General features: G+C 64.6%; 40 protein-coding genes and 3 pseudogenes. 23 read left to right on the top strand and 20 right to left on the bottom strand.

Annotation, left to right across the window (positions count from 1 at the left end; genetic code table 11):
• Window positions 1–561, bottom strand: a pseudogene (locus tag F3J14_RS16005) (DUF3416 domain-containing protein); the annotation flags it as partial.
• Between the two features lie 415 nt (window positions 562–976).
• Here F3J14_RS16005 and vgrG point away from each other — a divergent pair.
• From vgrG to F3J14_RS16025, 4 genes are all read left to right on the top strand, one after another.
• Window positions 977–4,582 carry a type VI secretion system Vgr family protein gene (vgrG, locus tag F3J14_RS16010; RefSeq protein WP_166723819.1) on the top strand — a complete coding sequence of 1,202 codons (3,606 nt, stop codon included), beginning with the start codon at window positions 977–979 and terminating at the stop codon, window positions 4,580–4,582.
• Between the two features lie 94 nt (window positions 4,583–4,676).
• Window positions 4,677–5,990 (top strand): hypothetical protein, encoded by a 1,314-nt coding sequence (locus F3J14_RS16015; RefSeq protein ID WP_247682227.1) that lies wholly within the window; start codon window positions 4,677–4,679, stop codon window positions 5,988–5,990.
• A gap of 1 nt (window position 5,991) precedes the next feature.
• Complete coding sequence (locus F3J14_RS16020; protein ID WP_166723821.1) at window positions 5,992–6,279, top strand: PAAR domain-containing protein; 288 nt, start codon at window positions 5,992–5,994, stop codon at window positions 6,277–6,279.
• Window positions 6,280–6,305: 26 nt separating this feature from the next.
• Entirely contained in the window at window positions 6,306–7,745 is a 1,440-nt protein-coding gene (locus F3J14_RS16025; protein WP_166723822.1) for a hypothetical protein, read from the top strand.
• 94 nt (window positions 7,746–7,839) lie between these two features.
• On the opposite strand, the gene F3J14_RS16030 is transcribed toward F3J14_RS16025, so the two are convergent.
• The 5 genes and pseudogenes from F3J14_RS16030 to F3J14_RS16050 form a co-directional block, all read right to left on the bottom strand.
• Window positions 7,840–8,328 carry a phage protein NinX family protein gene (locus F3J14_RS16030; protein WP_166723824.1) on the bottom strand — a complete coding sequence of 163 codons (489 nt, stop codon included), beginning with the start codon at window positions 8,326–8,328 and terminating at the stop codon, window positions 7,840–7,842.
• Between the two features lie 12 nt (window positions 8,329–8,340).
• Window positions 8,341–9,150 carry an endonuclease/exonuclease/phosphatase family protein gene (locus tag F3J14_RS16035; RefSeq protein ID WP_166723825.1) on the bottom strand — a complete coding sequence of 270 codons (810 nt, stop codon included), beginning with the start codon at window positions 9,148–9,150 and terminating at the stop codon, window positions 8,341–8,343.
• Window positions 9,141–11,357: a VTT domain-containing protein gene (locus F3J14_RS16040; RefSeq protein WP_166723826.1), complete on the bottom strand. Its 2,217-nt coding sequence runs from the start codon at window positions 11,355–11,357 to the stop codon at window positions 9,141–9,143. Before F3J14_RS16040 ends, F3J14_RS16035 begins: the two co-directional genes overlap by 10 nt.
• Entirely contained in the window at window positions 11,354–11,692 is a 339-nt protein-coding gene (locus F3J14_RS16045) for a hypothetical protein (RefSeq protein ID WP_166723828.1), read from the bottom strand. The genes F3J14_RS16040 and F3J14_RS16045 overlap by 4 nt, the downstream gene beginning before the upstream one ends.
• A pseudogene (locus tag F3J14_RS16050) lies at window positions 11,689–11,901 on the bottom strand (MgtC/SapB family protein); the annotation flags it as partial. The gene F3J14_RS16045 and the pseudogene F3J14_RS16050, both read right to left, overlap by 4 nt.
• A gap of 216 nt (window positions 11,902–12,117) precedes the next feature.
• On the opposite strand from F3J14_RS16050, the gene F3J14_RS16055 reads away from it, so the two are divergent.
• Complete coding sequence (locus F3J14_RS16055) at window positions 12,118–12,360, top strand: DUF6566 family protein (RefSeq protein ID WP_166723829.1); 243 nt, start codon at window positions 12,118–12,120, stop codon at window positions 12,358–12,360.
• Between the two features lie 120 nt (window positions 12,361–12,480).
• Here the strand turns inward: F3J14_RS16055 and F3J14_RS16060 are convergent, their stop codons facing one another.
• A complete protein-coding gene (locus F3J14_RS16060) occupies window positions 12,481–13,155 on the bottom strand; it encodes an HAD family hydrolase (RefSeq protein WP_044843419.1) in 675 nt (224 codons plus the stop codon).
• Window positions 13,156–13,348: 193 nt separating this feature from the next.
• Between F3J14_RS16060 and F3J14_RS16065 the strand changes: the two genes are divergently transcribed.
• Window positions 13,349–14,533 carry a sugar transporter gene (locus tag F3J14_RS16065; RefSeq protein ID WP_166723830.1) on the top strand — a complete coding sequence of 395 codons (1,185 nt, stop codon included), beginning with the start codon at window positions 13,349–13,351 and terminating at the stop codon, window positions 14,531–14,533.
• Window positions 14,534–14,586: 53 nt separating this feature from the next.
• On the opposite strand, the gene F3J14_RS16070 is transcribed toward F3J14_RS16065, so the two are convergent.
• Entirely contained in the window at window positions 14,587–15,708 is a 1,122-nt protein-coding gene (locus F3J14_RS16070) for an AraC family transcriptional regulator (RefSeq protein ID WP_166723831.1), read from the bottom strand.
• 257 nt (window positions 15,709–15,965) lie between these two features.
• On the opposite strand from F3J14_RS16070, the gene F3J14_RS16075 reads away from it, so the two are divergent.
• Complete coding sequence (locus F3J14_RS16075; protein ID WP_166723832.1) at window positions 15,966–16,688, top strand: OmpW family outer membrane protein; 723 nt, start codon at window positions 15,966–15,968, stop codon at window positions 16,686–16,688.
• Window positions 16,689–17,076: 388 nt separating this feature from the next.
• Here the strand turns inward: F3J14_RS16075 and F3J14_RS16080 are convergent, their stop codons facing one another.
• From F3J14_RS16080 to F3J14_RS16090, 3 genes are all read right to left on the bottom strand, one after another.
• On the bottom strand, window positions 17,077–17,655 hold the full coding sequence (locus F3J14_RS16080; protein WP_166723834.1) for a DUF4337 domain-containing protein: 579 nt from the start codon (window positions 17,653–17,655) through the stop codon (window positions 17,077–17,079).
• A 349-nt stretch (window positions 17,656–18,004) separates the two neighbouring features.
• Window positions 18,005–18,652, bottom strand: a complete 648-nt coding sequence (locus F3J14_RS16085; RefSeq protein ID WP_166723835.1) for a flavin reductase family protein — start codon at window positions 18,650–18,652, stop codon at window positions 18,005–18,007.
• A 52-nt stretch (window positions 18,653–18,704) separates the two neighbouring features.
• On the bottom strand, window positions 18,705–19,703 hold the full coding sequence (locus F3J14_RS16090) for an NAD(P)H-quinone oxidoreductase (RefSeq protein ID WP_166723836.1): 999 nt from the start codon (window positions 19,701–19,703) through the stop codon (window positions 18,705–18,707).
• 188 nt (window positions 19,704–19,891) lie between these two features.
• On the opposite strand from F3J14_RS16090, the gene F3J14_RS16095 reads away from it, so the two are divergent.
• Together F3J14_RS16095 and F3J14_RS16100 are read left to right on the top strand one after the other, a co-directional pair.
• Window positions 19,892–20,758, top strand: coding sequence for a LysR family transcriptional regulator (locus F3J14_RS16095; RefSeq protein ID WP_166723837.1), 867 nt, complete (start codon window positions 19,892–19,894; stop codon window positions 20,756–20,758).
• A gap of 324 nt (window positions 20,759–21,082) precedes the next feature.
• Window positions 21,083–21,523: an acetyltransferase gene (locus tag F3J14_RS16100; RefSeq protein ID WP_166723838.1), complete on the top strand. Its 441-nt coding sequence runs from the start codon at window positions 21,083–21,085 to the stop codon at window positions 21,521–21,523.
• A 131-nt stretch (window positions 21,524–21,654) separates the two neighbouring features.
• Here the strand turns inward: F3J14_RS16100 and F3J14_RS16105 are convergent, their stop codons facing one another.
• Window positions 21,655–22,257: a DnaJ domain-containing protein gene (locus F3J14_RS16105; protein WP_166723867.1), complete on the bottom strand. Its 603-nt coding sequence runs from the start codon at window positions 22,255–22,257 to the stop codon at window positions 21,655–21,657.
• A gap of 567 nt (window positions 22,258–22,824) precedes the next feature.
• On the opposite strand from F3J14_RS16105, the gene F3J14_RS16110 reads away from it, so the two are divergent.
• The 4 genes from F3J14_RS16110 to F3J14_RS16125 all read left to right on the top strand — a co-directional run bounded on the left by F3J14_RS16110 (window position 22,825) and on the right by F3J14_RS16125 (window position 25,916).
• On the top strand, window positions 22,825–23,154 hold the full coding sequence (locus F3J14_RS16110) for a hypothetical protein (protein WP_166723840.1): 330 nt from the start codon (window positions 22,825–22,827) through the stop codon (window positions 23,152–23,154).
• 481 nt (window positions 23,155–23,635) lie between these two features.
• Window positions 23,636–24,385, top strand: coding sequence for a hypothetical protein (locus tag F3J14_RS16115; protein ID WP_166723842.1), 750 nt, complete (start codon window positions 23,636–23,638; stop codon window positions 24,383–24,385).
• 115 nt (window positions 24,386–24,500) lie between these two features.
• On the top strand, window positions 24,501–25,385 hold the full coding sequence (locus F3J14_RS16120; protein WP_166723845.1) for a hypothetical protein: 885 nt from the start codon (window positions 24,501–24,503) through the stop codon (window positions 25,383–25,385).
• A gap of 222 nt (window positions 25,386–25,607) precedes the next feature.
• Window positions 25,608–25,916: a hypothetical protein gene (locus tag F3J14_RS16125; RefSeq protein ID WP_166723847.1), complete on the top strand. Its 309-nt coding sequence runs from the start codon at window positions 25,608–25,610 to the stop codon at window positions 25,914–25,916.
• A 278-nt stretch (window positions 25,917–26,194) separates the two neighbouring features.
• Here the strand turns inward: F3J14_RS16125 and F3J14_RS16130 are convergent, their stop codons facing one another.
• Window positions 26,195–26,500 (bottom strand): hypothetical protein, encoded by a 306-nt coding sequence (locus F3J14_RS16130; RefSeq protein WP_166723849.1) that lies wholly within the window; start codon window positions 26,498–26,500, stop codon window positions 26,195–26,197.
• Between the two features lie 918 nt (window positions 26,501–27,418).
• Between F3J14_RS16130 and F3J14_RS16135 the strand changes: the two genes are divergently transcribed.
• The 8 genes from F3J14_RS16135 to F3J14_RS16170 all read left to right on the top strand — a co-directional run bounded on the left by F3J14_RS16135 (window position 27,419) and on the right by F3J14_RS16170 (window position 34,214).
• Window positions 27,419–28,555, top strand: a complete 1,137-nt coding sequence (locus F3J14_RS16135) for a muconate/chloromuconate family cycloisomerase (RefSeq protein WP_166723851.1) — start codon at window positions 27,419–27,421, stop codon at window positions 28,553–28,555.
• A gap of 35 nt (window positions 28,556–28,590) precedes the next feature.
• Window positions 28,591–28,881, top strand: coding sequence for a muconolactone Delta-isomerase (gene catC, locus F3J14_RS16140; RefSeq protein WP_166723853.1), 291 nt, complete (start codon window positions 28,591–28,593; stop codon window positions 28,879–28,881).
• 75 nt (window positions 28,882–28,956) lie between these two features.
• Complete coding sequence (gene catA / locus F3J14_RS16145; protein ID WP_166723854.1) at window positions 28,957–29,898, top strand: catechol 1,2-dioxygenase; 942 nt, start codon at window positions 28,957–28,959, stop codon at window positions 29,896–29,898.
• A 116-nt stretch (window positions 29,899–30,014) separates the two neighbouring features.
• Window positions 30,015–31,373, top strand: a complete 1,359-nt coding sequence (locus tag F3J14_RS16150; RefSeq protein ID WP_166723855.1) for a Rieske 2Fe-2S domain-containing protein — start codon at window positions 30,015–30,017, stop codon at window positions 31,371–31,373.
• Window positions 31,370–31,858 (top strand): benzoate 1,2-dioxygenase small subunit, encoded by a 489-nt coding sequence (benB, locus tag F3J14_RS16155; protein ID WP_105786849.1) that lies wholly within the window; start codon window positions 31,370–31,372, stop codon window positions 31,856–31,858. The genes F3J14_RS16150 and benB overlap by 4 nt, the downstream gene beginning before the upstream one ends.
• 38 nt (window positions 31,859–31,896) lie before the next feature.
• A complete protein-coding gene (gene benC, locus F3J14_RS16160; protein ID WP_166723856.1) occupies window positions 31,897–32,919 on the top strand; it encodes a benzoate 1,2-dioxygenase electron transfer component BenC in 1,023 nt (340 codons plus the stop codon).
• Window positions 32,916–33,692 carry a benzoate diol dehydrogenase BenD gene (benD, locus tag F3J14_RS16165; protein ID WP_166723857.1) on the top strand — a complete coding sequence of 259 codons (777 nt, stop codon included), beginning with the start codon at window positions 32,916–32,918 and terminating at the stop codon, window positions 33,690–33,692. The genes benC and benD overlap by 4 nt, the downstream gene beginning before the upstream one ends.
• A gap of 123 nt (window positions 33,693–33,815) precedes the next feature.
• On the top strand, window positions 33,816–34,214 hold the full coding sequence (locus F3J14_RS16170) for a RidA family protein (RefSeq protein WP_166723858.1): 399 nt from the start codon (window positions 33,816–33,818) through the stop codon (window positions 34,212–34,214).
• 116 nt (window positions 34,215–34,330) lie between these two features.
• On the opposite strand, the gene F3J14_RS16175 is transcribed toward F3J14_RS16170, so the two are convergent.
• The 4 genes from F3J14_RS16175 to F3J14_RS16190 form a co-directional block, all read right to left on the bottom strand.
• The gene (locus F3J14_RS16175) at window positions 34,331–35,137 is read right to left on the bottom strand and encodes an oxidoreductase (RefSeq protein WP_166723859.1); all 807 of its coding nucleotides are present in this window, start codon (window positions 35,135–35,137) and stop codon (window positions 34,331–34,333) included.
• 35 nt (window positions 35,138–35,172) lie between these two features.
• Window positions 35,173–38,310, bottom strand: coding sequence for an efflux RND transporter permease subunit (locus tag F3J14_RS16180; protein WP_166723860.1), 3,138 nt, complete (start codon window positions 38,308–38,310; stop codon window positions 35,173–35,175).
• Window positions 38,307–39,416 (bottom strand): efflux RND transporter periplasmic adaptor subunit, encoded by a 1,110-nt coding sequence (locus tag F3J14_RS16185; RefSeq protein ID WP_166723861.1) that lies wholly within the window; start codon window positions 39,414–39,416, stop codon window positions 38,307–38,309. Before F3J14_RS16185 ends, F3J14_RS16180 begins: the two co-directional genes overlap by 4 nt.
• A gap of 82 nt (window positions 39,417–39,498) precedes the next feature.
• Complete coding sequence (locus tag F3J14_RS16190; protein ID WP_166723862.1) at window positions 39,499–40,116, bottom strand: TetR/AcrR family transcriptional regulator; 618 nt, start codon at window positions 40,114–40,116, stop codon at window positions 39,499–39,501.
• A 76-nt stretch (window positions 40,117–40,192) separates the two neighbouring features.
• On the opposite strand from F3J14_RS16190, the gene F3J14_RS16195 reads away from it, so the two are divergent.
• Window positions 40,193–41,653: a TolC family protein gene (locus F3J14_RS16195; protein ID WP_166723868.1), complete on the top strand. Its 1,461-nt coding sequence runs from the start codon at window positions 40,193–40,195 to the stop codon at window positions 41,651–41,653.
• Between the two features lie 22 nt (window positions 41,654–41,675).
• Entirely contained in the window at window positions 41,676–41,867 is a 192-nt protein-coding gene (locus tag F3J14_RS16200) for a hypothetical protein (protein WP_166723863.1), read from the top strand.
• Window positions 41,868–41,971: 104 nt separating this feature from the next.
• Here the strand turns inward: F3J14_RS16200 and F3J14_RS16205 are convergent, their stop codons facing one another.
• The 3 genes and pseudogenes from F3J14_RS16205 to F3J14_RS16215 form a co-directional block, all read right to left on the bottom strand.
• On the bottom strand, window positions 41,972–43,534 hold the full coding sequence (locus F3J14_RS16205; RefSeq protein WP_166723864.1) for a cytochrome c: 1,563 nt from the start codon (window positions 43,532–43,534) through the stop codon (window positions 41,972–41,974).
• Window positions 43,525–43,926, bottom strand: coding sequence for a cytochrome C oxidase subunit I (locus tag F3J14_RS16210; protein ID WP_166723865.1), 402 nt, complete (start codon window positions 43,924–43,926; stop codon window positions 43,525–43,527). The genes F3J14_RS16205 and F3J14_RS16210 overlap by 10 nt, the downstream gene beginning before the upstream one ends.
• Window positions 43,923–44,228 (bottom strand): annotated as a pseudogene (locus F3J14_RS16215) (cytochrome c oxidase subunit 3); the annotation flags it as partial. The pseudogene F3J14_RS16215 and the gene F3J14_RS16210, both read right to left, overlap by 4 nt.
• Window positions 44,229–44,343: the final 115 nt, after the last annotated feature.

Here is a 44,343-nt window from a genome sequence, read left to right on the forward strand (position 1 = left end):
CGCCGCGCGCCAACCCGGCCACCACGCGGCCGGCAGGCGATGCGGCGCGTCGATCAGGAAACCCGACGCACCGGCATCCGCGAACGTGGCGAGGTGTGTGCACCACCAGGCGGACAGCGCGTCGTGCGCGGCGTCTTCGCCGACCTGGGCATGCGCGATATCCATTTCATGGGCGGCGCTGCGCGGATCGATCAACGCGTCGTCGTGCGCGCGCTCGACGTACCAGTCCGGATGCTCGGCGCGCAGCGGGTTGTCGCGCGCGATGCGGTCCGGCACCACTTCGAGCAGCACGCGCAGCCCGTGGCCGTGCGCGAGCTGCGCGAGCCGCGAGAACGTCTCGAGCGCGCCGGCGCGCGTCGCGAACGTCGCGGCCGGGCGGTGGAAGTCGGCGACGTGGCGCGGGAAACCCGCGACGCTGGCGGCCCAGAAGCCGCCGATCAGCACGTGGTCGAAACCCATGCCGGCGATATGCGCGAACGTGTCGGGCCACGCGTCGAGGGGGCCGACGAGGCGGGCGTCGCAGAAGTAGATGTGAGGAGCGAAGGGCGGTATGGCGTTCATGGGTAGCGTGTGCGGGCGGCGGCCGGATCGGCAACAGGTGTTGCTCGCCGCAATGCGCGTTCCTGCCGTGATGCGGATGGGGCGGCAAGCGGCCGCGCGATTGGCGGCGGCGCCGGTCCGTCGTTTTTTGCACCGCTGGGGCGCGGTCTCGGCACTTTTACGCGGGTTCGCGTGATCGAGGAGGGGGCCGACGGCGTGAAATTTTTGCCAATGCCGTCGAGATACCGATGAAAAACTCGGCGCATGCGGTGGACGAGGTGTCAGTCGCTGGAAGTCCAGTGCGCAAGATCCGCGCCCGGTAAAAACGTTCGTGCCGATCCTCGCCGGTAAAATCATACTGGTCCTATGGCCGCCCCGGCACCAGGACGGTTAGGATCGCTCGCGATATTCCAACAAAGCCAGACGGGGGGGCGCCTTGACCGCGAGCACGGCCATTTCCGATACACCCGCGCGCGCGGGCATCGACATCCACCAGTTCTACAGCCTCGATATCAAGGGAGCGCCGGCCGCCGCGCTCGCTGACGTGTACGAGTTCGAAGGCACACGCGGCATCGGCGAGCCGACGAAGTACACGATCCGGTTCACGCATCCCCGTCACGACCTGTCGCGCAGCGAATTCCTGAAACGGATTGGCGCGTTCGTGATTCAGCCGCCGCCGCAGGACCGATGGAGTCAGCCGGACGAGGCGCGGCGCGTGCAAGGCGTCGTGACGGGCTTTGCGTTGAAGGCTGCGAACCGCGATCAGTCGCTGTACGAAATCGTGCTGGAATCGCGACTGGCACTGTTGCGCAATGCGCCGAAGTGTCGGTTCTTCCTCGACATGAGCATTCCCGAGATCATCGAGCTGATTCTGCGGGAGCACGAGTTCAACAAGATCTTCGCCGCCTTCGAATTCCAGTTGAATCGGACCTACCGCAAGCGCAGCTTCGTCATGCAATGGGGCGAGGACGATCTGGCGTTCATTACGCGCTTGTGCCGGCGCTCCGGTATCTGGTTCGTGTGCGACGAGGGCGAGCGGTGCGAGCGGGTGCGCTTCGGCGACGACTATGCGCACTACCGCCGCGATCCTGAGCGCCTGACGGTTGCGTATCGGCCGCATAGCGGACTGGAGGCCTGCGGTATCGAGTCGGTCAGCGCGCTCGAAATGCACGCGAAGACCTTGCCGGCGGCCTACGCGGTACGCACGTTCAACACGGAAACGGCGAGATCGGATCCGATCGAGGCGGTCAGTCCCGTCCGCGACGACCGCACGACGTATGGTGAAGCGTATACCTGGGGCGCGCCGGATCAGAGCGAGGACGAAGCGAAGGAAGAGGCACAACTGCGCCGCGAGGCAGCGTTGGCCGGCCAGGTCGCGTATCGCGGCGAGTGCGACATGCTGGACCTCGTGCCCGGCTCGGTGCTGAAACTGTCGAACCGGGAATTGCCCGATGCGAAGCACGGGCTCGTTGTCGTGCGGGTGACGTGCTGCGCGAGCCGGAAGAAGGGCTATCACGTGACGTTCGACGCGATTCCATCTGATCGCCAGTATCGGATGCCGTTGGAGGAAGAAACGTGGCCGAGGATCGATGGGGTCATCACCGGGACGATCGCGTCGTCCGGCGGCGGGAAAGACCCCTATCTCGATAGCCAGGGCAAATACATCGTCGATCTTCATCTGGACCGCGACACGCGGACGCCCGGTCTGCAAAGCTGCCCGATGAGGCTCGCGAAACCGTTCGCGGGGCCGAACCAGACCGGTTTTCACTTCGGGCTCGTTGAAGGAACGGTGGTCGGCGTGAGCTTCCTGTGGGGCTGCGTGGATTTGCCGTTCATCAGCCACGTGCTGCATACCGCCCAACACACGGACCCGATCGTCGCGGGCGTCCCTTGGGGCACGCGGAACACCCTCCGCACGCGTTCGAACAACACGCTGGAGATGGACGACCGGCAGGGGCGCGAGCACATCAAGGTTGCGACCGAGCACGGCAAGTCGCAGCTCAATCTCGGGCACATCGTGGATCGCGGCCAGAGCGAGCGAGGCAGCGGTGCCGAATTGAGGTCGGACGGGCCTGCCGCGCTGCGCGGCGGTCGTGGCGTGATGGTATCGGCCCATGCGCGAAACGGTGCGTCAGGCACGCAACTCGACATGCAGGAAGCCGTTGCACAGCTCGAGGACGCGTTGGCGCTGGCGAAAGCGCTGGCGTCCTCGGCTCAGGCGTCGAAGGCCGAAGCGGCCGATATCGACAGTCAGCGGGCCGCGAACGAGGCGCTCGACCAGCTTCAGCAGCCCGGTGTGCTGGTGACCGCGCCTGCGTCGGCGGGTGTGGTGGCTGGCAAGAGCGTGCAAGTCGTCGCCGGCGAAAACATCATGAGCATCGCGAAGGGCGATGCGAGCTGGAGTGTCTGGAAGCGCTTTACGGTGGCCGCGCACGACATGGTGTCCCTGTTCACGCAGAAAGGCATGAGCCTGATTGCGGCCGCGGGCGCAGTCGTCGTGCAGGCACAGCGCGGCCGCATGCAGCTTGCCTCGCAGGAAGACATGACGGTCGAGACGGTGAACGGGGTGCTCCACGTCAAGTCGCCGAAGGAAATCGTGATGAACGTAGGCGGCTCGTATTTCCGGATGACGCCCGGGGGCATCGAGATGGGTACGCGCGGCGGCGTACTGTTCAAGACCAGCAGCCTGAAAAAGACCGGGCCGGCGCAGATGGATCTGGGGGGCGCGGCATTCGCGCCGGTGTTTGTGCCGTATACGACGGGCTGCGAGGTCTGGCGCACCAATCCGGCGTTCATGCCGCCGCACGCGCCTGCGACCGAGATGGTCGCGCCGGAGAACGCGGGAACGGTGGCGCCCGTACCTGATGCGGCCGGGGTCGCGCCGTCGCCGCTTGGCGACTTTTTCTCGCGTTTTTCCGGCAGCGCCGTGCCGCCGGGGGCGTCTGCCTTTTCTCCGTTTGATGGCAAGCCGTCAAACGTGGATACCGACATCCCCAAAGCCAAGGTCACACTGAACAATCCGGATGATCAGAAGCAGGCCCTGGTGACGCCCGATCCGATCAAGCTGGCGAATGCGGTGCCCTGCGATTGGAAAATATCGGACCTGAAGGCCGACGTAAAGGGGCGTATTGAATCCGTTTCGTATTGGGGTGTGCTGAACGACCGGACACCTTGGAAGGACCCTAAGACAGGTGCTCAATATAGGGGCGGCGGTTCGAGATCCTCGCATTTCGAATTTTCATATAGCGAACACGACAAGGCGATTACCTGTACGGTTCGCGCCATGCTGATTCCGATGGATCTTTTTCCGGTCGATCTGAAAGGCGAGCGCGATACGTCGGTGCCGGACGATCAATTGACGATTCCATACGAATTTTTCGCTCATTCTGACATGTTGCCGGGAACGTTGAAACAAGGCGTGAAAATGGAATTTCGTGATTCGGTCGGACCTAAATTCGATGTCGGGGCTCTGACTAGCCGCATCGAGGCCGTGCTGAATCAGGGGAGTTACAAGCTGATTCTGGACGGCTGCCCCAAGGGAGCGGCGTGCGGCTGCCGGGTAAAGGTCAAGTTCAAGGTCGATGTTCGCGTATCGATCAAGGGTGCTCCGATTGACGGATTCAAGCCCCATGTCACGCTCAAGCTATTTCCGCAAGTGCTGCGGGCAGATACGGCGTCTTGGGGCGAGGAGCATAAATGGCAGGATGATCAATTCAACATTCACCCCTATCCCGATGCGAATGTGGAGGCGCATGAATGTGGTCACTATTTTAATTTTCCTGACGAGTATTACGCCCTTGGTGGTTGGGTGCACGAGTCATATATCAAGAACGAGCAGATCGATTTTTCACTTGTTGGGGCTAAGGCTGGAGGCCATTTCTGGCAAGGACATTCCGCCAGTAATGTGATGGGTGACGGTGCTAATGCCCCATTGCAGCCGGGTCGCGTCACCGCAAGTATGAAGCCCTATTATCTTGAATACGTGCGACGTCAGTTCTCGATTGCGACGAACAAGTTATGGAGGGTCGGTTATGACGCGTAGTTCGTTGGTTCCATATTTGCGCAATGCCGTGGTCTGCTTGCTCCTGCTTGGGAGCGCCGCCCATGCTGAAACTGTGAGCCTGGAGAATCAGAAAATGAAATTTAGCTATACGACAAATGGCGGGGCGGACGGTAGCATCAATACCTATGGGAATAATTCAATCTCGGTTTCCGAAGATCTGTTGCAAGTTCAGATTGGAAATTCGAGCCGGAATCGGAATATTGGTGGAATTGGCATATATGAGTTGAAGTTGGGTGGTGAAATTCTTGATGCCGCCAAGCAGATGGTGGAACTGTTGTGTTCTCCGCGACACTCGAAAAATGATGTGATTATTCCCGTAATTTACAACGTGCAGTGTGATGGCGAGATTCGGAACGGTTATGTAAGTGATTTTGGTCGTGATGTTAGATCTAAAATCTCCAATTTCGCAGAAATACTTACGAATGCAGGGGTGCTGGATGGGCGTAAGCTCGTCAAGCTGGATCTCTCTCTTGTTTCGATCGATCGTGCGGTTGACGGATTTCTGGTGTCTCTGAGATTTGAAAACAGCGGCGACTACCCAATCCAGTTCAAGACGCCGGATGGGTGGGAAACAAAAATAGGAAAATATATGGATATTTTGGCGGTATATGATTCAAAGAGTGGCGCGGGAGGGAAAGTCGGTTTTGCATTGGCCGGTCAGCCACTTGCTGATCCGGCTCAATTTCCCAACGGCGAAGTGCTCCTTGCGCCACATAGTGCCGTAGTTGTGAAAATCAAAAGTTCGCGAGTTGGAAAGTTCACCGCTGGTACCTACGATTTGTATGCGGGCGCCTTCATGAACATCAAGGTCACGGGAATCGAGTCCAGCCTATTGCGTGTCGATTTCCATTCGGACTACAAGAAACCCACCCGTATTACCTTCGACCGCGACTATCCGTCGACCCCGCGGGAGCGCGAGCAGTGGGAGGCATACCAGCGGACTCGCCTGTCGTATTTCCCGGTGAAGCCTGGCGAGACGTTCGCGGAAGACGGCCTTTACCGGGCCGTCCGCACGAACTCTGGCGCTCATCGGAGCCTCCAGCTCGTTCCGTTCAAGGCAGGCGACGTTGCTACGGCCGACAACGTGAAGATGCTGATGGATGAGGGTAACGGCATCAGTTTTGACGGTCCGGTGCAGTGGCAGTGGGAAGGCAGCGCGCCAGCGCCGGTCAAGCAGTATTCGTTCGACATCGTCGAAGAGACTCGACAGTTCTGCCAGCCGGGCGCGGTATGTCCGCGCAGTGGCCGGTGGCTTCCACGCGTGCGCGAGGGCTGGAATTCCACTCGTTACGACCTGGCGGGTATCGTCACCTTGCGGTACGGGCACACGATGCCAGCAGTGAAAGGTGCCGGCGATGACGCTGACTGGGAATGGATCGGCGTGTGACATGACCGAACGCGCCTGCATCTTCCAGCATGACCGGACCACTGCGAATGGCATCGTGCTCGATGGTCTCGACGATATCGGCCTCGACGACCGAAAGCTGAGCTACCTGGGTGCGAGGGTTCGATGCCCCGCGTGCAGCACCGTCGGTCATATCGGATCTGACGGCTTGGCCCCACGAGCGGATGATCTCGGCGGCAAGCAGCATGCGCTGGAAGGCGACCTCTGCCGGTGCGCCTGCACGCCGCCGCCCCGACTGGTCGCGTCGCGGCGCGACTGGACTGTTGAATGACGTAACGTGCTCTTGATGGAGGCACGATGAAATTTCACTGGGCACCGCCTGTTCGCGACGAGTGGTCGGCGGGCGAACCGCCTCCCGTCTGGCTATATGTCGCGCTGTTTTTCCTGATCGAATTCGCGTTCGTGGCCGGCACGGTCGCGACGTCGCCAAACGAAAAGCCGATTGTCTCGGACGACTTCTTGCGAACCGCACTGGTCGCTCCGTTCGTGCTCTGGATTGCGGTCAGCTGTGTGCTCTATGCGTCGATGTACGACAGTCGTGTGTTTGAAGCGGCGGTCAAGAACACAGTGCGCTGGCATCTGCTCACGCGATGGAAACGAAAGGTCCGGTCGGGCGTGGCCGTTCTCGACAGCGTGATTCTTGCGCCGGAGCCGGATCTTGCGGAACGCATGTTGAACCTCGAGGGCAGCCCGCCGGAAAATCCCGGCAGGGTGATGCGACTTGATGGTATCGAAGGAGCCGATGGCGTGTCCCGCGAGCGGGCGGTGATCGAAAGGCTGCTGACGCCACTGGCGGCGCGGCTGGCCCCGGCGATGCGCGGCGGCTCGTTCGACATCGTGATGCAATGCGAACGTGCCGAATCGTATGTCGACGTGCAGGCGGTATGGGCGCAATTGCAATTACCGGGGAAACCGCGCATCAGGTGGTTGAGCAACGATAAGGATCCCGGATTCGCGGACACATGGTTCGAGGGTGACACCGACACGGCAGGTGCGGACTCGTTCGCACCCGCCACGACCCCCAAATACCGGCTGGTACTAGCCTGGCATCTCAACGGCGCGGCACCTGAGGTGCAGCCGGACACTTCCGAGGCGGCGGTCGCGTTGCTGCTCGGTTCCCCTGCGCTCATGCACGAAAAACCGCGGCTGAAATGCCAGGCGTGGCTGTTGCGCCAGATCGTCGGGGATGCCGACGAAGTGGACAAGGCGCTTGCGCTGCTGCTCGCGGCGGAACAGGTGCCGCGTGAGCGGATCCGTCATTTCTGGTATGGACGCCTCAAGGGGCTGGCGCTGCACGCGACACTGGGAGCCGTGAAGGACACCGACCTGAAAGTGGAGAAACATGCACTCGATTCGGCAGTCGGTCCGCAGGCACCCGTCGCACGGTGGTTCCTTCAGGCGCTGGCGGCGAAGATGGCGCATTTTGGTCAAGGCGCGCAACTCGTCGCACTACCGAGGCCGAACGGCGCTGCGCTGAATGTCGTCGTCAAGGATAAACCGGCGGTGGACGTACCGTGGAAATCCGCCTACGACTATGCGTTGTTTCCGCGGACCGAATTGGTCGGCTGCATGGGTCTGTGGACGTTCACGATGCTGATGTCACCCCACGAGAGGTGGGACACCTTTGAGACGGTGCTGACGATTGTGATCGGTATCCTCGTCGTGCTGAGTTTTGCGTGGCGCCTCTATTTGGGGCCGCGCCTCTATACGAGCGACGTTTTGCGAGAATACGGATAACTCGCGCCCCGGGCGCTGTCGGTTTTACAAATGCGCGGCATCGTCGCGACAATTCGCACCCCACAAGCAACCGACGGCGCCACGCAACACACCCTCACATGCGCGGAATCGACCGAATTTCCGAACTGTCTCCCGTCGCCGAATCATCATCCGCTTCCGGAATCGGCACCCCAGGGTCGTAGCGCACCGCCGCCCCGTGCTCGATCCGATGCGGGAACGACGGCGGAGTCTCGACCTCGTCGCCGAAGCGCGCCCGCACGAACGCGCGCAGCAGCGCGGTGCGCGCGTCCGGCGCGCGTGCCGCGCAGGTCGACGGGCCGTCGATGAAGCAGGCGTCGCATTCGACGCCGTCGTCGCGCCGCGCGATCCGCAGCTCGCCCACGCGCTCGAGCACCGCACCCGCATCGGCCCACGACGCCGACGGCGCGAAATGCGCGTCGAGGCGGCGCAACGCGTCGCACGCGCTGGTCAGGATCACCCGCGGGTCGACGGCCGTGAAGTACAGCGTGCCTTCGTCATCCGCGCACAACGCGCGCGCGCACCAGTAATCGAGAGCGGTTCCGGCCAGTTCGTCGGTTCGCATCGGCAAGCTCCGTCAGGTTTCATCAGGCAGCGGCGCTCGTCGCGCAAGCGGCGTGCCCGGCGTCGCACGCATGCGCGCGACGAGCGGGTAGTGATCGGACGCGCGCCGCGCGCGCATGCTGCGATGCACGTTCACGTCGACCAGCCACTCGCCGGGATGGATCCAGATCCGGTCGAGCGAGAACACCGGGTAGAGCGTCGGGAACGTGCGCGGCGCCGGCGCGCGCCGGAACCGCGTGACGAGCGCCTGCAGCGCGCGGCCGCGCACGAACCATTCGTTGATGTCGCCCATCAGGATCACCGGCATCGCGCCGGTGTCGAATGCGGCGAGCAGCCGCTGCACCTGCGCGCTGCGCTCGCTCGCCGACAGCCCGAGATGGGTCGCGACCACGCGGATCATGCCCGCGCTGCTGTCGATGTCCGCATCGAGCGCGCCACGCGGCTCCCGCTGGTGAAACGACAGGTCCAGCGTGCGCGCCGCGCGAATCGGGCAGCGCGACAGCACCGCGTTGCCGTAGCGGCGCTCGGGCGTGTCGATGGTCGGGCCGGCCACCGCATGCATGCCGGTGGCGTCGCGCAGGTGCGCGAGCACGTCGGGCGCGTGCGTGCCGCCGAGCGGCACTTCCTGCAGCGCGATCACGTCCGCGTCGAGCTCGTGGATCACCTGCGCGATCCGGTCGGCCGCGCGTGTGTGCCAAGCGCCGTTGCCGCCGCGGATGTTGTACGTCGCGATCCGCAGGTCGCGCCCGCCCGGCGCGGCGGCGGGCGGGCCGTCCGACGTGACGATGTCCGGCGGCGGGGCCGGCTGCGCGCTCAGTGCCATCGTCGCAGCACCCTGACGAGCAGCACCGACACGCCCACCAGCACGGCGCCGATCGCCGCGAGCCACGCGAACGCGCCGGGCCCCGGATGGCTGAACGCGGCGGTCAGCTGGTGCGCGAACGTGACGGTCAGTACGATACCGGGCAGCATCCCGATCGCGGTGCCGACCAGATAGTCGCGCAGGCCGATATGCGATGCGCCGGCGACCAGATTCACGACCGTAAACGGCGCGATCGGCAGCAGCCGCAGCACGGCCATTGCGACCACGCCGCGCCGGCCGATGTGTTCGCTGAGCCGGTTCGCGCGCGTGCCGGCGAGCCGGCGCACCGCGTCGTGCCCGAGCCAGCGTCCGATCCCGTAGGTCGCGGCGGCGGCCGCCATCGTGCCGAGCGCCGCATACGCGAAGCCCGGCCACGCGCCGAACACCAGGCCCGTCACAGTGATCAGCAGCGTGATCGGCACCGACAACGTCGCCGCGACCACGTAGCCGGCCAGCAGCAGCGCGGGCGCACCGGGCAACTGCGCGGCGTGAGCGGCCGCTCGCGCGAGCGACGCGATGTTCAGTTCCTTGCCGAGCGGCGAGAAGCGCCACGCGAGCGCGAGCGCCGCGACCAGCAGCACGGCCGCGCCGAGCACGAAGAAGCGCGCGGTGAGCGTGCGGTGCTGCTCGCGCGGCACGAACTCGCGGACGAAGCGATCCGGCTCGATCGGCTGCTCGGGGTCGAGCCGCGCGCTGACCGGCACCAGCGCGTCGAGTTGCGGCGTCACGGCCGGCTCGAGTGTGCGTAGCGTGCGGCCGGGTTTGTCGCGCAACCGGTCGAGCACGGTATTCGGACGTTCGTCATGCGCGAACGCAGCGGCGACCGCGGCCGGCGTCGTGTCGAGATGTTCGGCCAGCAGGCGCTCGCGCAGGCCGGCAATCGCGCCGCGGATGCGCGGCTCGCCAGCCGCGACGAGCGCGATGCAGCATTCGGTGTCGAGCACCATCGACCGGTTGTTCAGGTTCGCGCTGCCGATCACGATGCATTCGTCGTCGACGATCGCGAGCTTGCTGTGCACGTTCACGCACGCGTCGCCGAGGCCGTCGACATGCGGATACAGCAACCGGTAGCGGTCGAAGCGGTCGGCGGCCTTGAGTGTTCCATGCAGCCGCGCGCGCAGCACGCCCATCGTCGCTTCCTGCAGCCAGCCGCTCTGCACGCGCGGTGCGACGACCGTCACGTCGGGGCCGTCCGGATCGGCGAGCCGCGCGGACAGCGTTTCGCGCACCACCGCCGCGGTGAAATACTGGTTCTCGATGTACAGGTGCCGGCGCGCGGCGCGAATCGGGTCCTCGACGAGCGCGGAGACCTGCCGCACCGGCTCGCGGTCGCGGTGGCGCGGCGCCGTGTAGGCGATGCCGAGCCGCACGTCGCGCACGTCGACGCGCGCGTCGGGCGGCCACGGATCGACGTCTTCCTCACGATCGAGATGGCGCTGCGCGCGGATCGCGATCGGACGCCCGCATGCATTGAACCAGCGCAAGCGCGCCTGCTCGCCGATCGCGGCGGCCGCGTCGCCGTCGAACATCGCCTGCACGTCGTGAAAGGGCCCGTACGGCATCCCCTGCGCGTCGCGGCGGCGCGGATCGTCGGCCGCGTGCGCGGGTGTATCCCAGCGTGCGCGCGTCAGGTCCAGCCCGCCCACGAACGCGAGCCGGTCGTCGATCACGACGAGTTTCTGGTGATGCGATGCGCCGCGCGGATGCGTGTCGTCGAGCCGGAACCGGATGCCGCGATGCGCGCGCCACCCGGCGCGATAGACGGGCGGCCAGTCGCGCTCGAGCGCGTAGATCATCGCGAAGTCCCACGCGAGCACGTAGATGCGCAGGTTGTGCCGCGACGATGCAAGGGCGTGCAGAAACGCGGCGAGCGTGTCGGGCAGGCCGTCGCCGGGGGCGGCAGGCGGGAGATGCATCCGGCTGTCGACGTCCCAGCCGACGATGAACACCGTATGGCGCGCCCGCCGCAGCGCGGCACGCAGCGTCGCGAAATAGGCGTCGCCGTCCACCAGCATCGCGAAGCGGTCCGCATGGCGGATCGTGTCGCAGTTGCGCCCGCGTTCGAGCAGCCCGTGCCGCACCGGCTCGTCCAGGCGCGATGCGGCTGTCGCGTCGTCCGCGCCCGCCGTCGCGACTGCGGCGCGGGTCATGCGTCCCGGCACGATCATCGGACGTTGACGTCCCGGTGGCCGTCGATGCGTTGCAGCAGCACGTCGCAACGCGCGCGCAGCGCCTGCAGTTGCGGCGAATCTGCGTCGAGCCGGATGCGTTCGCCGCTTTCCGGATCGCCGTACGCGCACGCGATCTCGTAGATGCCTTGCGCAATCGTCACGGACGCGTCCACGATCCTGATTCGGTCGAGCCAGCCGCATTCGGCGTGATGGCACTCGAGCCATGCGCGCAGCGCGCCGACCGCCTGGCTGGTCGACAGCCAGGCGCCGCCGCGCATGCGCGCCGTCAGCTGGCTCGTCACGAGGTAGGAGAGCAAGTCGGTCTGGGTCACGCGAAACTCCTTGAAGAGGTATCCGGGAGACAGGTCCACATGCCGGTGACGCTTTGCAGCGGTCCGCAGATCGCCGCAAATTCCGCGCCGCTCGTGCGCGGGAGCGACACCGGGATGTGACCCGTGTCCGGATCGTCGTTCAACTGCGGGACGATGAATCGCTTCACGCCCACGCGGCCGGTGCCGAGCGTGTCGTGCCGCGTGTCGATCATCGTGGCCTCCTTTTGTTTGGCGTACTAGAGTGGTTTGATACTGGGTTTGATATCCGGTTGGGTGTCCGGTTCGATGCTCAATAGGGACGCAAGGCCCGTGCCGGATCGGCCGATACCGGGCACGCCGCGTGCGCGCGGGGCCGACGCCGCGCGCGGCGATCATGCGGCGCGCATTTTTTGCATCTTCATCGCAGATAAGTACAGGGGGCCAGGATGCAGCATCAACAGGACGCACAGGTTCGCGACCCATATCGGGGCCACGAGATTCGCGTATGGGCGCGGCGCAACGCGCGCGGCGCGTGGGACGACGAGGTGCAGGTATATGTCGACGGCGCGCGCATCGAGCTGTACGTACCCGAGCCGGCCGGCCCCGAGTGGCTGACCGAGGACGAGGCGCTGCGTGCGGGCGTCGAGCGCGGGCGCTATCTGGTCGACAAGCGCGTGGACGACGACTGACCGCACCGGCACCGTGTTGGCACGCGCCGCCGGCATGGAGACGCGTGCCCGAGGGGACCGAAGCCGGCGAAGGCGATCGCGGAGAGCCGGACGATGCGGGTCAGGCGGACGATTCAGGCATTACGGCCGCGCCGCGATCTCGTCCAGATGCCACAGCAGATCCGCCGGATCGTCATACACGCGCAGCGCCCCCGCGCGTTCCAGCTCGTCGCTGCCGTAACCCCCGGACAGCAGCCCGACGCCGAGCGCCCGGCAGCGGCTCGCGGCGAGCATGTCCCAGATGCTGTCGCCGACCACGACCGTATGTTCGATCGGCACGTTCAGTTTCGCGGCGGCGGTCAGGAACAGGTCGGGATCCGGCTTCGCGTACTTGACTTGGTCGCGCGTGACGACCACGTTCTTCGCCGGATCGACGCCGAGCGCCTCCAGATTGATCGCGGCGGTTTCCATCCGCCCGCTGGTCGCGATCGCCCAGCGAATACCGGCATTCGACAGCGCGGCCAGCAGCTCGCGTGCACCCGGCAGCGGCCGGACCTGCGCGCGCAGCCGCTGGTACGCGGCCGCATGCAGCCGCGCGAGCCGCTCGACGCGTTCGGCGTCGATGTCGCCGGCCGTCTCGCGCAGCAGCTGGTTCAGGAACAGGCCGCCGCTCATCCCGATCTTGCGGTGGATGCGCCATACCGACAGTTCGATGCCCTCGGCATCGAGCGCTTCCTTCCACGCGAGCACGTGCTGATAGACGCTGTCGACGAGCGTGCCGTCGAGATCGAACAGAAATGACGTTTCAATGCGCATGTGAATCTCCTGGCCCGATGGCGTTCGGGCGATTCGTTCGGGGAAAGCGGATTCGACACATTATCGGCGCACGGCCGTGTCATCGCCGTGTTCGCGCACCGCGGCCGGCAGCGGCGTGTCAAGCGCCGCTGGTACAATCGCGCCGATGCGACGGGCCGGCTGCCCGCGCCGCCAACCTTCGTCGAATTCCCGTATGGCAACCACGGACGCCGTCAGTTCCGAACAGTCGTGGTGGGGCGTTCTGGCCCTGGCACTCACTGCCTTCATCTTCAATACCACCGAATTCGTGCCCGTCGCGCTGCTGAGCGCGATCGGCGACAGCCTGCAGATGCAGCCGACCGCCGTCGGCCTGATGCTGACGATCTACGCGTGGGCCGTCGCCGTCGTGTCGCTGCCGCTGACGTTCGTCACGCGTCACGTCGAGCGCCGCAAGCTGCTGAGCTGCGCGCTGCTGGTGTTCATCGGCAGCCATGTCGTTACCGGCATCGCGTGGAATTTCACGGTGCTGATGCTCGGCCGGCTCGGCATCGCGTGCGCGCACGCGGTGTTCTGGTCGATTTCTGTCCCGCTGGCCGTGCGGCTCGCGCCGAGCGACCGGAAAAGCCGCGCGCTCGGCCTGCTCGCGATGGGCACGGCGACCGCGATGGTCGCCGGTATTCCGCTCGGGCGCGTGATCGGCGAGGCGCTCGGCTGGCGCGTCACGTTCCTCGTGATCGGCGGCGCGGCGGCCGTCGCGTTGCTGGCGCTGCGCATGACGCTGCCGACGCTCCCCAGCCAGGGCGCCGGCTCGCTCGCGAGCATCGGCACGTTCCTGCGCAAGCCGGCGCTGGTGTCGCTGTACGCGATCACCGTGCTGGTGATCTCCGCGCACTTCACGTCGTATACATACATCGAGCCGTTCGTGCAGAGCGTCAATCATGCGAGCAGCAGCCGGATTACCTACGTGCTGATCCTGTTCGGCGTCGCCGGCGTGCCGGCCGCGCTCTGCTTCAACCGCGTGTTCCCGGAGCGGCCGGCCGATTTCCTGCTCGCGTCGATCATCGCGTTGTCGGCCTGTCTGCTGATCCTGTTCCCGAGCGCGCTGAACATCGTCACGCTGTCCGTTCACACGCTGGTCTGGGGCGGCGCGATCGTCTGCTTCGGTCTCGCGATGCAGGCGTGGGTGCTGAAGCTGGCGCCCGAGGCGACCGATCTCGCCGTGTCCATCTTTTCCGGGCTGTACAACGTCGGGATCGGCGCCGGCGCGCTGCTCGGCAACCATATCGCCGGGGCGTTCGGGCTGCCGTGGATCGGCACGTTCGGCGGGGTGGTCGGGATCTTTTCGGCCGGGATCGCGTGGGCCGCGTTGCGGCTGCATGAGCGGCGGGCGGTGGCGTAGCGCGCCGATTCACCGTCGCGCCGACGATCGACGATCGCGCCGCAATGGCGGCATCAAGCTGTCATGCGTGACGATCGCGGCGCCGGGTCCGCGTTGCTGCGCACCTCGTTCGGCGTCATGCCGGTCCAGCGCTTGAACGCATGCCGGAAACTCGCGGCATCGCTGAATCCCAATACCAGCGCGATGTCTTCGGTGCTCAATGCGGTCGTGCCGAGATAGTCGATCGCCAGCGCCCTGCGCACGCCTGTCAGCAGTTCGTTGTAAGACGTGCCTGCGGCGTCGAGCTTGCGGCGCAACGTCCTTGAAGTCATGTGCAGCGTCCCGGCGATCGCGTCGATGTCCGGGAATCTGCCGGGGATGCGCATCAGTTCGTCGTAGACGCGCAGCGTGATCCCGGAGCGATCCTGGAGTTCGTCGAGCAACTGCGCGCAGTGCCGTGAGACCTGGGCCGCCGTGATCGGGTGGGCAAGCTGAGGCGCCCGCGACATCCATGCGGCGGGATAGCTCAATGCATGACAGTCCTGATCGAATTTGACCGGACAGTCGAGCGTTTCGGCAAGCAGCGCCGCATGGGCGGGTTGCCCGCATGCAAATCGTGCGTGGACTGGCACGCACCACGGCCCCATCACGTCCTTGACGAAGGTCGCGTGGAGCACGAACTGCATGTCGAGCAAGAAGCCATACAACCGCGCGTCGAGCTCGGGCAGCGCGACGTCTTCCCGGGCGGGGAAATACCAGGTCGCCAGATCGTCTTCCGTGCCCCAGCGAATGCCGAGCAAGCCGTTCGCGAGCCGGTGGAACCGGACCGCCGCATCGAACGCCTGCCCCAGCGTTTCGGCGCACAGCGTCGCGTACCCGTACATCCCGTAGCTCGACGCATGCAGCAACCTGCCGACCCGCACGCCCAGATCGGCGCCCGGATAGTGCCGGAGCGCGTTGCGCACGGCTGTCAGGAATTGTTGCGCCGACGTCAGCGTAAACGGGTTCGATACGTCGTTCGAGTCGAGATCGGTCCCGGCGAGCACCGTGGACGTTTCAAGCTCCAGATGCGCTGCGACTTCCATCAGCGCCGCGAGTTTCGACGGGGACGAGCGCTTTTCGGAGAGGGTCGCCAGATCGACCGGCAACGACGGCAGGCCGGCGCCAGGGCCGGCTTGCGTCGGGTTCAATCGCATGTTGCTGCTCATCTCTGAATCAGGTCGTCGGTTCTCGTCGCGGCCCGGAAGCGGGTCATCCGTTGCCTCGATGCGCCGCGGGCTCGGTCCGCAGTGACCACGTTACGTCAATCGGCGGGTTCCGTGTGGTAGCGAACACGGACAATTTTCGCGTCCGTTTCAAACATATCCAAAGCGCCGGTCGCCGGCCATAGTGGCGGCACGCCACGGCCGACCTGCGCGCTCGTGGCGAAAAATAAATATGGAGATTCCGTTCAATGAAGTCGATGAAACTGGCGGCGGCTGCCGCCATGCTGGTCGCGAGCGCGGCAGCGCACGCGCAGTCCGCGGGAAACAACGTGGTCGGAACGGGCTGGTTGAGAATCGCCCCGCAAACCTCGAGCGATCCGCTCGAAATCGGCGGACACGCCGTGCCCGATACGGGCGCGAACGTCGATCACGCCGACACACTCGGCATCACCTTCACGCACTTCCTGACCGACAATATCGCGGTGGAGACGGTCGCCGGCATTCCGCCGAAATTCAAGCTCTCGGGTACCGGTGTGCTGTCTTCCGCGGCGATCAATCCGCTCGGGGACGTCCGCCAGTGGAGTCCGGCGCTGCTGCTGAAATACTATTTCGGCCGCGCGGATGCCCGATGGAGACCCTATCTCGGCATCGGCGTCAGCTATATCTGGTTTACGAACGTGCATGTCGGTCCCGCGTTCCAGCAGGCGTTGAGCGCGCAATTGACGCACGGCGCGACGACGGGCCTGTCGACGAGCGCGGACGTCGACAGCGCATGGTCGCCCGTCTTCAATGGCGGGTTGAATTACCAGTTCGACAAGCATTGGTCGGCCGGGCTTTCCGTTTCCTACCTGCCGTTCGGGACGAAAGCCAATTTGACCACCCGGCTGCCGAACGGTGCCGTGGTCAAGAGCGTCGCGAAGATCACGCTGGATCCGCTCGTCACGCTGGTGTCGGTCAATTACGCATTCTGACCGGGGGATGCGACGGCGGCGATCGGGTTCGCAAGGAATTGGGCAGGGCGATGGCGTGGCCGCCATCGTTTCATGCCCATCGCCGCACGTTGCACGCCGCACGCCCGAGCCGGTTGTTACCGCGGGGGCAGGTTTTTCATTAGAGAGTGCAGCCCTTGCGAATCCATGTAGGGCGATGCAAAAGACACGAGACGCGTTGTAATGCCCGGGCGCTCCGCAACGATGCGCACCGCGCGAGCCATCATGGAACCGTCGCGATTGGAACGGTCGATGCAGGTCGTGGCCTGCGCCAACCCAGGGTGTGGCGTCGGGGCTTGGGAACGGTCGTTCTCGGCTGCGGACAGCCGTTCAAACATCCCCGCTCTCCCGACCACGAACGACCGGGCCGCTACACACCGAAGAGCGCCAGCCCTGTCAGTACGACGCCGATCGCGGCGGCACCCATCGACAGGTGTTGCATCCATTTCCGCCGCGTGAGAATCGTGATCGCAGCAAGCGCGATCGAGATCTGGATGATGGTAGTGGCCTGCGCCCAACGATGGTGCCGGTGTAGCCGCTCCTCGCTTGCAGCATTGCTCTTCACGACTTCTTGCTCGAGCGCTTCGGCGCGCTTGCGGATCGGCTCCTTCTCTTCGCGATACCGCGCCGCGTCTGCTTCGAAACGCTTTCTTTGCGGCGACGCTTCCTGGCTCAAGGCCGCACCGAGCTCGGCTAGATTCTGCTTTTCGCCCTTCGCTTGGTAATAGGCCCACAGGTTAGCTGCCTCGGTTTTCTGGATCGCGGCCTCGTTCTTGTGCAGCAGCGCGAAATTCTCGTCCGCACCGCTCTGGTATGCGGAAATCGCGCCGACGCAGGCCAGGACAGCAGTCATCACGGCAATGCGCGCCGCTCCGTGGTCTTCTCCATGCGCCGCATGCTGCTCTACTGCATGATCGTGCGGGCCGTGAACTTCGAAATCTTCTGGCATAACAAGAACGTTCGCATGAGTTGAGGGGCTTATACGCGGTTCCCACGCACGTGAGGAGCGGGCAGCAAAGTGGTAGCACTATCGCTGGGTCGCAGCTCAATTGGGGCAGTCCGTTCGTGCGAAAGGTATGAACGAACGGACAATGGTCTGCGGAACCTCACGCTGTTTGAACGCCGACTGCCGCCAAAAGGGCGACGGTTCGACATTGTGCATGAATTGCCACTTCCCAAGTGTGAGTCGACAGCAGTCGACCCATCTCTGCCTCTTGCCCCGGTCGGCTCTCATTGGCAGCTTCTCGCAGTGAAGCAGTCATACACGCAGCCGCTTCAGCCGACTGCGCCACCCTCCATCATCGTGCGGCGGGGTGATTCACCCCGGGCGGGCGCCCAATATCGAATCGACTCTCGGGTGCGACGAGCGCATAGGCCGATGGGCCGCCTGCCCGAAGAATGATGCCTGCGCCGAAGGTGTCGAAGGTGCCGTCTTTAAGCAAGTCCTGGCGAATGTGAACAGCCACGACTTCTCCCAGCACGAGCCATGTGGTAATAGGCGTGCCTTTGTGATTGCGAAGCTGGATCACATCGGCGAGCTTGCATTCGAAGTTAACACCACTCTCTGCCACGCGTGGAACGGCGACTTGCCGAGACGGAGCGGGGGTCAGCCCGGCCACTTCAAACTCGTCAACTTCGTAAGGCACCATTGCGCACGTTGCATTCATCTTTTCGGCGAGATCGCGTGTGGTGAGGTTCCACACAAACTCCCCCGTTTCTTGCACGTTGCGTAGGCTGTCTTTCGCGTCGATGCTCGAGAAGCCGATGATCGGCGGATGGTAGTTGAAGGCGTTGAAAAAGCTGTATGGCGCGAGATTTAGCATGCCGTTGCTGCCGCGCGTGGAAATCCATCCGACGGGCCTTGGACCGACAATTGAATTGAATGGATCGTGCGGCAATCCATGGCCTTGTGACGGTTCGTAGTAGTGGTAGCGTGCATCAGTCATGGTTTTGACCGGAGATGTGAGTAATGGCAAGTCAGGTGGCCGGAGCTGCGCGTCAGGCTGCGCCTGCCGCCCGGGTCGTCAGCACGATCTTGCCGATATGCGTGCCCGAGTCCATCAGGGCATGCGCGCCGCGCGCATCGTCGAGATCGAAGGTCCGATAGATCACGGGCTTCACCGCGCCACGCCGGAAGTGCGGCCACACCGATCGCTTGAGATCCTCGATCAGCTCCGCCTTTTCCTCGTGCGTGCGCGAGCGCAGCGTCGAGCCGATGTGCATGAGGCGCTTCGCCAGCATCGGGAACAGGTCGAGTGCTTGCGCGGGCCCCTTGATCACGCCGATCTGCACGATGCGGCCGTTCATCGCGGCCGCCGCGTAATTCCGCGCGACGTAATCACCGGCGATGATATCGACGACCACGTCGACGCCGCGCCCATCCGTCGCGCGCATGACCTCCTCGACGAAATCCTCGTTGCGGTAGTCAATCGCGACATCGGCACCGAGCGCGATGCTTGCGGTGCGGTGCGCGTCGGAGCCGACCGTCGTGATGATCTTCGAGGCGCCGAACGCCTTCGCGAGCATCGTCGCCGTGGTGCCGATCCCCGATGCGCCGCCATGGATCAGCACGCTTTCGCCAGCCTTGAACTTGCCGCGCTGGAACAGGTTCAGCCATACCGTCAGAAAGGTTTCGGGGATCGCGGCCGCCTCGACCATCGTGAGACCATCGGGAACCGCGAGCGTGTTGCTCTCGTGCGCGACGGCGTACTCCGCATAGCCGCCCCCCGGGACCAGCGCGCAGATGAGATCGCCGACCGCGAACTGGGTCACATCGCGCCCGACGGACACGATTTTGCCCGCAACTTCGAGCCCGGGAATGTCCGACGCGCCCGGTGGCGGATCGTATAACCCTTTGCGCTGCAGCACGTCAGGACCGTTCACGCCGGCCGCATGAATGCGGATCAGCACTTCGTCGTCGGCGGGCGCGGGAACAGAACGCTGCACGGGTGCCAGCACGTCCGGGCCGCCCGGCCTCGTAATGTCGATCGCGGTCATCGCCGCGGGAATGCCTTTCGTTTCGTGTGACACAACTTCATCCCTTTTAAAATGCCGGATGCGCCGCGGATTCGAGCGACCCGCCGAATCGCCGCATCGGTTGAAAAAAGTGTAGTCGCGCAGCCTGCGCTTGACGTGCAGCGAATTGCTGGTCGTATGATGCAAATTTGCATCACGCCGGGGGCGACATGAACTGGGACGACGCGCGCATCTTCGTCGCGCTCCATCGGGAAAGGACCTTGCGCGCCGCCGCCCGCGCGCTCGACATCGATCAGGCCACGGTGGGCCGCAGGCTTGCGGCGCTCGAGCACGCGCTCGGCGCGACGCTGTTCCTGCGTACGTCGAACGGCTATGAGCTCACGCCGGTCGGCAGGATCGCGCTCCGTGCCGCCGAGGCGATGGAGCAATCCGCACACGATCTCGTGCGCCACACGCAAGGCGTGGACAAGCGGCTCGCCGGCGAGGTGAAGCTCTCGACGACGGATGCGCTGGCCCACGAGTTCGTGATGCCGGCCCTCGCGCGCCTGCATGCGAAGCATCCGGACGTATCGGTGATGCTCGACACGACGACCGTGCTCCTCAATCTCGGGAAGCGCGAAGCCGACATCGCGATCCGGACCGTCAAGCCCCGAAATCCAGATCTGCTCGCTCGCCGTCTGCCGCGCTGGGAAGTGGGGCTGTTCGCGTCGCCCGACTATGTGCGGCGCCATGGCGAACCGGTGCCGGGCGAGCGGTTCGCCGGGCATGATCTCGTCGTCTACCAGCCGTATTTCGCCAAGGCGCGGGTGCCGGCGTTCGTCGGGGAACCGCTGACGGACGGCCGCATCGTCGCACGGCTGAACACGAACCTGACGTTGCGCGCGGCACTCAAGGCAGGGCTCGGCATCAGCGAGATACCCGTGCCAATGGGCGAACGAGACGGCCTTGTGCGGATCTGGCCGGACCGTACAAACGACGCGTCGTATGAGGTTTGGCTCGTCACGCATCAGGATCTGCGGCACACGGCGCGCATCCGCGTGACGATCGAAGAGATCGTCGTTGCGTTCGGCGGATAGCAGCGAATACCCCGCTCGTGGCAGTGGAGGTTGCAACCTCTTCCCCCTGACCTACCGGATAAGCGGCAATCAAGGCCTACGCCCCAATTGAGTTGATCGGCACAAGACAGTCCGTTATGCGGGCGGAGCGGACGCACAAATGTCCATCTCAGTGCAAGGCGCGATGTCCGTAGTTGGCCGAACTCGGCCGGCCGCCGCTCGGCGCACACGACCGGCGCAGATCGACCCGTTGCGGTCATTCTGACGACAGGTCGAGGCCCTTCCTAGGCGGGCCTCTCTGAATCAGATTCAGCCTCCAAGCTCCGCGGTGCTTATAATCAAACGATGGTTACTATTCGAAATTCCCGTCCCGAGGAAGGCGCTCGTGCCTTTGAAATTTGGCGCCGTGCAGTTGACGCTACACATGGTTTCCTGTCCCCCGAGGACCGCAAAGCCATTGATGATTTGGTCTGTGACTTCCTTCCGAAAGCTCCGCTCTGGTTGGCAGTGGATGCCAATGATTACGCCCAGGCATTCGTGCTCATCGACAACGGCCACATGGAGGCACTGTTCGTTGATCCAGCCTGCAGAGGGACTGGCATTGGTGCAGCCCTAGTCCGTCATGGCCTGAAGCTTCACCCCAAAATGACAACCGATGTCAATGAGCAGAACGCTCAAGCCGTTGGTTTTTACGAAAAAATGGGTTTTAAACGGACGGGCCGCTCTCCACTGGATAGACAGGGAAGACCATATCCACTCATTCACTTGGAGTACACAGGCGTCTAAGTGTCTGCTCATGGCCGAATACTGCCCAATTAGCCGTCAATTCATGAAGCAGTCGATCAAAAAAACCTCCCCGAAGTTGGCCCCGATCGCGGTCGAGTTCTGCGTTCGCAGAACTGGTCACACACCAAGGCTCACCGGCGCAGCCCGAACACGCCGTGCCAGAGAGCGCTGAAATAGTCCGTATGCGCGTGTTCGCCACTCCTTCGCGCGTCGCTCTTTGACGCCTGCGCCGATGCCGCCTGTGTCGCGCTCTCGTCGCATTGCGGCATCTGCTCATCACGCTCCCCGTCCCGCGATGCGCCCGGCTGGCGCGACGCATGCAACTCGACCACGCTGCCGGCAATGCGCTCGGCGAGTTGAACATCGCAATCACGGCCGAGCAGCACACCGAACACGACGTCGCGGTTGTGCCCTTGCTCGGCGTAGCGCATCGCCCATGCCACGAACCGCGCATATTCCGCTTCGCGCTCCGCGTTCAAGCGCTCCTCTTCTTCGCGAAGCCGTGCGTGACGGAGCATTTCCTCTGCGTAAGCGGTGTCATAGACGCGGCGCAGCTCCGGGTCCGAGAGAATCGCGTATGCCTCCTTGATCTCCTGAAATCGCGCATGCGCGTCCGCTTCGCACCCGACGTTGCGGTCGGGATGCGCTTTCATTGCCGCCTTTCGGTAGCCTCGCTTGATTTCCTCGTTGGTCGCGTTCTCGCACACACCGAGCAATTCATACATTGTCGTCATTGTGCGTCGGGATGAAAGTTGGATCGCGTTGATCGTAGCATGTCGCCGCAGCGCCAATCCGTCGGGTTGAGATTCACCGGGTTCTGAACACTCTGAGTGCAGGTCAGGAGCGCTTTGGCAGATGACGGAATCTGAATCATTCTCATCGGAACGGCCGTTTGCCGACTGGAGCGGTCGCTCGAGTGTCCGAATGTGCATGCAGGCGAACGGCGCTTCATGGCCGGCGGCGGACCTCGGTCGGCCGTATCGGCATACGAGCGTTCGGGTGTGCGCCGTGAAATGATGGCACTTTGCCAGCGGGTGGAAATCCCGCCCGGAAACTGCTCGTGCCTGTTCCTGCTCGTCCGATCGAGGCGTTGTCTCTCTTTCTTCCCGCAAGTTTGCCAATACCGCGCCTCCTGTTTTGTCATACCAAAAGTGAGGGTGAGCGGCGAAGCGCGAAGGTTTACAACGCTCTCGGATTGACATGTCTGAAATGGAATGGGGTTAACGATTCCTTGAAAGGCCCGTTGCGATCGCATCTAATTGCTGACAAACGCAACAAACGAAGATTGACGGGGTGGCATCATGAAGAAAATTGCCTTATATTTGATGGACGCAGCATTGGTCTCGGCGGTTTTGTTTTTCTACTACGTTCGCGCATTTTACGGTCGCGGCCGATTACCAATGTCAACCCAAATGGCTCATTGGCGAGACGTATGCTTCGTCTTGGCGCTTATTGCCATGTTCGTCATTCCTTTTCGGGCGGTAAAATCATACCCGGCCATATATAAATTTGTCACGTTTGACGCAAATGGAGAGAGGAGAAAAACGATATCCATTCCATTGGTGGCAATGATTGCAAGCATCATTGGCGCGGTGGTGATAATTCGAATATTCGTTGTAGCGACCCAGTAAAGAGGCGGCGTGAATAGATGCGGATGCATCTTCGTGTACGAGTCCACGACGAGCATATCGTCGTCGCAACTGCGCCTTCGATCTGTCACCGAACGATCTCGGGGCGGCGGAGCCCGTCGAATGTCGTTCAGATCGGGCCAGCGAACGTCTCAAACCGCCGACTCCCGCCGGATGCAGTCGGCCGAAGCCGACCCGTTGCCGTCATTCGTGCCTCCACCGCCCCGACGACCGCTTCCAAGACGCAATGACCATTGCGGCCGACTCGCTCGCTATGTAGCATCTTCCGACATGTCGACGGCATGGAAGCGGCGGGTTCGGTACAGCAAGCCGAGTTGACAGCTTTCGGGCAGAGCAGTTGCCTGCTCGTCCCGCTCGAAAACCGAGTGTGGGGCGTCGAGCGGTACATTTGGCAGAACCGACTCGCGAGTGCCTTGCGGGCTACGCCGTTTGGCATATTCGTTAAGCCGATGCGGGGGGATGTGTGGACGACCAACCATTTTTATCCGGAATTCCCGTCAATCATGTGCTTGACCGCCTCGCGAAAGCCGGAGGCAAAGAGATTGAATCCGGCAAGTTTTCGAGCCCTGAAAGCTCCGCGGCACTGGCGGTCAATTGTTTTGGCTGGTTCATTGAGCGACCTGGTCAACTGCCACCACTGAAAGGCCTCGAGGACGCAGGCATTCCGGAACTGGTAGACATCGAATTCTGTGCGCGATTTCCCTGGGCAGGAGGGCGCCATCCGTGGCTCGACGCTGTCGTGCAGACGCCCAAGTGCATCATCGGAATCGAGAGCAAGCGTTTTGAGCCCTTCCGGGACGCGAAATCGGTCAGCCTGTCAGACGCCTATGACCGCCCCGTGTGGGGCGCCAATATGAAGGGGTATGAAAAGATGCGAGACCGATTGCGCTCCGGAGATGTGAGGTATGTTCACCTCGATGCCGCGCAACTGGTCAAGCATGCGTTCGGTTTGGTGACCGAAGGCGTCCGACGCAACCGGGCGCCCGCCTTGTTCTATCTTTTCGCTGAACCTGCGGCGCGAGGCGGTCTTGCCATCGCGCCGGATAACCTCGCCCGGCACCGGGACGAAATTGCCAGCTTTGCAGAGGCGGTGGCAGGTGACGCAGTGACGTTTCATTCCGCGAGCTACAGGGAGTGGCTAGGGGCCTGGTCGCTGCTTGACAGCCGAATCGCGGCACATGGACATGCAATCATCGAAGCGTTCGAACCATGACAGTAACGCGCGGAACGCATTGCATCACCAGAGACGTTGAAATGGCGCGATCGGCTAAGCGCAGCCCGATCCTCAGTCACACCGCATAGGCGACACGGGATGACGGGTGTACGGCATGCTGATCCACAACATTTGGACGCCAGTCTTTAGCCTGAGCGTCAGTCAGCGAATCACCTTACACCATGAAAAGCATCCAACCTATAACGTGAGCGCGCTGAGCGGGCTCTCGGAACGCGTCGAATACGAAATGTGGCTTCTCGAAGCTGTGTACGCAATTAGCGAGCAGGAGTTATTTCCTTCGTGGCCCGATGCGGTGATATACCCGGCAGGCAGTTCTACAGCTCACTTCTATGTGTATGGACGCGCCAACGCCGTCATCGGCGATTGGCGACCTGGCTTTTTGAACGCGGGCGCGCCCCTTGTCTTAGTCTCAATCTTCAAGCTTCTCGACATGCTCATCGAGTGGATACTGGAAGAGAATGGGGAGCGCTCGACATTTCGCTTTCAACAGAAGCTACGGTGCCTTGAGTGTTCGCCCATCTTCCCTCAATCCATTGAATCCCGTCCTTGGCTCAAGGAGCGTCTCATCCGGCTTTACCGCACACTCGAACCGCTTCGCGGAACGATTATCCACAACAAGCACTTCACCGCAACGGACGGCGCAATACGAGTGTCCAGTTCGAGGGAGGGCATATTAAAAGTGGTAGTCGAAATTAGTGCAGAACGGCTCAGGAAGCTCGCCGTCGTCATGATCAGCGTTGTCAGGTATGTCGTCAGTATGTGGCGTCTCGATGAGCATAGGGAAAAGGTCTTGCGCCACGAACTGGATCAGCTTGCGACACTGCATGGACTGCCCCTTCTAGGCCAGAAGAAACCCTTCCATACGTGCGTTCGAGTGTATTCCACCGGCTCTGATTCGTTTGACATCGGCCTAACAGGGTTCGCCATACAAACCTACGCTAAGACCTACGCCACCCTAGGTCAGGAGATTGGATGGTGAGCTAAGGCTTTCGCCCACTGATACAGCAAACTTGCAGCGCCCAGAATAGTCCGCTTCCCACGGGCTTTTCGTTGTCTACACACTCGCCGTCCGCATCCAGTTGCAATACTGGATCCCATATCCGATGATGAATAGACGAGACACATGATAGGCACGTCCACGACAGTCTTTGCCGTGGACACACCACTACCGCTTTCGAAGCCTTCAAAAAGGAGGTGCCACGTGAATAAAATGGCGGCAGATCAAACCAAGATCCTAGTCAGCCTGCTCGTTCTTCACGTCGTTCTTGCACTCTGTCTGCTGGCATCGATTATCTCGTTTAGGGTTGCGCCGATCTTCATCTTCGGTTTCCTGGCGGGCGGTTGTGGCATTTTAATTACCCGTATCAGTCGCGATAGCGATGCCGCGCGTAATATTATCAAGAGCAGCGGTGGCAAGGTGTACCTGTACTGCATGTGGGGCATTGCCGCATGCGGAGCGCTCTTTTTGATTGTGCCGAATTATCTCGGAATATTTATGCATCCCCGTTAAACAGATGTCCCATACGGGCCACTAGTGAACTGGCTGCCAACGCAACTTTTCCTGTTCATATGAGCACGCAACCCACGGCGGCACCTGCAACCGTCGCTCCAATGATGCAGCTGCAGCAGTACCTGCGCCTTATCTGACAAGACTCGGCGCGCAAACCTACGCCAGGACCGTACGCTCACCCTTTCGCGGATCGACCGTTACCGACCTTGAGCGGTCGGACGCATTTCTCGAAAACGGACGTTCAATGGCTGTTTCATCATGTTCGGATATGAGGTCCGTCACTGCTCTTGAAACACCGCGGCATGCCAGTAGGCGCGCGGATCCCGGAACCAGGCCGCGAATTCACGTCGGTCAAAGACTCGAAGCTGCTTCATCTCCACCGCATAACGCCGGAATAGAGCAAGCAATTCGCGCAAAGCACTCTCATCGACTTTCGCCTCATCGACATAGATGCTCAATACGTCTAGCTCGCCTTCATAGCGCTTCACGCAAGGCAGCTTGTCGAGCCACTCGAAAAATGCCGCTTCATCGCACTCCGAGTAGTGCCAAACACGCTTTGCAGATAGAACTAGTTCACCTGTCACGGCTCTGTCTCCCGGATTTGCTGGTGGTCATCTGCGTTAGTTGCTGCATCACACGAGGGAGTGTCTCATTTCCGTGCGTCCTGTATTGGTGATTCGGTCGTCATGCGCGAGCGCGTGGCAATCGAACTCTTGAGCGAGGTATTGTCAACCATTCTCGTGCTTGGTCGAGTGTCGCTTCCTGGGCGGCTGCAGACGTTCGCAAGAGACTACTCCCGGCCCTGAGCGGTCTCTCACGCATGCATTGGCAAAGGGTCTTGAGACAACTATGAAGGCCGGAAAAGTTCGTACGTTCGTGCGTGGCGGCGACTCGCACTAATTTGTCGATGTGTGCGTGCTTTCGCCTTTTTACGTCAGTAGCCGCTTGGGCGTGACTCCGCAGAGCGCGCGCCGCAGCGGGACCCATCTGCGGCAGTTTGCCAGTCGTATTGACAGTTTCCCGTGTAATTGCTGCCAGTCCCGTCGCCTCCCGCCTTCGCTGCCGCAACCGCCGCCGTGACGACAAGCGCCACCGCGCCGACAGCTTGAGCCACGCGCACTCGGTTCAGACACTTCTCCACCCGGTCGTTCGCAGAAACCCACACCGAAGCCGAAGCCCGCCGGCCAACCCCACCGTTTTGCCCTCAGGAAAACCCTGATCGACCCAGGCATACCACACGTTCCAGCCTATTTTCCCACTGCCGAAAGTAGCCGCATCGCACCTCCGCCCAAGCGACACCCCGACCACGCCCGACCGCGCTCCAGCAAGCCTTTCAGCCCACATACCTAGCCAAAAAAGGTATGGCGCGGCGCAATATTCCGAGTCTCAAACCGAATTTCAATACCTACCAGGTATCAAAAAGCGCGCCCAAAAGTATTGGACGCTCCATTTCGCCGCCGCGTATAAATCCGTCCATGAACTCCCCACACGCAGCGTGCCCCATGTCCCCGATCACCATCGAACGCATTGAAACCCGCCTCGTCGACCTGCCGACGATCCGTCCGCACAAGCTGTCGGTCGCCACGATGCACGGCCAGACGCTGATGCTGGTGAAGGTGCTCTGCAGCGACGGCGTGACCGGCCTCGGCGAAGGCACGACGATCGCTGGGATGGCATACGGCCCGGAGAGCCCCGAAGCGATGAAGCTCGCGATCGACGCGTACCTCGCGCCGGCGATCATCGGCCGGGATGCGACGCGCATCCAGACGGTGATGGCGTTCCTCGGCAAGCTCGCCAAGGTCAATCACTTCGCGAAGAGCGCGCTCGAAACCGCGCTGCTCGACGCGCACGGCAAGCGTCTAGGCGTACCGGTCAGCGAGCTGCTCGGCGGTCGCCGGCGTGATCGCCTGCCGGTCGCCTGGACGCTCGCATCTGGCAACACGGCGACCGATATCGCCGAGGCCGAGCGGATGCTCGACCTGCGCCGCCACAACGTGTTCAAGCTGAAGATCGGCGCGAAGGCGCTCGCCGACGACATCCGGCACGTGGCCGAGATCAAGCGGGCGCTCGGCGAGCGCGCCTCGGTGCGCGTCGACGTGAACATGGCCTGGAGCGAAACGCAGGCGGCGCGCGCGATTCCGGCGCTGGCCGATGCCGGTTGCGAACTCGTCGAGCAGCCGGTGGCGTCGGCCGCGGCGCTCGCGCGGCTGATGCGCCGCTTCCCGGTCGCGCTGATGGCCGATGAAATCCTGCAGGGCCCGGACAGCGCGTTCGAGATCGCGAAGCATCATGGCGCGGACGTGTTCGCGATCAAGATCGAGCAGAGCGGCGGCCTCTTTGCCGCGCAGCGCGTCGCGGCGATCGCGGATGCGGCCGGCATCGAACTGTATGGCGGCACGATGCTCGAAGGCGCGTTCAGCACGGTCGCGTCCGCGCATCTGTTCGCGAGCTTCGCGAACCTGCAGTGGGGCACCGAACTGTTCGGGCCGCTGCTGATCACCGAAGAAATTCTCACGACCCCGCTCGACTACAGCGATTTCGAATTGACCGTGCCGAGCGGCCCGGGCCTCGGCATCGAACTCGACGAAGCGAAGGTCGCGCGCTTCACCCGCGACGGGCTGACGAAAGTCTCCCGCTAACCCGCGCTAACCCGATTACGTATCAGGACATCACGATGCTTTTCCACGTACGCATGGACGTCAACCTGCCGGCCGACCTGCCGGCCGGGGTCGCCGACGAGATCAAGACCCGCGAGAAAGCGTACTCGCAGGCGCTGCAGCGCAGCGGCAAGTGGCGCCACATCTGGCGCATCGCCGGCGAGTACGCAAACTACAGCGTGTTCGACGTGTCGGGCAACGCCGAGCTGCACGACATCCTGACCGGCCTGCCGCTGTTCCCGTACATGAAGATTTCGGTGACGCCATTGTGTCGCCACCCGTCGTCGATACACGACGACGACGTTTAAGCCACGGAGCCGCTCGTTCTCCGACAGCGAGCACCCCGGGTCACGATTCCCCCAAATACACGTGGAGACACCATCATGAGCGTCAAAGTTTTCGATACGAAGGAAGTGCAGGATCTGCTGAAGGCCGCCTCGAACGCGGGTGCGAACGGCACGAAGGGCGACGCGCGCACGCAGCAGATCGTCCAGCGGCTGCTCGGCGACCTGTTCAAGGCGATCGACGATCTCGACATCACGCCCGACGAAGTGTGGGCCGGCGTGAATTACCTGAACAAGCTCGGCCAGGACGGCGAAGCGGCGCTGCTCGCGGCCGGCCTCGGCCTCGAGAAGTATCTCGACATCCGGATGGACGCCGAGGACGCGGCGATCGGCCTGGACGGCGGCACGCCGCGCACGATCGAAGGCCCGCTGTATGTCGCCGGCGCGCCGGTGCGCGACGGCGTCGCGAAGATCGACCTCGACGCGGACGAAGGCGCGGGCCCGCTCGTGATCCACGGCACGGTCACGGGGCTCGACGGCAAGCCGGTGGCCGGCGCGCTGGTCGAGTGCTGGCACGCGAACTCGCACGGCTTCTATTCGCACTTCGACCCGACCGGCAAGCAGAGCGATTTCAACCTGCGCGGCGCGGTGAAGACGGGCGCGGACGGCAAGTACGAATTCCGCACGCTGATGCCGGTCGGCTACGGCTGCCCGCCGCAGGGCGCGACGCAGCAGCTGCTGGATCGCCTCGGCCGTCACGGCAACCGCCCGGCGCACGTGCACTTCTTCGTGACCAGCGACGGCCACCGCAAGCTGACGACGCAGTTCAACATCGAAGGCGACCCGCTGATCTGGGATGACTTCGCGTATGCGACGCGCGAGGAGCTGATTCCGCCCGTCACGACCAAGGCCGGCGGCGCCGCGCTCGGGTTGAAGGCCGACGCGTACCAGGACATCGAGTTCAACTTCGTCCTGACGCCGCGCGTCGAGGGCAAGGACAACCAGATCGTCGAACGCCTGCGCGCTTCCGCCACGGCATAACCGCCCGACGGCGCGGCGGCGCGCATGCGCCGCCGCCGGCCGGGCTCCCGCGAGATTCAATCGATACCGATGCGAGCGTGCTTGCAGGACCCGGCACGCGCACAGGAGGAACCAACATGTCCGCCACGATCGACCCCACCACCGAACTGGACCACCTGCTCGCCACCGCCGTGCAGGACGACAAGGAAGCCGGTGTGTTCCGCTGCCGCCGCGACATCTTCACGAACGAGGCGCTGTACGAGCTCGAGATGAAGCACATCTTCGAGCGCAACTGGGTGTATCTGGCGCACGAGAGCCAGATCCCGAACAACAACGATTACTACACGACGTGGATCGGCCGCCAGCCGGTCGTCATCACGCGCGACAAGGCCGGCGAGCTGCACGCGGTGATCAATGCCTGCGCGCACAAGGGCGCGATGCTGTGCCGCCGCAAGCACGGCAACAAGGGCAGCTTCACGTGCCCGTTCCACGGCTGGACCTTCTCGAACACCGGCAAGCTGCTGAAGGTGAAGGATGAGAAGACGACCGAGTATCCGGTGCAGTTCAACACGCACGGCTCGCACGACCTGAAGAAGGTCGCGCGCTTCCAGAGCTATCGCGGCTTCCTGTTCGGCAGCCTCAGCGACGACGTGCTGCCGCTCGAGGACTACCTCGGCGAGGCGCGCGTGATCATCGACCAGATCGTCGACCAGGCGCCGAACGGGCTCGAAGTGCTGCGCGGCAACTCCTCCTACATCTACGAAGGCAACTGGAAGATGCAGATGGAGAACGGCTGCGACGGCTATCACGTGAGCACCGTGCACTGGAACTACGCGGCGACGATGGGCCGGCGCAAGGAAGACGGCACCAAGGCCGTCGATGCGAACAGCTGGAGCAAGTCGGTCGCGGGCGTGTACGGCTTCGACAATGGCCACATCCTGCTGTGGACCAAGACGATGAACCCGGAAGTGCGGCCCGTGTACCAGCACCGCGACGAGATCGAGGCGCGCGTGGGCGAAGTGCAGGCCGACTTCATCGTGAACCAGACGCGCAACCTGTGCGTGTACCCGAACGTGTTCCTGATGGACCAGTTCAGCACGCAGATCCGCGTGGTGCGTCCGCTCGGCGTCGACAAGACCGAAGTCAGCATCTTCTGCTTCGCGCCGAAGGGCGAGAGCGAAGCCGACCGCACGACGCGGATCCGCCAGTACGAGGATTTCTTCAACGTCACCGGGATGGGCACGGCCGACGATCTCGAGGAATTCCGCGCATGCCAGGCCGGCTACGCGGGCATCACGGCGATGTGGAACGACCTGTCGCGCGGCGCGCCGCTGTGGGTCCACGGGCCGGACGAGAACGCGAAAAAGATGGGGCTGAAGCCGCGCATTTCGGGCGAGCGCAGCGAGGACGAAGGGCTGTTCGTGTGCCAGCACGAACACTGGGTGCACGTGATGCGCGATGCGCTGAAGAAGGAACGCGGGGAGGTGGCGGCATGAACATCGATTACCGGACCATTTGCGCGGCGCTGTATCGCGAAGCGCGCCTGCTCGACGATCGCGAGTGGGACGAGTGGCTGACCTGCTACACGGAGGACGTCACGTACTGGATGCCCGCATGGGACGACGACGACCGGCCGACCGACGATCCGCAAAGCGAGATCTCGCTGATGTACTACGCGGATCGCGGCGGCCTCGAGGATCGCGTGTTCCGGATCAAGACCGAGCGCAGCGGCGCGTCGACGCCCGAGCCGCGCACCAGCCACAACGTGACGAACGTCGAGGTGCTGGCCGAGCGCGATGGCGAGGTGGACGTGCGCTACAACTTCGACACGCTCAACCATCGCTACCGCGTGACCGATCACTACTTCGGCACGATGTTCGTCACGCTGCGCAAGGTGAACGACGCGCTGCTGATCTCGAACAAGAAGATCGTGCTGAAGAACGACTATATCCGGCAGGTGCTCGACGTGTATCACGTCTGACGCCGATTGTTTCGACAGTAACCGAGGGAGACGAGGTCATGTCCACCTACAAGATTGCACTGAACTTCGAGGACGGGGTCACCCGCTTCATCGACTGCAAGGCCGGCGAGAAGGTGCTCGACGCCGCGTTTCGCGCGAAGATCAACCTGCCGATGGACTGCTCCGACGGCGTGTGCGGCACCTGCAAGTGCCGCGCGGAAAGCGGCAGCTACGACCTCGGCGACGACTACATCGACGACGCGCTCACCGAGGACGAGAAGGACGGCGGCCTCGTGCTGACGTGCCAGATGGTGCCGCAAAGCGATTGCGTGATCGCGGTGCCGACCTCGTCGGTCGCGTGCAAGACCGGCCACAGCGCGTTTGCCGCGACCGTGACGCGGGTCGAGCCGCACAACGACGCGGCGATCGTGCTCGAGCTCGACGTCGACGCGGCCGCGCCGGTGTTCCTGCCGGGCCAGTACGTGAACATCGGCGTGCCGGGCAGCGGCCAGCACCGGTCGTACTCGTTCTCGTCCGCGCCGGGCGACACGAAGGTCGGATTCCTGATCAAGAAGATTCCCGGCGGCGTGATGAGCACGTGGCTCGAATCGGCGGCGCCCGGCGACACGCTCGAGCTGAACGGGCCGCTCGGCAGCTTCTATCTGCGCGACGTCGCGCGGCCGCTGCTGTTCCTCGCGGGCGGCACGGGCCTCGCGCCGTTCCTGTCGATGCTGGAGGCGCTCGCGCGCAGCGGCTCGCAGCAGAAGGTGCACCTGATCTACGGCGTGACGCGCGATCTCGACCTGGTGCTGGTCGACGCGATCGAAGCGTATGCGGCGAAGCTGCCGAACTTCAGCTTCGCGACCGTCGTCGCCGATGCGGCGTCGAACCATGCGCGCAAGGGCTGGGTCACGCAGCACATTCCGGCCGATGCGCTGAACGACGGCGACGTGGACGTCTATCTGTGCGGGCCGCCGCCGATGGTCGATGCGGTGCGCCAGTACTTCGACGACCAGGGCGTGAAGCCCAACAGCTTCCACTACGAGAAGTTCACCCCGAACGTGACGGCAAAGGCGGCATGACCATGCAACGATTCTCCGGAAAGGTCGTCGTCGTCACCGGCGCGGCGCAGGGCATCGGCCGCGGCGTCGCGCTGCGCGCGGCGGCCGAGGGCGGCCGCGTGCTGTTCGTCGATCGCGCGGAATTCGTGGCCGAGGTGGCCGCCGAAGCGCCGGGCGGCAACACGGCCGGTTTCGTCGCCGATCTAGAAACCTACGACGGCGCGCACGCGGCGATGGCGTGCGCGGTCGCGACGTTCGGCCGGATCGACGTGCTGATCAACGGCGTCGGCGGCGCGATCCGGATGCGGCCGTTCGCCGAGTTCGAGCCCGCGCAGATCGACGCGGAAATCCGCCGCTCGCTGATGCCGACGCTCTACAGCTGCCACGCGGTGCTGCCGCATCTGCTGGCCGGGGGCGGCGGCACGATCGTCAACGTGTCGTCGAACGCGACGCGCGGGATTCGCCGCGTGCCGTACTCGGCCGCGAAGGGCGGCGTCAATGCGCTGACGGCGGCGCTCGCGATGGAATACGCGGAGCACGGCATCCGCGTGGTCGCGACCGCGCCCGGCGGCACCGCGGCGCCGCCGCGCCGCGTGCCGCGCAATGCGGCCGGCGACAGCGAGCAGGAACAGGCGTGGATGGCCGAAGCGGTGCGGCAGGTGACCGACTCGACGTTCTTCAAGCGCTACGGCAGCCTCGACGAACAGATCGCGCCGATCCTGTTCCTCGCGTCCGACGAGGCGAGCTACATCACCGGCACGGTGCTGCCGGTCGCGGGCGGCGATACGGGTTGAGCAACGGCCGCCAGCCGAACCGATGCTTCATGCGTGCACGTGCCGCAGCCGCGCGGGCACGCTATCCGACATTCACCGAATACATAATCGGCCGGCGCCGCGAGCCCGGCCACGGAGACACTCATGCGTGAACGCGAAGCGATCATCCCGGCCGGAATGGAAGCCGTGTACGAAAAAATCGGCTATGCACCGGCGATCAAGGTCGGCGATACCGTCTACGTGTCCGGCCAGATCGGCCGTGACGCCGCGATGCAGCTGGTGGAAGGGCGCGAAGCGCAGATCGTGCAGGCGTTCGAGAACCTGAAGCGCGTGCTGGAGGCCGGCGGCGCTTCGCTCGACGACGTGGTCGACCTGACGACCTTCCATACCGACATGCGCGACCTGCCGCTGTTCATGCAGGTGCGCGACCGCTATTTCCATGCCCATCCGCGGCCGGCGTGGACGGCGGTCGGCGCGCACATGCTGGGCGGTTCGCCGGGATATATCGTCGAGATCAAGGCGGTGGCGGTGCTGCAACGGTGATCGGCCTGCACGGCGACGGGCGATGCGGGCGGAATGCGACACCTGGGGCGTTACGCCGATGCAGCCGGTTCCGATGACGCACGCGTGGTTCGAAGTCGTGTCACCGACCCGCCGCGTTACGCGAGCCGGAATTTTTTCCGGAGGCTCGAATCGACCGGGCCGGCCGGCATGAAGCGCCGCAACGTGCGCAAAAGCGAGGCCTCGCCGGTCGGCGTGCGGCGCATGCGCCAGGTTCCGAGCGCCGCCTCGACGATGGTGGCCGCCACGCCGTCGGGTGCGGGCGCGGCTTTCACGCCGTTGGCGACGGCCTGCGATGCCAGCGCGCGCTCGCGATCGTAGTCGGCGATCCTCGCGCTCGCGTGCGGCGCATTGACGTCCAGATTGGTCCGCGTAAACGACGGTTCGACCAGCGTCGCGCGGATGCCGAACTGGCGCACCTCGTGATCGAGCGTTTCGGTCAGCCCCTCGACCGCATGCTTGGACGCCGCATAGAGCCCCATGTACGGCGCCGGCAAAAAGCCGAGCACCGAACTGACATTGACGATGCGTCCGCCGCGTTGTTTCCGCATATGAGGCAGCACCGCCTGCACCATGCGCACGATGCTGAAGACGTTCGTGTCGAACAAGGCCGCCGCTTCGTCCACCGAGGTTTCTTCCACCGCGCCGATCAGGCTCGAGCCGGCATTGTTGACGAGCACGTCGATACGCGCGGCGCGTTCGACGATCGTATGGATTGCGGATCGAATGGACGCGTCGTCACGAACGTCCATCTCGATCAGCTCGACGCCGGCAACGGGCGCCGTGCGCGCGACACTGCGCACGGTGCCGAACACGCGGCACCCGCGTTTCGCGAACTTCTCTGCGGCGGCGCGCCCGATGCCCGACGACACGCCGGTCACGACGACAACGGTGGGGTTCGACATGGCTGTTTCCTTCGATACGATGATCGGGGTGGGTATCAATCGCGTGCGTCGAGCGCGGGTGCAAGCGTAGGTGCGGGAGGCGACGCCTCGTGTCCGCCACGGCGCGAACCGGCGGCATGGCCGGGCCGGATCCGATACCAGATCGCATACATCGCCGGCAGGAACACCAGCGTGAGGACCGTGCCGGCGAACGTGCCGCCGATCAGCGTGTACGCGAGCGTTCCCCAGAACACCGAATGGGTGAGCGGAATGAACGCGAGCACGGCGGCCATCGCGGTCAGGATGACCGGGCGGGCCCGCTGCACGGTCGCTTCGACGACCGCATGGAACGGGTCCAGCCCCGCGTGTTCGTTCTGATGGATCTGCCCGATCAGGATCAGCGTGTTGCGCATCAGGATCCCCGACAGCGCAATGAGCCCGACCAGCGCGTTGATGCCGAACGGCTGCCCGAACAGGATCAGCGTCGGCACCACGCCGATCAACCCGAGCGGGCTCGTCAGGAACACCATCACCATCGCGGAGATCGAGCGCACCTGGAAGATGATGATGACGAGCGTGATCGCGAGCATGATCGGGAACAGCGGCAGCATCGCCGTCGTCGCCTTGCCCGATTCCTCGATGGAGCCGGCCTGCTCGATCCGGTAACCGCTCGGCAGCTTGTCGGCGATCGGTTGCAGCGCCTTCGTGATCGCGGCCGATACGTCGGGCGGCTGCAAGCCATCGGCGATGTCGCCGCGCACCGTGACGGTCGGCACGCGATCGCGCCAGCGCATGATCGGCTCCTCCATTCGCACGTCGACCTTGCCGACCTGCGACAGCGGAATGCGCTGGCCGTTCGCGCCGACGAGCGTGAAGTCGTCGAGCCGCGCCGGGTCGAGCCGCGTATCGCCGCCCGAACGCGCGATCACCTGCACGGTTCGAATATCCTCGCGCACCGCCGTGACGGGCACCCCCGTGAGCAGGAACTGCAGCTGCTGCGCGACCGCGCCCGACGTCAATCCGACCGCCTGCAGACGATCCTGCTGCAACGTGAAGTGCATCGTCGGCGCGCGCGTGCCCCAGTCGGCATTGACCGTGCGCATCATCGGGCTGCCGGTCATCACGCGCTGGACGTCGGCCGCGATGCCGCGCAGCGTGTCGGGATCGGGGCCCGTGATCCGGTAGGCCACCGGGAACGGCGAATACGGACCGAACACGAGTTGCGTGACGCGCACGCGTGCCTCGGGCGCGAGGCCGTCGGCGATGACTTTTCGCAGTCGCGCCTTCAATGCATCACGTTCCTCCTGGCTGTCGGTGCGCACCACGATCTTCGCGAACGACGGATCGGGCAGTTCCGGCCCCATCGCCAGATAGAAACGCGGCGCACCCTGGCCGACGTACGCGGTGACGATCCGCGCTTCCTTCTGTCTGGCGAGCCATGCCTCGACCTTCGATGTGGTGGCGCTGGTTTGCGAAATCGACGTGCCGTACGGCATCTGCACCTCGATCAGCACCTCGGGGCGATCGGAGATGGGGAAAAACTGCTTCTTGACGATCGCCATGCCGAGAATCGCGAGCACGAACAGGCCGACGACCGAACCGGCGACCAGCCATTTGCGGGCGATCACGCGCGTCAGCAGTTGACGGAAGCGGTTGTAGCGGGGCGTGTCGTAGATCGCGTCGTGACCGCCTTCGAACTTCTTGAAGTCCGGCAGCATCTTCACGCCGAGGTACGGCGTGAAGGCCACCGCGATGACCCACGACGCGATCAGCGCGATCCCGACGATCCAGAACATGTTGCTGGTGTATTCACCCGCGGTGGAGCGCGCGAAGCCGTTCGGCATGAAGCCGACCGCCGTCACCAGCGTGCCGGCCAGCATCGGCGCGGCCGTATGGCTCCACGCGTAGGCCGACGCGGCCACGCGGTCGTAGCCTTCCTCCATCTTCACGACCATCATCTCGATCGCGATGATCGCGTCGTCGACCAGCAGGCCGAGCGCGAGGATCAGCGAGCCGAGCGTGATGCGGTCGAAGTTCTTGCCGGTCGCGGCCATCACGACGAACACCACGGCGAGCGTCAGCGGCACGGCCGCGGCGACGACGAGGCCCACGCGCCAGCCCATGCTGACGAAGCTCACCAGCATCACCACGAGCAGCGCGGCGAAGAACTTGACCATGAACTCGTCGACGGCGGAGCTGATGTTCACGGACTGGTCGGTCACCTTGGTCAGGCTCATGCCGAGCGGCAGCCCGCTATTGATCGCGCCGACTTCGTGGTCGAGCGCCTTGCCGAGGTCGAGCCCGTTCCAGCCGTCGCGCATCACGATGCCCAGCAGCAGCGCGGGTTCGCCGTTGTTGCGGATCAGGAACGTCGACGGGTCTTCGTAACCGCGCTCGACGGTGGCGATGTCCGACAGTTTCAGCGTGCGACCCTGCGCGACGATCGGCGTGTCGCGAATCTTCTGCAGCTTGTCGAACGCGCCGTCCACGCGAATGAAGATCTCCGGGCCGCGCGTTTCCACGGAGCCGGCCGGCGTCAGCGCGTTCTGGCCGTTGAGCGCGGCGAATACGTCCTGCGGGCTCACGCCGAGCGTCGCGAGCCGGTCGTGCGACAGCTGGATATAGATGCGCTCCGCCTGCTCGCCGATGATGTCGACCTTCTTCACACCGGGCACGTGCAGCAGCCGCTGGCGCAGCGTTTCCGCGTCGCGCACCAGCAGGCGCTGCGGCTCGCCCTTGGCCTTCAGTGCGAAGAGGGCGAACGTGACGTCCGCATATTCGTCGTTGACCATCGGGCCGATCACGCCCGACGGAAGATCGTTCGCCACATCGCCGATCTTCTTGCGCGCCTGATAGAACTGCTCCTGCACCTCGGACGGCGGCGTGCTGTCGAGCAACGTCAGCGTCGTAAACGCGAGACCGGGGCGCGTGTAGGTTTCGGTGCGGTCGTACCAGCGCAGCTCCTGCATGCGCTTTTCGATCTTTTCGGCGACCTGGTCGTGCATTTCCTGCGCGGTCGCGCCGGGCCAGGCGGTGACGATGGTCATCACCTTGACCGTGAAGGCCGGGTCTTCCGCGCGGCCCAGCTTGAAGAACGACACGAGCCCGGCGAGCGAAATCAGGCAGATCAGGAACAGCGTGACCGCGCGCTGGCGCACGGCGAGCGCCGACAGGTTGAATCGGCGCTCGCTCACGGCCGTGCTCCTTCGCTTGCAACCGCGATGGCCTGCGGCGACACCCGGACCGTTTCGCCTTCGCGCAGCAAGTGGGCGCCGAGTGCGACGACGCGCTCGCCTTGCTTCAGCGTGCCGGACACCCGGGCGTTGTCGTCGTCCAGATGCTCGAGCTTGACCGGCCGCCACGCCACCTTGGCCGGATCGCCGGCGACGACCCACACGCCGGGCCCTTTGCCTGCGTCCAGCAGCGCGCCGATCGGCACCTGCAGGCCGGCTTGCGGCGCGCCGTCCGCGATCCGGATCGTGACGGTCGCACCCAGCGGTGCGCCGGCCAATGCACCCTGCAGCACATACCGCGCTTCGAACGTGCGCGTTCTGGTATCCGCGGTATCGGAGAGCTGGCGCAGCGTCGCGGGAACGCTCGCGTCCTGCTTGCCGAACAGCTCGGCCTGTGCGCTCGACCCGATTGCCGGGCGCAGGGTTTCGGGCAGCTGGATCACGGCCTCGCGGCTGCCGGCGTGCGCGAGCCGTACCACCGGCTGGCCCGGGCTGACGACCTGACCGGGCTCGGCGAGGGTTTCCATCACGACGCCGTCGCCGTCCGCGACGAGTTCCGCATAGCCTGTCGCATTGCGCGAGACGTTCGCGTCGGCCTCGGCGGCACTCAGTTGCGCCTTGGCGGCATCGGCCGCCGCCTTGATCTGGTCATAGGCCGATGCCGATATCGCGCCGGTGCCGCGCAGGTCGCGGTAGCGGGCTTCGTCTTCGGCGGTCTGCCGCGCGCGGGCCCGTGCGGCGGCCACGGCCTCGTCGCGTGCGCGGGCCGCGAGCTTCAGGTCGACCGGGTCGAGCCGCATGAGCGGCTGGCCGCGCCGGACGGTTTGACCGGCGTCGACGAGCCGCTCCTGCACCTTGCCGGACACCCGGAACCCGAGGTCGCTCTGCACGCGGGCGGCGACGGTGCCGGTAAACGCGCGGGACGCGGGAACGGCCGCCTGCACGACGGCGATACGCACGAGCGGCGCTTCCGTGCGCGGATCGGAAGGCGCTTTTCCGCTGCACGCGGCTAGCGCGAGCGGCAGTGCGGAAGCGACTGCGAAGAGAGCGAGGCGACGCCTGACCATGAAAGACCCAATGACGAAGTGTTCGAGGCTTTCATTGTGGATCTAGTGACTAAAATAGTCAATGGTCACAAACGGTGACGCATCATGGGGCCAGGCTGCGCAGAACGAGGCTGGACAACTGCGCGGGCGCGGCGTCCGTCGTGTCGAGGTTGTATTGCAGCAGCAGCGGATTCAGGTACGGGCGCATCACCAGGTAGATCGCCATCGCGGTTTCGTCCAGCGGCGTCTTGCGCTCGAACTCGCCGTTTTGGCGGCCTGCCTGCAGCACGTCCTGCAGCAGTTTCTGCACGCGCGCTTCGTAGTCCTGCACCGACTGCCAGTTCCCGGTGGCGGCCGACGCGGCGATGTCGTACAGCTTGCGATCGCGGAAAAACAGCCGCAGGCTCGCTTCGGTAAAGACCTTGAACATCCGCCGCAGCTTTTCGGTGGGCAGTTCGGCCTCGGCGACGGCCGCGCGCACCTCGGTCTCGATCTCGTGCAGGCAGTTCGCGCAGATCATTTCGCCGATCGCCTGTTTCGACTCGAAGAACTTGTAGATATAGGCCTTCGAGAAGCCGATCGCCTTCGCGAGATCGGACACGGTCGTCTTTTCATAGCCGTACCGGCTGAAGTGCTCGGTGGCGGCGACGACGATCTGGTCCCGGACGTCATGGTCGGCCGGCCCCCGCGCGGGGGCCGGGGAAGAAGCGGGTTTTTTCATGGGCTGCAGCCGACAGGATGGACAACGAGTGACTATTTGGTATTATAGTCACTATCGAATTCTTGCGAAAACCGTCATGCTACCCAAACCCGTCGTTGCCGCGGTTCTTGTTGCCGTCCTGTTGGCGGGTTGCGCCGTCGGTCCCGACTACGTGCGCCCGGACGTCGCGATGCCGCAGCGGTTCCTGGGCCAGGCCGCCGTGGACCAGCGGCACGCGGCCGCCGATGCCGACCTCGCGACGTGGTGGACGGGTTTCGGCGATCCGCAACTGACGCGCTACGTCACGCTGGCCCTGGCGCAGAACCTCGATCTCGCGCAGGCTGCGGCACGCGTCGCACAAGCGCGCGCAGGGCTGAGTGCAGCCAATGCCGCGCTGCTGCCTTCGGGCGAGGTGAGTGGTCAGGCGGCGCGCGTCTACCAGTCGGTCGAAACGCCGTTGGGGCGCGTGCTGAATTCGGCGCCGGGTTTCGACCGTCACGGCAGCGACTATGAGGCCGACTTCAACGCGAGCTGGGAACTGGACGTGTTCGGCGGGTTGCGCCGCGGCCGCGAAGCGGCGCTCGCCGACTACCAGGCGTCGGAAGCCGGCGCGGTGGCGACGCGCCTTGCCGTCGCCGCGCAAACCGCGGACATCTACATCACGATTCGCGGGTTGCAGGGCCGGCTGAAGGTCGCACGGCATCAAGTGCAGACCGAGCAGGATCTGCTGTCCACCATCAGTCTGCTGTATGGCAAGGGTCTCGCGGCGGAGCTTCAGGTCAGGCAGGCCGAAGGCGCGCTCGCGCAGGTTCGCGCCACGGTGCCGGTGCTCGAAGCGGCGCTGGACACGGCGATGAACGCGCTCGACGTGATGCTCGGTTCGCAGCCCGGCACGCATCGGGCGGAATTGCTCGACGGCGGCGACGTGCCGGTTGCGCCGCGGATCGCGGCGACGGGAACGCCCGGTGAACTGCTCAGGCGGCGGCCCGACCTGATCGTGGCCGAGCGGCGCGTGGCGGCGGCGAACGCGCGCATCGGCGTGGCCATCGCCGAGTATTACCCGAAGTTCTCGCTGAGCGGATTGATCGGTAGCGCGACGACGATGGGCGCGGGCAATCTGTTTACCGGCGGCGCCAACCAGGCCGCGGGCGTGCTCGGCCTGCGCTGGCGCCTGTTCGACTTCGGCCGGATCAATGCGCAGATCGCGCAGGCCAAAGGGCAGGATGCCGAAATGCTGGCTGCGTATCGGCTCGCGGCGCTGCACGCGACCGAGGATGTCGAAAACGCGTTCTCGGCGCTCGTTAAACGCGACGAACAGGCGGCCGTTCTTGCCGGTGGCGTGGATTCGCTGGGCCGAGCAAGAGCCGCGTCGTTTGCGGCGTACCAGAAAGGCGTCGTCAGCCTGATCGAAGTGCTGCAGGCAGACGAAAACCTGCTGCGCGCGTCCGACCAACGCGTGCAGGCGCAAACCGAATCCGCACGCGCGGCGGTTGCTGCGTTCAAGGCTCTGGGCGGCGGATGGCAGGCACCGGAATCCGAAGCGGTGGCGATGCGGTAGCGACTTCGTCGGAATGCGGCCAATGCCCGTCATCGCCGGAAAAGGGTTAGCCGTGACCAGCGTCGTGGATATCGTCCGCACGGGGCTGCACGTGATGAATACGATGCACGATGCGCCGTTCCGGCAACACCTGAATGCGCGATGCGACGAACGGCGCGATCTGACAGCGCGCGTCATCGAGCATTGGTGCGAAGGTGCGAACACGGCGGCGTGATGGACCCATGACGTGAATCGCACGTCGATGTGAATCGCGGTCGGCGAATCCGATCGGTCCGGTCCGCGATGGCATCGCGCCGGGAGCGGCCCGCAAGCACGCCATTATCGATGGATCGCCGCCCGCAACCGCCTCACATCCTGCTCCGACACCGGCGCGGCGCGATTCCCCCACGCGCCGCGCACATAGCTGACCACCGCCGCGATTTCGCTGCTCGTCAGCGCGACGCGCATCGCGGGCATCCGCTGCACGGGGCCGTTCGTGCCGGGCGCCGGCCGCGCGCCTTCGACGACGATCCGGATCGCGCTCGTCGGATCGGCCGCGAGCACAGCCGTATTGCCCGCGAGCGGCGGGCCGTGATCGCGCACGCCGGCGCCGTCCGCGCCGTGACAGCGTGCGCAGAACCCCGCGTACACGCCGGCTCCCGGCGCCTGCTGACCGCCTTCCGGCCGCGGCCCGGCGGCCGTCAGCCGCGGGACGCCGACGCCCAGCGGGTTCGTCGCGGCGGTCGGTTGCGCGGGCAACGACTTCAGGTAGACGGCGATCGCGCGACGATCGTCATCGCTGAGCAGCGCGGTGCTCTCTTCGACGACCGGCGCCATCGCGCCGAACACCGCGCCGCGCACCGCGTGACCGCTGCGCAGGAAGGCGGCGAGGTCGTCGACTGTCCAGCGGCCGAGGCCGTCCGCGTCCGCGCCGGTCAGGTTCGGCGCGAACCAGTGATCGTTGATGCCGCCGGTCAGGAACGCCGGGCTGTGCTCGTCGTAGCCGCGCTCGTTGTAGGCCGGGCCGCGCGGCGTATGGCACGCGCCGCAGTGGCCGAGCCCCTGCACGAGATACGCGCCGCGATTCCATTGCGCCGATTGCGACGATTGCGGCACGAACCGGTCGCGGTTCGCGAATGCGAGGCTCCATAGCCCGAGCGCCCAGCGCTGGTTGAACGGAAACGGCAGCCGCGTGAGCTTTGCCGCGTTCGAGGACGGCGCGACGCCGCGCATGAAATACGCATAGAGCGCGCGCACGTCGGCGTCGGTCATGCGCGCGAACGACGGGTAGGGCATCGCGGGATACAGCCAACTGCCATCCGCGCGCACGCCGCGCCGCAACGCGTCGTCGAACTGCCGCAGCGTGTAGTGGCCGATTCCGTGCGCCGGATCCGGCGTGATGTTCGGCGCATAGATCGGCCCGAACGGCGAATTCACCGGCTGGCCGCCCGCGTAGGGCGTGTGATCGGCCGCGTCGTGGCAGGCCGCGCAGTCGCCGGCAAGCGCGAGGTAGCGGCCGCGCGCGATCGTCGCGGCGTCGGCGTTCGCGGCGGCAGCGGCGACCATCGGGCGTCGGGCCGCCTTGGCGGATGCCGCATCCGATGGCGCGGCAGGCGTTGAGGTCGCCGCCGCGGCAGGCGGCCCGGAAAGCCGGCGATCCTCTTTCACGCGAGCCGACATCGACGCGCCGGCATCGGCCGCCGACGCACCAATGCGCACGAAACGCCAGCCCGACGCGGGTTCGGGTGCTTCTGCCGCCGACGCGGCGTCGGCCGTATCGCCGCCGGACACCGGATGGTCGTCCTGCTGCATGTCGCATGCGGCGAGCGCGACGCACACGGCGAGTACGGCGCTGGCAGCGCGCCCCGGAAAGAGGAACGAAGCGAACGAGATCAGCGCCATGGACTGCACGGCCCCACGAAAGCCGACACGATTCCCGTGAACACGAGACCGATCACGAACCCGAGCGCGGCGAGCATGCCGCAGCGCGCGAGGAATCGCGTGCTGTCGTCGCGCGTCGCGGCCTGAACGTTGGCGTCGTGCCTGCGTTGCCACGTGCGCACGAGCCAGGTGGCGAACGCCGCTGCCAGCGCGAATGCGCACGCGGCGATCAGCGCGAGCCACACGCCCACGTGCGCCCAGCGCGGCACGGCCTGCGCGACGCCGAGCGGATAGCACGCGGTCGACGCCAGCGCCTCGGACGCGAGCATCTGCGCGAACCACAGCGCGGGCGCGCCGATGAGGCCGGCCGCGATTGCGAGCAACGGAGTCCACGAGCGTCGGGCGTCGTTCATCCCGACCTCCTGAGCCAGTACGGCGACACGTACAGCGCGGTGAAGATGAACAGCCACACGATGTCGACGAAGTGCCAGTAGAGTCCGCCGACCGTCAGCGCGACGCGTCGCTCGCGGCTGAAGAAGCCGGCGGCCGTCCAGCCGGCGAGCAGCGCGAGGATGACGAGCCCGGCCACCACGTGCGCGAGGTGTAAGCCGGTGATCGTGAAGTACAGGCTGCCGTACAGATGTACGGTCGGGCCGTATGGATGGTCGCGCCACTCGTGCAGCTGAACGAGCGCGAACGCGATGCCGGCCACCAGCAGGCAGATCAGTTTCTTCTTCATTGCGGATTCTCCTTGTCGTGTGCCTGTCAATCTGCGTTTCGGTGCGCGCCGCAAACGCGCGGCGCGCACGTCTTGTTATCGATGGATGGGG

Source organism: Burkholderia sp. Tr-862 (assembly GCF_011753085.1).
Classification (GTDB): domain Bacteria; phylum Pseudomonadota; class Gammaproteobacteria; order Burkholderiales; family Burkholderiaceae; genus Burkholderia; species Burkholderia ambifaria.

Coding starts and splice junctions, on each gene's coding strand:
- F3J14_RS16015 (WP_247682227.1), top strand. CDS start 4,677: ATGAAATTTAGCTATACGACAAATGGCGGGGCGGACGGTAGCATCAAT.
- F3J14_RS16020 (WP_166723821.1), top strand. CDS start 5,992: ATGACCGAACGCGCCTGCATCTTCCAGCATGACCGGACCACTGCGAAT.
- F3J14_RS16025 (WP_166723822.1), top strand. CDS start 6,306: ATGAAATTTCACTGGGCACCGCCTGTTCGCGACGAGTGGTCGGCGGGC.
- F3J14_RS16030 (WP_166723824.1), bottom strand. CDS start 8,328: ATGCGAACCGACGAACTGGCCGGAACCGCTCTCGATTACTGGTGCGCG.
- F3J14_RS16035 (WP_166723825.1), bottom strand. CDS start 9,150: ATGGCACTGAGCGCGCAGCCGGCCCCGCCGCCGGACATCGTCACGTCG.
- F3J14_RS16040 (WP_166723826.1), bottom strand. CDS start 11,357: ATGATCGTGCCGGGACGCATGACCCGCGCCGCAGTCGCGACGGCGGGC.
- F3J14_RS16055 (WP_166723829.1), top strand. CDS start 12,118: ATGCAGCATCAACAGGACGCACAGGTTCGCGACCCATATCGGGGCCAC.
- F3J14_RS16060 (WP_044843419.1), bottom strand. CDS start 13,155: ATGCGCATTGAAACGTCATTTCTGTTCGATCTCGACGGCACGCTCGTC.
- F3J14_RS16065 (WP_166723830.1), top strand. CDS start 13,349: ATGGCAACCACGGACGCCGTCAGTTCCGAACAGTCGTGGTGGGGCGTT.
- F3J14_RS16070 (WP_166723831.1), bottom strand. CDS start 15,708: ATGCGATTGAACCCGACGCAAGCCGGCCCTGGCGCCGGCCTGCCGTCG.
- F3J14_RS16075 (WP_166723832.1), top strand. CDS start 15,966: ATGAAGTCGATGAAACTGGCGGCGGCTGCCGCCATGCTGGTCGCGAGC.
- F3J14_RS16080 (WP_166723834.1), bottom strand. CDS start 17,655: ATGCCAGAAGATTTCGAAGTTCACGGCCCGCACGATCATGCAGTAGAG.
- F3J14_RS16085 (WP_166723835.1), bottom strand. CDS start 18,652: ATGACTGATGCACGCTACCACTACTACGAACCGTCACAAGGCCATGGA.
- F3J14_RS16090 (WP_166723836.1), bottom strand. CDS start 19,703: ATGACCGCGATCGACATTACGAGGCCGGGCGGCCCGGACGTGCTGGCA.
- F3J14_RS16095 (WP_166723837.1), top strand. CDS start 19,892: ATGAACTGGGACGACGCGCGCATCTTCGTCGCGCTCCATCGGGAAAGG.
- F3J14_RS16100 (WP_166723838.1), top strand. CDS start 21,083: ATGGTTACTATTCGAAATTCCCGTCCCGAGGAAGGCGCTCGTGCCTTT.
- F3J14_RS16105 (WP_166723867.1), bottom strand. CDS start 22,257: ATGACGACAATGTATGAATTGCTCGGTGTGTGCGAGAACGCGACCAAC.
- F3J14_RS16110 (WP_166723840.1), top strand. CDS start 22,825: ATGAAGAAAATTGCCTTATATTTGATGGACGCAGCATTGGTCTCGGCG.
- F3J14_RS16120 (WP_166723845.1), top strand. CDS start 24,501: ATGCTGATCCACAACATTTGGACGCCAGTCTTTAGCCTGAGCGTCAGT.
- F3J14_RS16135 (WP_166723851.1), top strand. CDS start 27,419: ATGTCCCCGATCACCATCGAACGCATTGAAACCCGCCTCGTCGACCTG.
- catC (WP_166723853.1), top strand. CDS start 28,591: ATGCTTTTCCACGTACGCATGGACGTCAACCTGCCGGCCGACCTGCCG.
- catA (WP_166723854.1), top strand. CDS start 28,957: ATGAGCGTCAAAGTTTTCGATACGAAGGAAGTGCAGGATCTGCTGAAG.
- F3J14_RS16150 (WP_166723855.1), top strand. CDS start 30,015: ATGTCCGCCACGATCGACCCCACCACCGAACTGGACCACCTGCTCGCC.
- benB (WP_105786849.1), top strand. CDS start 31,370: ATGAACATCGATTACCGGACCATTTGCGCGGCGCTGTATCGCGAAGCG.
- benC (WP_166723856.1), top strand. CDS start 31,897: ATGTCCACCTACAAGATTGCACTGAACTTCGAGGACGGGGTCACCCGC.
- benD (WP_166723857.1), top strand. CDS start 32,916: ATGACCATGCAACGATTCTCCGGAAAGGTCGTCGTCGTCACCGGCGCG.
- F3J14_RS16170 (WP_166723858.1), top strand. CDS start 33,816: ATGCGTGAACGCGAAGCGATCATCCCGGCCGGAATGGAAGCCGTGTAC.
- F3J14_RS16175 (WP_166723859.1), bottom strand. CDS start 35,137: ATGTCGAACCCCACCGTTGTCGTCGTGACCGGCGTGTCGTCGGGCATC.
- F3J14_RS16185 (WP_166723861.1), bottom strand. CDS start 39,416: ATGGTCAGGCGTCGCCTCGCTCTCTTCGCAGTCGCTTCCGCACTGCCG.
- F3J14_RS16190 (WP_166723862.1), bottom strand. CDS start 40,116: ATGAAAAAACCCGCTTCTTCCCCGGCCCCCGCGCGGGGGCCGGCCGAC.
- F3J14_RS16195 (WP_166723868.1), top strand. CDS start 40,193: ATGCTACCCAAACCCGTCGTTGCCGCGGTTCTTGTTGCCGTCCTGTTG.
- F3J14_RS16200 (WP_166723863.1), top strand. CDS start 41,676: ATGCCCGTCATCGCCGGAAAAGGGTTAGCCGTGACCAGCGTCGTGGAT.
- F3J14_RS16205 (WP_166723864.1), bottom strand. CDS start 43,534: ATGGCGCTGATCTCGTTCGCTTCGTTCCTCTTTCCGGGGCGCGCTGCC.
- F3J14_RS16210 (WP_166723865.1), bottom strand. CDS start 43,926: ATGAACGACGCCCGACGCTCGTGGACTCCGTTGCTCGCAATCGCGGCC.